Origin of the sequence: Nonomuraea terrae, from assembly GCF_044465245.1 — a bacterium.
Taxonomy (GTDB): domain Bacteria; phylum Actinomycetota; class Actinomycetes; order Streptosporangiales; family Streptosporangiaceae; genus Nonomuraea; species Nonomuraea terrae.
Window position 1 is genome coordinate 1 of record NZ_JBITLL010000006.1, and the last position, 55790, is coordinate 55790.

Here is a 55790-nt window from a genome sequence, read left to right on the forward strand (position 1 = left end):
GCCGGTGCCGACCAGCAGCGCCGTCGGCGTGGCCAGGCCGAGCGCGCACGGGCAGGCGATGATCAGCACCGCCACCGCCGCGGTGAACGCCGCCGCGACGCCGTTGCCGGTGCCGAGCCAGAAGCCCAGCGTGCCGACCGCCAGCACGATCACGATCGGGACGAAGACGCCGGAGATGCGATCGGCGAGGCGCTGTACGGCGGCCTTGCCGGTCTGCGCCTCCTCGACCAGCTTGGCCATCTGGGCGAGCTGCGTGTCGGCGCCGACGCGGGTGGCCTTGACGATCAGGCGGCCGCCAGCGTTCACCGTCGCCCCGGTCACCCCGTCGCCCGGCTTGACCTCGACGGGCACGGATTCGCCGGTCAGCATCGAGGCGTCCACCGCGGAGGAGCCATCGACGATCACGCCGTCGGTGGCGATCTTCTCGCCGGGCCGTACCACGAAGGTGTCGCCGACCTTCAGCTGCTCGGTGGGGACGCGGCGGCCGTCGGCCAGCTCCACGTCCTTGGCGCCCAGCTCCAGCAGGGCCCGCAGCGCCGCGCCGGCCCGCCGCTTGGAGCGGGCCTCGAAATAGCGCCCGGCCAGGATGAACGCCGTCACCCCGGCCGCGGCCTCCAGGTAGATGTTGCCGGAGCCGTCACTGCGCGCGATGGTGAACTCGAAGGGATGCGTCATCCCGGGTGTGCCGGCGGTGCCGAAGAACAGCGCCCACACCGACCAGCCGAGCGCCGCCAGCGTACCCATCGAGATGAGCGTGTCCATCGTCGCGGCGCCGTGCCGCAGGTTGGTCCACGCCGCCTTGTGGAACGGCCAGCCGGCGTACGCCACCACGGGCGCGGCCAGCACCAGCGACAGCCACTGCCAGTTGGTGAACTGCAACGGCGGGATCATCGCCATCGCGACCACCGGAACGCCCAGCACGACCGACGTGACCAGCCGCTGACGCAACGGCCGCAGCTCGTCCTCCGGCTCGTGCGCCGGCTCGGCCTTGGGCGGGGCGGGCAGCGCGGCGGTGTAGCCGACCTTCTCCACTTCCGCGATCAGCTGCCGCGGGTCGACGCCGTCGGGAAAGGTGACCTTCGCCTTCTCCGTCGCGTAGTTGACCGTCGCCGTCACGCCGTCGAGCTTGTTCAGCTTGCGCTCGATGCGGTTGGCGCAGGACGCGCAGGTCATGCCGCCGATCGTGAGTTCGACAGCCCTGCCTTCGGTTACGGAAGACATTCCACCTCTCCTTCCTCTGCGTCCTGCGATCAGTGCGTGTGGTCGTCGTCGTGGGAGGCGCCGGCGCTCGGCTCCGCCGTGGGCCTGGGCTGTCCGGCCCCGGCCCGGGCGGCGAAGTCCGCGGTACGGACCTTGCCGTCGTGCTGGAAGTCCAGGAACAGCCGGTAGTCGCCGGCGCTCGGCACCTCGGCGTAGAACACGATCTCCGGGCCCGCCGCCGTCTTGCCGTCGTCGGGCGTGCCGTCCGGGTGAACGTGCAGGTAGGCCAGGTCACCGGCCCGCAGAGCCACCAGATGTCCGTACGCCTCCAGGTACGGCTGCAGGTCCGTCACCGGCTTGCCGTCCTTGCTGACGCTCAGCGTGAGCTTGCTCGACCGGCCCGGCACCAGGTCGCCGTCCAGAGAGACCGTGTACCCGTCGACCTCCGCGGTCCGGCTGACCTCGGTCAAGGGCTTGGGCTCGTAGTCACCGGCGACGAGCAGGTCCGTGCCGAGGGTCAGGCCGCTCCCGCCCGCGGGGACGAAGTCCGCGAACGCCCGGTACGCGCCCGGCTCGTCCAGCGTCAGCTCCGTCGACCACACGCCATCGGCGGCCCGGGTCGGGTGCAGGTGCTGGAACGTCGCCAGATCCCGCGAGACCACGATGAAGTGCAGTTCCTTCTCGTGCTCGACCTCGTAGCCGGTCACCGGCTTGCCGTCGACGCCCGTCACGGTGAAACGGAAATCGGTCGGCTCGCCGGCCTTGATGGTGGTCAGGGGGTTGAGGGTGTAGCCCTTGTCGGACACTTGGAGCCCTCCGGGGGTATCGCCGGCGGCCTGTTGCGTGGTGCCGCCATGGTCGTCACCGTGGCCTTCCGCCGCTTGCTCGGCGGGGGCCATGGCGCTGTGGTCCTCCGCCGGTAACGGGGTGCCGGCCGGGCCGATCGCTCGCCCCGCGCCCAGGGCGCCACCGAAGACGACGGCCAGCCCCAGGGCGTAGACGCCAAGTCTGGTCGCGGTGTTCATGCCGGATTCACCACCTCGTAGCCGGCTTCCTCGACGGCCGCGACGATCTTCGCCGAGTCGACCGGGCTGTCGCTGCCGACGGTCAGCAGGCCGCCGGCCAGGTCGACCTCCACGGAGGTGACCCCCGCGACCTCGCCGACCTCCTCCTTGACCGAGCTCACGCAGTGTCCGCAGGTCATGCCCTTGACGGTGTAGGTGGCGGTAGCCATGTCCATCAACCCTTTCCATGTCTTCGTCAGGAACGAACGAGCCGCGCAATGGCCTCGGAAGCCTCTTTGATCTTGGCTTCCGCCTCGGGGCCGCCCTTGACGGTGGCTTCGGCGACGCAGTGCGCCAGGTGGTCCTCGAGCAGGGAGATGGCGACGGACTGCAGGGCGCTCGTGGCCGCCGACACCTGGGTGAGGACGTCGATGCAGTACTTGTCGTCCTCGACCATCCGCTGCAGCCCGCGCACCTGACCCTCGATCCGGCGCAACCGGCGCAGCTGGCCCTGCTTGTTGTGGCTGTACCCGACCATGGCCGCCTCCCTCGTTCTTCTTGAAATTACCATACCCCCCTATCGTATGCGCGCATCAAGGCTGGACAGCGTGCTCCCTGGGATCACGTGGCGGTGGCTCGGTGGCCGCCGGGCGTCAGCGAAGCCGTTCGAGCATCTTCCGCATCTGGTCCACCTGGTCCTGCTGGCCGGTCACCATCGTGCCGGCCAGCTGCTTGGCCCGCGGGTTCTCGCCTTGCCGCTGTTCGGTGCGAGCCATGGCGATCGCGCCTTCGTGATGCCTGATCATCAGGCGGAGGAATTCCTTGTCGAACGTGGTTCCCTCGGCCGCTGCCAGCCTGTTCATGTCGGCTTCGGACATCGCTCCTGGCATCCCGTGCTCCATCCCGGCGGTGGGCGCCGGTTTCCCCCACGCCTTCAGCCACTGCCGCATGGTCGCGATCTCCGGCTGCTGAGTGGCCTTGATCTCCGCCGCCAAGTCCTTGACCTGCGTGCTGGACGCCCGCGTCCCGGCCATCTCGGCCATCTCGACCGCCTGCCGATGGTGCACGCTCATCATCTGCGCGAACATCACGTCGGCATCGTTGAAGTCGGCGGTCGGCCTCGTCGTCACGGTCGTGGTGGCATTCGGCAGGACAGACACGTTCTGAGCCGCCGGGACGCCGCCACAGGCGACGAGGGCCAGCGCTCCCGCAACCAATGACGTTCCACGCGTGGCCGCTGATTTGCGGAACATTGCCGTCGAACCCCCGATATCGGCATCTCCACTTGCTCTGACCAGCGCATACCTTCCCCAGCGCGACCGGCATTACCGTGCCGGCATCCGCCCTGAAGCCGTTCGAGGACGCATCTGCTCACCTCAGCGGCGATCGCTGGGGGCCTTGGTGCCTGAGGGACACAGCGCTTGACACATACCCCCCGGGTGTATATATCTTCCGGGGACCACATACCCCCTGCGGGTATACCTCGTACGGTGTCTGGAGAGCTCATGTCCGAACCATCCCCCCGGCGTTGGACCGCACTGGCCCTGATCGCCACCGCCCAGTTCATCGTCATCATGGACACGTCGATCATCGGCGTAGCCCTCCCCCGCATACAGGAAGACCTCGGCTTCTCCCAGGAGAACCTGTCCTGGGTCTTCAACGCCTACGTCGTCGCCTTCGGCGGGCTGCTGCTCCTCGGCGGTCGGCTGTCCGACCTGTTCGGCGCCCGCAGGTTGTTCGGCGCCGGCTGGCTCATCCTGCTCACCGGGTCCCTGGTGGCCGGCGTCGCTCCCGAAGTGTGGGTCGAGCTCACCGGCCGCGCCGTGCAGGGCGTCGGCGCCGCCCTGATCGCGCCGTCCGCCCTCACCCTGCTCATGACGTTGTTCGGTCACGACCCCAAGGAGCTCACCAAGGCCCTGGCCCTGTACGGTGCGGCCGCCCCGGCAGGCGGCACCGCGGGTGTCTTCCTCGGCGGCGTCATCACCGAATACCTGAGCTGGCCGTGGGTCTTCTACATCAACATCCCCATCGCACTCGTCGCCCTGCTCGCCACCGGGCCGCTGATGCCCGCGGCCCAGGCCCGGCGCGGCTCCGTCGACGTGCTCGGCGCGCTCACCGTCACACTCGGCCTCGGCGCGACCGTCTACGCCATCGTCCGTGCGCCGGAGACCGGCTGGGGGTCCGCGCAGACCTGGATCGTGCTGGCCGGCGCCGTGGCGCTGCTCGCCGCCTTCGTCGCGATCCAGGCCCGCCGCCGCGAACCGCTCATGCGCCTGTCCATCTTCCGCACCCCCGGCCTCGCCGCCGCGAACCTCACCCAGCTGCTGCTCGGCGCGGCATGGATCCCGATGTGGTTCTTCCTCAACCTCTACCTGCAGCAGGTCCTCGGCTACAGCGCCTTTCCCAGCGGTGCCGCGCTGCTGCCCATGACCGTCCTCATCATGATCGGCATGGTCGTCCTGGCACCCAGGACCATCGGCCGGTTCGGCCCCAAGGCCGTGACGGTCACCGGGCTGGCCCTGCTCGCGGCGGGGATGGCTTGGCTGTCGCTCGTCAGCCCGCAGGGCGGCTTCGTCGTCGACGTCCTGCCGGCCAGCCTCGTCGCCGCGCTCGGCATGTCGCTGGCCTTCATCCCGTCCCTGGGCACCGCCATCTCCTCCGCCCGTCCCGAGGAGGGCGGCCTGGCCTCCGGCATCGTCAACACGAGCTACCAGGTCGGCTCCGCGCTCGGCCTCGCGGCGATGACCGCGGTAGCCGCCGCCAACGGTTCCGGACAACTCGGCAACCTGACGGCCCTGACCAGCGGCTTCTCCGCGGCGTTCATCGGAGCGTCCGGCATCGCCCTAGCCGGCGCGCTCCTCGCCGCCGCCACCCTGCGCCCGCGCGGGCCCGGACGCGACGAGCCCGCCGAAGAGGCCGCCTCCGTACGCGGGTGACACCACCTGTGCCCGCCGGCCGGCGGGCAGCCGCGCCCGGCCCCCACGCTGTGGGAGCCGGGCGCACCCGTATACGGCCCACACGAGCCGGCACGTCCTCGGTGCGCGTCGGCCGAACGCGCGTTCGGCCGACGCGGGCGAGGGCTACGCGCGGGAACTCGCCGACCTCTTCCTGACCGCGGCAACCGGCGAGGCTTCCCGGAGCGGATGACACTCCGTGGCGGACGTCACGGCCTGTCGTCCGTCCAGCCGGCTTCCAGCAGCACGGTGGAGCTCCAGACGGTGCCCGGCTCGAACCCCTCCTGCATGCCGCCCGGCTCCACGACCACGTACTCGTGGGCCAGGGCCTTGCCGGTCGCCTCATCGAAGATCAGCCGGTTCTCGGAGACCCCGCCCCGCTCGTAGCGCTCCTCGACCGAGACGGCCGTGCCCCGCCGCCCCTCGGCGTCGGTCACGTGCTGCGCGACCGTCACGTCGTCGAGGTCAGCCAGCATGCGGAACGCCGCGCCCCGCACCTCGGGCGTCACCGGCATGTCCATGATCAGACCCACGCTGACCTGGAACAACCACGCGTCCCTGGACATCTTCTCGCTCGTCGACTCGGTGCCGTGCCCCTCGTAGGAGGCCATCAGCCACTTCTTGAGCTTGCCAGGCTCGCCAGGGAGGTGGCGCAGCTCCTTCATCGTGACGTTCCGCCCAAGCCAGAACACCTTGTCGCCGTCCACGAGGGGGCTGCGGTCGGTCCTGGCCTTCCCCGAAGACGTGGACAGCGGGATCAGACCGTACTTGCCCTCGCCGCCCTTCCCCGGCACCTTGACCCGGATCTCGGACGGCGACCCGGCCTGCTCCCAGGACGTCCGGTCCGCCTCGGTGGCGGGCCGGGCGCCCAGCGACCGGCTGACGGACACCTGCTCGCCCCCGGTCGCGCTCGGCGTCCATCCCTCGTGGCGATCCTCGGCCATGACCTGGTAGCCGCCCTGCTCGGCGACGTACCGGCTGCGCCCCACGGTCACGGTGTGCCAGTGGTCGCCGCTCCCCTCGGCCTGGCGGCCGGCCTTCTCCGCCGCGGCCAGCAGCACGTCCCTGGCCGACAACCGTACGGCGGGCGCCTCGGTGGACGGCCGGCCGGTCACCACGTGCTGCGCCTTGTACGGTTCCGGGACCGTGCCGGTGCCCGACATCACCACCGCCGCGGTCACGGCCGCCGCCGCTGCCCCGGTCAGCCCCAGCCCCCACACCGGACGTACGGCACGCCGCCGCCGCTCAGCCGGTCGCCGAGGCTCCGACATGGCCCTGGCCAGCTCCGCCGCCCTGGTGCGCTCGTCCACCGGCCGGTCGCCGAGATGCGCGGGCTCGGCGGCCCGAAGTTCCTCGATGGGGTTCATGACCACTCCTCGCTGAGGTTCCGCACGGGGGACATGGACGGGAGGGCCGGCGCGTTCCCGGTTCTCCTCGGAGACGTGGACGGCTCGCTCCCCGCCTCCATGGCCTGCCTGAGCCGTTTGCGCGCCCGGTGCAACCGCACCCGGTACGCCGCCGACGAGCAGCCGATCACCCGCGCGGCCTCCTTGGGCGACAACCCGTGCCAGGCGACGAGGATGAGGATCTCCCGGTCGTCCTCGCCCAACGTGGCCAGCGCCCGCAGCACGCCCATGCGCTCGGTCACCTCGTCGGCCACGTCCCCCTCGGTCCAGGCCCGAAGCTCGGCGGCCAGCGCCTCCCTGCGGATCTCCGCGCGCACGTTGTCACGCAGCACGTTCCGCGCGACGCCGAGCAACCACGGCAACGCCGGCTCGGGCACGTCGTCCAGCCGCCTCCAGGCGATCGCGAACGTCTCGCTCACGACCTCGTCCGCGACCTGCCGCCCGGCGCGACTGACCACGTAGGCCCACACACGTTGCCGGCATTCGTCGTACATGCCGGTGAACCGGTACGCATCATCCGCCACCGCCCAGCCCCTTCGTTCGGGATGCGTTCTTCTGACACCGGGAAGTGGCCCGAACCCTCCCGTTGTTACCCGCGTCCCGCATCTTCGTCGGCCCTCCGAACACGCGCCCACGCCCTGCGCGGTGAACGCGCCGCCGATGAGCGGATCCGGGGTCCGTCAGTTTTCGAGGTCGCCCGCACGGGTTTTCACGCTCAGCCGCACTCCTGTCCGAGCGCGACGAGACGTGCGCCGGGGTACGGGCTATGCACCGTCGTTGCCGTCGCGCAGGGAGTGGATCATGCTCCGCAGGATCCGGAACGCGTCCGACTGCTCGGTCTCGGTCATGCCGGCCAGCATTCTGACCTCGACGGACCGGACCGCTACGGTCGCCTTCTCGAGGCTCCGTCGGCCGCGAGGCGTGAGCCGCGTGGGAAGAACCTTCCCGACGGGTGCCTCCGCAGGCCGGGTCACGTAGCCGTCTCGTTCCAGGGCCTGGAGCAGCACGTTCATCGTCTGCCGGGTCACGAACGCGCCCCGCGCGAGCTCGGAGTTCGACAAGCCCGGTCGTTGAGCCAGCAGCTCGAGACAGGAGTAGTGCGTCACGCTCATCCCGAGCGGCCGCAGCACCTCCTCCATGGCCGCACGGAGGGCGCTCGACGCCTCTTTCAGCAGGTAGCCCAGTGACGTCTCCAGGTCGACACCGTTTTGACTCATGTCAGCATTCTGACATAGATTGCCCTGTGTCAGAAAACTGACACGAAGAGGAGGACCATCATCATGCCCGCCACCGGCCCCGACTTCTTCTCGCTCCAAGCGCGCGACCTTGACGCTTCGCAGGCGTTCTACGAGCGGTACCTCGGCCTCGTCCGCTCGCGGACCGGCCCTCCGCACGCCGTCGTCTTCGAGACGAAGCCGATCGCGTTCGCACTCCGCGACATCGTTCCCGGCACCTATCTCGCATCCGCCGTCCAGCCCGGTATCGGTGCCGCGATCTGGCTCCACGCCACAGACGTCCAAGCCATTCACGATGCTCTGGTCGCCGACGGTCACACCATCGTCTCCGCACCGGTCGACGGCCCCTTCGGTCGGACATTCACCTTCGCCGACCCCGACGGCTACCAGATCACTCTCCACGATCGCGCCTGACAGGCCAAACGCCACCGGACGATCACCGACCCCCCGACCGGCGGCTTCAGCCCGCGACCACACCGTCGTGTGTGACGAGCCCGGGAACCACGCCGACTTCCAGTGGGACCGAGCACGAGCGCCGTGTGCGTGCTCTTCCTTCTCGGCTGACCCAGGAAGGCAGGATCCCTGGTTGAGTCATGGCTTCACCGCACGAGAACGCGTCACTTGTCGCACACCCGCAACCCATTTTTACGCCTGTCCTTTATACCGATCAGACGAGATGGCGCCATCGTATGCCGATATTTCGTACGAAGACCGTACTCGCGGGGTTTGCTTTTCGGCCGACTGGAAGAATGGCTTGGGTTTAGTAGAATCACCACCAATTTACGAGATGGCGTGGCGGTGGGGAGAAACGTGCAGATGCCCGTCGTTGGGGCCGTGGCCGACCTGTTGCTGCGAATGGGAATCGACCCGGAGGACCTGCTCGCCACGGTCAACGCCGACCTGCCGCTCGGGCTGAATGTACCGTACGCGAAATCGAACAGGGCACTTCTGATCCACGTGGTCCAGCGGACGCTCGCGGCGGACGACGGGGCGCGTGTCCTGCTGAAGTCGGTGCACTATTTGGTAGGCGCCGACACGCCGGAATTGGAGCATCTCAGAAGGCTCCTCGGGCCGGCGAAAGCGGTGATGGAGGAGGGCGCGGAAGGGGCGATCATCGAACTGCTCCGCTCCTGCGAGGTGGCTGAGCTGCGGACTCTCTATCACGTGGCGACCGAGGGCAAGGGCCGAGACTTCCCACCGCAGCTGGCCACGGCCTGGCAGATCTTCGACTTCCTCCTCGACTCCAACACCCGACCTGGAGCACTCCCGCCCTCTCTGACGTTCGTGATCCTGGTCTACCGGCAACTGGTCCACCAGGAGCCGGGGCAGGATCCCCGCGTGGCGCGCGGCCTGCACCGCTGGATCGAGGGGCAACGCGCACAGCTGCACCGAACCGGCGACGACGAGGCCGCGCACAAGCTGGAACAGCTTTTGAACGGCTCGCCCCCCTTCAAGAACCGGGCAGACCTGCCGGTCTGCCTCGTCATCGAGATCCGCCCGCTTCACGTGCCGGACGACGAGCGTGACCTGCACCAGGTCGACCACTGGCTGCAGACCGACCAGACCGGCTGGAACCCGGTGCACGGCGAAGAGGCCGAGGTCCCGTTCGACGAGCTCCCCGACTACGTGGCCGAGCTCATCGAACGGACGGAAACAGCCTGGGTCAGCACCTGGGGCGGGCCCATGCTCCTGGAGTTCCTGCTGCCCGAAGACCTGTTGGGTCTGGCCGTCGAGCACTGGCCCAGGCAGACGGGTGGCTACCTGCCGTCTCGGCCGCTGGGCGCGGACTACGAGGTGGTGCTGCGGAGCGACGACCGGCTGCGCCCCAAGAGCAAGCACCGGCGCTGGCACCGCCGCTGGCACCATCTCCTCCGCGGCGAGGGGCTCGCCCACCTGGTCCCGCTCGACTCGGTCGCCCCCGAGGCGACGCACGCCGAGCTCATGCGCCAGGAGCAGCTGGCCGCCTGCGTACTTTCGGCTCCCCCTATCCACCCAAAAGGACGCGCCGAATTGGAGGCAGCGATCGACGCGGGCCTGCCCGCTGTCCTCTGGTGTAGGGATATGGGGCGAAATGCCGATTTTCGAGTTGCGGCAGCCCACGACCTCCACCCGCATGCGCTCAAGAAGCTGCCAACTCGCATCAAGGAGTTGCGAGGCGAGGTGGATACATGTTGTCATGCCGCGTTATTGTGGGACGACCCTGACCGCCCGATGCCCAGCGCATCACGACTGCGGTCGCCTGCCTAGGCAATCAGGCTTGCATCAACGGCGAGGTAAGGGGATCCTTTGTAGCAAGCCGATTAATTGCCGGCCGTACGTCCAAGTGAGGAAGCTCCACTTATGAGCGTGGAAATGCCACATGGGGACGATGGGCTCGTGACAATCCCTCGGGGTTGGCACCTCTACCAGGGCACCGGTCGTCCACGCACCGGCCTTCCCCTCCAGCAGGTGTTTCCTCCTCCACCCCCATGGCGCGCCTTCGACGGCGGCCCGCCTCTGCCGCCTCCTCAGCAAGACCCGGCAGCACTCGAACGCAGACTCGGTCACAGCGGATTCGTCGCCCGCTCCACACCGGAGCCAAGCGAGCTCATCGCTGTCAACGCGGCCCTGTGCCTGCGGCGCCCGCTGCTGGTGACCGGACCGCCCGGGGTCGGCAAGTCGACCCTCGCCTACGCCGTGGCCCGTGAGCTCGGGCTCGGCCCGGTGCTCCACTGGCCCATCAACAGCCGCAGCACGCTGCAGTCCGGTCTGTACGAGTACGACGCCATCGCCCGCGTCCAGGACGCGCGGCTTGAGGGCGGGCAACCGGGGATCGGCGACTACGTGCAGCTCGGGGCGCTCGGAACCGCCCTGCTGCCGTACGAACTCCCCCGCGTCCTGTTGATCGACGAGTTCGACAAGGGCGACCTTGACCTCGCCAACGACCTGCTCGACGTGTTCGAGGAGGGTGGTTTCCAGATTCGCGAGCTTTTCCGCGCCCGTGCCCGCGAAGAAGAGGTCGTGGTGCACACGGCCGACGCGGAAGGCACCGCCTCCATACGGCACGGCCGGGTGCAGTGCCGCGCTTTTCCCTTCATCGTCATCACCAGCAATGGCGAACGCGAGTTTCCGCGGGCATTTCTCCGCAGGTGCGTTCAGTTGCAGATGCACGAGCCCAGCAGGGAACGACTCGCCGATCTCATGACGGCGCATTTCGCCGACCAGGCCGAGCCCTACAAGGACCAGTTGATCCGTACCTTTCTGGAATACCGCGACCGCCATCCGGTGGCCGCGGACCAACTGCTCAACGCACTCCACCTCGTCATCCACGGTCAGGAAGACGTCCAGCGGGACGACAACCAGTGGAAGCAGGTGCTCGATGTGGTGCTGCGGCGGCTCGACGCGGCGGGCACGGGGTGAGCGCGCCGCCAAATCCACCGCTGTTCGGCAAGCATGCGCCGACGTGGCAGGAGCCTGCCGACTTGTTGTGGCTCGCCGCGCTGGTTTCCGCTCACGCCATGGAGGAGGAGCCTCCGGCGCCCACGCGGCTCCCGCCCCCGACGCCGGAAGCCGGGCGACCGCCGGAGACAGTCGCGGACACGTCCGCCGAGGCGCCTCCCGAGACCGGGACGAGCCTCCCAGAGCCTGATCTGGCCGCCGCCGGGAGCTCGTACGCTCCCGAGAGCACACCGGACGAGCCGAGCGCGCCCGTTCCGGAGAGCACGCCCGGCAAGGCGCGGCGGCTCGACGCCGGCCCTCGCCGGCGAGAGCTGCCCAAGGCCATGCGTGCCTTCCGCAGTTTCGTGGACTCCTCCCACGGCAGGTCGGAGCTGGACGAGGAGGCCACGGCGCATCAGGCCGCATGCGACGACCTGTGGTTGCCCGTGCTGAGACCACCCCGTGAGCGCCGGCTGAGCCTCGACATAGTGATCGATGACAGCCGCTTCGCGCTGCTGTACCGGAAGACGGCGGAAGCGTTCGCCGCCGCGTTCGCGGACGTGGGCGCCTTCCGCCTCATCCGGCGGCATTTCCTCGACACCGACCACACCGACATCGAGAAGTTGCGGCTGACGGCCGGGCCGCACGACTCCGGCATGCCCGCCGTGGCGCTGGCGTTTCCGGGACATACCGGTAGACGACTGATCGTCGTCCTGACCGACGGCGTGGGCGACGCCTGGCACACCGGCGCCGCTCATCGTCTGCTGGCGCTCTGGGGGCGCCACAACGCGGTGTGCGTGGTGCATCTGCTCCCGGCACGGCTGTGGTGGCGTACGGGGATCTCGCCCGTCAAGGCCGAGCTCCAGACGTCCGGAGTGGCGGTGCCGAACGCCCGATACCGCGCCCTCCCGGCCGGCGCCGGCGGCACGGTGCCGGCGCCCGTCATCGGGCCGGTTCACCGCCAAGTCGCTTCGTGGGCCGAGTTCGTGATGGGCGGGCTCGCCCAATGGCGCGCCGCGGTCGTTTCCTGCTCGCCGGACGAGCCGACGCGGACGGAGCCGGAACCGGAGAAGGACCTGCCGGCCGACGAGCGCGTACGCCGGTTCAGAGTGCGCGCCTCGTCAAGGGCTTTCGAGCTGGCTGTCCACCTGGCGGCGGCGCCGCTCATGCTGTCGATGATGCGGCGGATCCAGGGCCGCCTGGTTCACGACGCCACCCCGGCGGACCTCGCCGAGGTGCTGGGCAGCGATCTGATCCGGCGGCGGGCGGACGCCTCGGAGGGCTTGCTCGACATCCCGTACGACTTCCTCGAAGGCGTGCGGGAGGAGCTCCTGCAGGCGGGCCGCCGGTCGGACACGGCCGAGGTCCTGATCACCGTCGCGGATCACCTGGAAAGCGAGGTCAGCGAATTACGCGTCCTGCGCGAGGTGATCACTTCGCCCTCCAGCGTCCAGGTGCCGGACCTGCCGGCCGGCCTCGAACCGGTGGTGCGTCCGGCCGTTTCGGCGCTCGAGGCGATGGCGGGGCCGTACACCTCGCCGGCCCGCACGCTGAAGGCGGCGATCCACCGAGCCGGGACCCGCCGCCTCACATCGTCCCAGGAATCGGACGAGGTGCAGCCCGTATACCGCTATGTCGTCAAAGAACCGCAGGCGAACGATCCATTTGGAGTGACCATCAATATGAGCACCTTGCCGGCTGCGCCTCCCCGACACGCCAACCAGCCACCGCCGGTCTGGAACGTCCCCCAGAAGAATCCCAATTTCACCGGCCGAGATGACGTGCTCACGCGCCTGCACGAGCGTCTGTCCGCGGGGACCACCGCCGTGCTGCCGGAAGCCCTGCACGGTCTCGGTGGCGTCGGAAAATCACAGATCGCCATTGAATATTGCTATCGGCATCAACACGACTACGACTTGATCTGGTGGATTCCCGCTGAGCGGCTGACCATGGTCAAGCAGGCCTTCGTGGATTTGGCGGTCCACCTCGATCTGAACGTCACCGAGCCCAACGTGGCGGTGCCCGCCGTACGGGAGGCGCTGCGGCTGGGGCGCCCCTACAGCAACTGGCTCCTGGTCTTCGACAACGCCGAGGACGTGGACGAGGTCAGGAAGTACTTCCCGCCGAACGGACCGGGGAAGGTCATGGTGACCTCCCGTTCACGAGCCTGGTTCGCTCACGCGGCTCCCCTGGAGGTGGACGTGTTCACCCGGGAGGAGAGCCGGAAGCTGCTGCGGTTGCGCGGACCCGAGCTGACCGACGCGGACGCGAACGCGATCGCCGACCGGCTGGGGGACCTGCCCCTGGCCATCGAGCAGGCCGCCGTGTGGCTGGCGGAGACGGGCATGCCGGTGTCGGAGTACCTGCAGCTCTTCGACGCCCAGCGCAACGAACTGCTGCACGTGGAGGGCGCCGAGGTACCGGTGGCCGCCGCCTGGAACGTCTCGTTCACGCGTCTGCGGGAGAGCCACCCGGCCGCGCTGCAACTGCTCCAGGTCTGTGCCTTCCTGGCCCCCGAGCCGATTCCGCGGTCGTTGCTCACCAGCAGCCGCGACCTCGAAGGGCCGGCGGAGCTCCTCGAAGCGCTCCGCGACCCCATCGCCGTGGCCCGCGCCATGCGGGCCATCCACCAGTACGCGCTGGCGAAGATCAACTACCGCGACAACACGATATCCCTGCACCGACTGGTCCAGCGCGTGGTGACCAGCCAGCTGTCGGAGGAGGACGCGGCTCTCCTGCGGCACTGCGGCCACCTGCTGCTGGCCAACGCCGATCCCCAGCAACCGGGCGACCGCGCGAGATGGCCCGAGTACCAAGGGCTGTTCCCGCACGTACTGGCCTCCGGGCTGGAGGACTGCCCCGACCCATGGGCCCGCCAGCTGCTGCTCAACCTCATCGACTACCTGTTCATGTGGGGCGACAACGACGGGTTCCTCGCGCTCGCGCGCCGGGCGGTGGACACCTGGACCAACAGCCTCGGCGCGGAGCACGACTCGACGCTCGCGGCCGAGCTCCGGCTGGGCCGGGCGCTGCGCATCCGGGCCGAGTTCCAGGCGGCCTACCAGCACCATGTGCACGCGCGCGACGCACTGCTCAACCGTCTCGGCGCCGAACACGAGCGCACGCTCGAAGCTCAGGGTTTCCTGGGCGCCGACCTGCGCTATCTGGGCCGGTTCAAGGAGGCGCTGGAGATCGACCGCGTGGCCTACGAGGCCCTGCGCCGTCGTTTCGGCCCCGACGACCCACTGACGCTGGAGCAGGCTCACCTCCTGGCCATCGACTACCGGCTCACCGGCGACCCATGGAGGGCCAGGGAGCTGGACGAGGAGACCTTGCGCCGCAAGGAGGACGTGCTGGGAATCGATGCGCTCACCACGCTCAGCTCCCGCGCCGCCCTGGCGATCGACGAGATGGAGTGCGGGCAGTACCGGAAGGCACTCGAGCTGCAGAAGGTCCACGCCAGCGAGCTGCGCAAGCGCTACCACAACTCCCATCCGGCCACCATGGAGAGCATCGCGCTGCTCTCGGTGATGAACCGCAAGGCCGGCTACCACGAGGAGGCGTTGAAGCTGTCGGAAGAGGCGATGTCGCTCTTCCGCGCCCGCTACGGCGACAAGGACCAGAGCACGGTCGCCGTCTCGCTGAATCACGCCATCAACCTGCGCCATGTGACCCAACTCGCTGACTCGGTCGAGCTGGGCATGCAGGCCAGACGGCTCTACGACGAGATCTTCGGCCCCCATCACCCGAACACGCCGACCGCCGACGTCAACGTCGCCGTCAGCCTGCGGCTCATCGGACGGCTGGAGGAAGCGTACGAGCTGGACCGGACGGCCCTGGAGGCGCTGACGGACGTGCTGGGGCCCGATCACCCGCGGTCACTGGTGTGCGCGATCAATCTCGCCAGCGACCTCTTCGCTCTGGGGCGGTACGACGAAGCGCTGGAGCGGGACATGGAGTCGCGCGAGCGGATGGGACGCGTGCTTCGCGAGGACCACCCGAACGCTCTTACGTGCGCGCTCAACCTCAGCCTCGACCTTCGCGCGGTGGGCAGAACGCAGGAGGCCGACGAACTGCTCGTGCCGACTCTCGCGGGTTACCGCCGAGTCTTCGGCGAAGAGCACCCGGGCCTCCTCGCCGCGACCAGGGGCGATCGCGCGAACTGCGACATATATCCCATCAACCTGTAAACAAAGCCAGTAGGACAACGAAGTCGTACGGTTGCCAGCTATTTCCACAGCGGAGTTGGAGTACTGCGACGTGACCAATAGTGCGGGGTCCCTCTGGCGTAAAAGTTCGTGGAGCGACAATCAAGGCGGTTGCGTGACCGTGGCGAACCTCGGATCACATTGCGCGGTCAAGGATTCCAAGGACCTCGACGGAGAGGGTTTCGTGGTGTCCAAAGAGGCGTGGCGGGCATTCGTGGCGGCCGTCAAGCGGGGAGAGTTCGAGAGCTCGGCGGGACGTGCGGCACACTGCCGACACGTCCCACCCCTTTTACACCGATCGGCTCTTGATGGCGTTCAGGAACGCCGACCAGGAATCAGGCGTGAAGGTTAGGTGCGGGCCCGAGGGATTCTTCGAATCCCGAACCCCGACCTCACCGCCCATCCAGGCGACCTCGACACACGTGCCTACGGACTGCTCGGTGCTGTAGCTGCTCTTGCGCCAGACCGGCGACGTGGACATGACGGCTCCTCTCGTTTGACAGCGGAGAGTGATGACCCGTTTACTCTACTGGCGCGACCCTTCGCTTCCGCAGCGGCATGGCCGATTACCCAATTACCTGTGTACAGCTCCGTTTTTCGCCATAAACTAGGTATATGGTGCATATCAAGCCAAAAGCGACAGAGCTGGACCTATCATCAGTTGTCTGGATGCGCGGCACGAGTGATCGCCCCATCGGGGATCCGGTGGAAATAGCGTTCGTCGGAGAAAACATCCTCATGCGCAACGGAGGAGCTGATGACAGCGCCGTCCTGGTCTTCACCCAGGCGGAATGGGACGCGTTCGTCGCCGGCGCGGTCGACGGCGAGTTCGACTACGAAGCCTGATCATCGAATCTTTTGACGAGCCCGACGAGGTCACGTACCGGACCCGAATCGCCCTCCATGCGCCGCAGGACCTCCAGCAGCCGTTCCAGGCCGCCCGGATACCTGCGACATACGTCAGCGATGCTGAGGACCGCCGGGCCGGTTCGCGCGTCGCGCTTCACCCGTGCGGCGATCGCCGGACCGAGAAACTGCAACACGTCGTCGCGGTCGGAAGGCGTCTGAAGGGACGGCACCTGTTCCATCGCCTTGGCGATGTCGAGAACGGTGAGCGAAGCCGGCGCGCGGCGGGCGGGCTCCAGCCGTTCGAGCAGCGCCCGCAGGTAGGCGGCCGCTGCCAGCGCGGCCGCCGGCTGCCACAGGTCGGACTTCGCGGCATCCCCGTAGTCGCTGACACCTCGTATGACGAGGCAGCCGGTCTCGCTCAGTGCCGCGCTCTGCGCCGTGCCCGCGCCCTCCATCTCGATCGCCAGCAGGCCGCTCTCCCCGGCGATCTCGTCACGCCGGGAGGCGCGGCGCAGCAGTTCGTCCCCGCTGCCGATCTTCCCGTAGAACACCCGCGGCCTGTCCTCCGGCTCCGGGCGCTGATAGAGGGCGGACGGCAGGCTGACGGCATCGGCCCAGTGCGGCTCTCCGCGCAGGCTCGCGGAGCGCATGCCGATGACCGCCCGCAGCAGCAGCGGGGACGCGGGCAGGGTGTTACCGCGCAGCGTGCTGCCGTCCTCGGTCACCCGCCGGTGGCTGTAGTGGACCACGCCCTCGGTGGCCACCACGACGTCGCCGAGCCGGACATCCCGCTCGGCGTCGTCCGGACGTGGCACGCCGAGCGCTATTCCGCACATCACCAGAGCGCGTACTTCCCGGAAACTCCGCGTCAAGTGAGCGGCCGCGACGGCAGCGGGAATATTGCTGGTGACGGTCAGACAGGTGGTCACCACGCCGCCGCCCAGATCTCCGACGGCGTACTCATGGGGATCCCCGGGCGGGGAAACTCGCCGTAGGGGGCCCAGCGCATGTTGTACGGCAACGGATTCCACCGGCAGCGCAGTGATGACGCCTATCATGGTGCACTCCAAGCAGAACGTCGGGTTTTCCACTTTAGACCGCCCCCACCTCGCGGCACACGCCATCTCGGGCGAAGGGACCCCTGGTGCAGGAACTCGTCATCGGTATCGTCAGCTCGCTTATCGCCACGGTACTGACGGTCATGGCCGCACGATTCGGCGTACGGTGGCCGAGAAAGTGGGTGCTGCGGCTGTTATCGCGGATATCAGGGCTGGGAATCACCCGCGCCTATGACAAACAGTCGGACGCCAACGCCGCTCTCGACGCCGATCTGCGCGCGGCTCACTGGATAAAGGTGCTCGCCGGCCGGGGCAACGAGCTGACCCGCGACAGCTTCCATGACGTGTGGCGGCAGGGGCACACGCGGCTGCAGTCGGTGCAGGTCCTGCTCCCCGACCCCATGGACCCCGGCGGCTGGCTGCGCAGGCGCGAGGAGGAGGTCCGGCACATCGACCCGGGCTTCGAGCGCGGCCTGCTGGCCGAGCAGGTATCGACGAACATCAACTACCTCTCGTCCGTGGTGGCCGCCAATCCTTCGGTCGAACTTCGCCTCTTCGACGCGCCGCACACCTGCCGGCTCGTCATCACCGACCACCTCCTCTATTTCACCCCTTACCTGTCCGGCAGACACGGCCGCAACTCGCCCTGTTTTGTCTTTCGGAACGACAGCGTGATGTACGACCATTTACTGCGGTTTTTTGAGACGTTATGGCGGGCGGAGAAATAGGCGATGACCCGCTGGGTCTGGCTTGTCGCGGCAAGGCCGGCCCTTCCATGAGCCGGATCCCTCATGAGTGAGATCGACGCCGCGGATCTCTTCCATGACGACCCCATGGCACAGCCGCCCCATGCCGGACCGCCACCCCGTCATCGCCGTGGGCTCCAACGCCTCGCCGAGCCAGATGCGGCGCAAGTTCGTCGGCCACGCGATCCGGCCGGTCGTGCCCATGACGCTCGCGGACGTGGCGGGCGTCGCGCCGGGCGTCTCCGCACACGTCAGCCGGTGGGGCTACGTGCCGGCGGCCCCGGTGCAGGCACCCGGCCAGGTCGCGCGGCTCTTCGTGTTGTGGCTCGACGAACGCGAGCTGGCGACGCTGGACGTCACCGAACCGAACTACCGGCGCCGCCGCCTGCCCGCCGCGCGCCACCCCGCGACCCTGGAGTCGGGAGCACGGCTCCCACCGTGCTTCGTCTACGTGGGAAGGCACGGCTGCCTCGTGGACCGAACAGGCCGCGCACGACGCCTCACCGACCAGCACACGCTCATCCAGGCCCTGCTGGACGAATCCGCCGAGCTCCGCCGGCTGTGCGGGAGCACGCCCGGGGAGTTCGTCTCGTCCGTACGTGACGAGGCGACCCGTGACACGGTCCGCCGGCTCTTCCCGGCCGAAGGACGCGTGCAGTCACAGCCCGGACTGACGGACCTGCCGTCGGCCTGGCGCGCGCTGCGGAAGGAGGAGCGTGCGCGGGTCACGCGGAGGGGCGTGGGTTGGTCCTGGTCCAGCGGCGGCTCCAGCCGCGGTGGGAGCGGCGGCCTGAGGCGGCGACGCATCTGCGGCACACCTCGCCGACCTCCTCGGCCGCGCCGCCCGACTCCGGGAACACCTCCGGCCAGGGCACATGGTGGAACCGGAGCAGGCCGGCGCGGCTGAGCGCCAGGCCGCACAGGGTCTGGTTCGTGCCTGGGTACCAGGCGTGGGCCTCGCCGGAGGGCATCCGCACGCCATGCTCGTCGCGCCGTTGGCCGGAGGCCGCGACGGAGGGCTCGGCTCGTGCCGGCATGGGCGTCCTCCTATCGTGCGGGAGAGGCCACGGGGTGGAAGACGGCGCGGACGCAGCCGTCCCGCTTGTGCTTGAACAGGTCGTAGCCCTTCGGGCCCTCGTCCAGGCTCATGGGATGGGTGAGGAGGGGTGAGGCGTCGATCTCGCCCTTGCTCATCCGGTCGAGGATCATCGGGATGTAGCGGTGGCCGTGCTGCTGGCCGCTGCGCAGGGTCAGGCCCTTGTTCATGAGCGCGCCCATCGGGAACTTGTCGACCAGGCCGAGGTAGACCCCGAGGACGGAGACGGTGCCGCCCTTGCGGCAGGCCTGGATGGCCTGGCGCAGCGGCAGCCCGCGGTCGGTCTGCAGGCGTACGGACTGTTTGGCGCGGTCGTAGGCGTACTGGGCGCCGGTGCCGTGGCTCTCCATGCCGACCGCCTCGATGCAGACGTCCGGCCCGCGCCCGCCCGTCAGCTCCTTGAGCGCGTCCAGTACGTCGGTGTGTTCGTAGTCGAGCGGGTCGGCGCCGAAGGCGGCGGCCATGTCCAGGCGTTCGGGGAAACGGTCGATGGCGATCACGCGGTCGGCGCCCATGCGCAGGGACGCCAGGGCGGCCATCTGGCCGACGCCGCCGCATCCCCACACGGCCACCACGTCGCCCGGCCCGACCTGGCCGAGGTCGGCGCCCATCCAGCCGGTGGGTACGGCGTCGGAGGCGAACACCGCGCCGGCGTCGGGGACGTTCTCCGGCACGGGGAAGGCGTTGAAGTCGGCGTACGGGATCCGGATGTATTCGGCGTGGCTGCCGGCGAAGCCGCCCATGGCGTGTGAGTAGCCGAAGATGCCGGCGGAGGCGTGGCCGTTCAGTTTCTCCTGGAAGCCGGGGTTGGGATTGGTGTTGTCGCACAACGACCACAGGCCCTGCCGGCAGTAGTGGCAGCGGCCGCATCCGATGATCGAGCAAACCGTGACGCGTTCGCCGACCCGCCGTTCGCGTACGTCCTGGCCGACCTCGACGACCTCGCCGACGAACTTGTGACCGAGCACGTCGCCGGCCAGCATCGCGGGCACGTAGCCGTCCAGCAGGTGCAGGTCGGAGCCGCAGACCGAGCTGGCGGTGACCTTGACCAGGGCGTCCTGGCGGTTGAGCAGCCGCGGCTCGGGGACGTCCTCGACCGAGACCTCGTTCACGCCGGTCCAGCACAGCGCTCTCATCGCGGCCCTCTCCTGGTCAGCTGCCGGAACATCGGCCGGGCCACGCCGCCGAGGGCCGTACGGCGTCCTTCCGGCTGTCCTTCCACCACGAGCACCTCGCCGGTCTCCAGCAGCTGCTTGAGCGCCCGTACCTCTTCCCTGGTGCGGCCGTCGGCGGCGCGGACCGCGATCTCGCTGCCCCGCCCGCCCGGAGCCCGGATGACGCGTACCTCGTGCCGTTCGGCCAGGCGCGCCAGCGCGTCCGGCCGGGACGGCCCTGACAGCTCCGACGGGTCCGCTTGGACGGTGACGGCGAACCAGGTGGTCCGCGCGGGCCGCGACGCACGCATCAGCCGGGCCGCGACCGCGGCCGCTCCCGTCGCGGCGGCCGCCAGCAGGAGCAGGCGCGGGCGTGGACGCAACCTCGTCGATGCGGCTCTCATGCCCCGCGGCTGCCCCTCATCGCCGGAAGCAAACCGCGGGCGCGCATCCGTCGGTGACCTGTGGGTACGGGGAGCGGACCCGGGATGACGAAGGGGGCGGCGCTCATGATGAGGGGTGTGCTGCGCGAAGGGATGATCGCCGGTACGGCGGGCGCGGTCGCGATGACGCTGGCGGAGAAGGCCGAGCAACGGCTGACCGGCCGGCCGGACTCGTACGTCCCGGCGCGGGTGCTGGAGCGGCTGACCGGCATGAAGGAGCATCACGGGGTGGCGTCGCAGGTGGTGAACCTCGGCATGCACGTCGGACAGGGCGCCCTGGTGGGGGTGCTGCGGTCGGTCATGGCGCACGCGGGGCTGCGGGGTGGATGGTCGTCGCTGATGTTCACCGTGGTGCGGCTGACGAACGACCAGATCGTGGAGAACGCCACCGGCGTCGGCGCCCCGCCCCAGACCTGGCCGAGGCGGGAGCTGGCGGTGGACGTGCTGCACAAGGCCGTCTACGGCCTGGTGACCGGCGCCGTCGCGGACATCCTCGCCTCGCGCGGCGGGCCCGGACCCGGTCAGCGGCACGCGGCGAAGGAGCCCGGCCGCCGTTCCGGCGTCGGCCCGGTGCCTCGGGAGAAGGCGTTCAGTCGTTGACGGGTCACCAGGCCCACATCCCGACGCGGACCGGCACCCCCGGAGAGGCGTGGACCACGGCGCGGCCCTCGGGCGCGGGCAGGCATGCGGCCTGGACGAGGTCCTGCTCCAGGGTGATCAGGCGGGCGTGGTGCAGCGGCCAGTCGGGGTGTTCGACCTGTGCGGAGGCCGGCCGGCCCGCCACGAGGGTGAACAGGCGGTAGCGGGCCGTCAGGAAATGCGCGAGTTCGTCGCGCTCGCTTTCCGCCAGCGCTTCGCCCCTTTCGACATCCGCGTCGCATCGGGCGCCGCCGGGGCCCGGCAGGCGTCGGCGGCAGCGGTATCGGAGGTTTCCGTCTCCGGCCTCCACCGACATGTCCGACCAGAAGTAGGGCAGCCGGTAGCCGGTCCGGCCGCCGACCGCGGCGGGCAGGAGTCCCGCGTCCAAGGAGAAGAACCAGATCCCGCCGCGGCCGCGCTCGTCTCGTACGTACGTCCGCAGGTTGGTCTCCGGGAATCTCGACAACCACGGCAGCGCCGGGAGGCCCGGGGGTCGTACCCCCTCCATGAGGAAGGGGGTGAGGCCGACCCATGCCGTCCCGTCGAAGGTCTCGACGGTGAGCCCGTCCGGCACCAGGGCCTGTACGCGCGCGGCCGGGTAACGCCAGTGGATGAAGGTGATGTCCGACCAGTGGTGGTGCATCACCGGCAGGCTGACGCGGGGCGATGGTGGAGCGCGCACGGTGTAGCACTGCCCCTGAGCCGTACCGGCATTCGCGACGTGCGATGCGGCTCGCCTGGGGTATGGGGTTCGGCCGGACACCGGAAGGAGCTGGAAGGCATGAACCGTAACGAGGATGACGGACGTGTCGCGGGGCGCGAGCCCGGGTCGCCGGAGGGTATGAGCGCGCAGGAGGTGGACCGCCGCAGCGACCTGGCGCGGTGGATCAGCGGGGTGCACGCCTTCCCGGCTGATCGCACGACGCTGCTGGAACGCGCGCGATCCCAGTCGGCCCCGGACGGCGTGCTGTCCGCGCTTCGGTCGTTGCCGGACCGGACCTTCGACAACCTCGAAGACATCGCGAACGAACTGGGCATCGGCGGCGGTCAGCAACACGACTGAGATCACGCCGGAGCCGGGTTCTCCGCCCTGAACACACGTCCCTGAATCCCCAGCCCGGCGGACCGTGCCAAAACGGGTCAGGTGGTGTAGCCCCAGGCCTTGGCGTACTTGGCCAAGGACGGGGAGACGGTCGCGAAGGTGCGGGCGGCCTGGATGCGGCCGGACTTGATGTTGTCGCTGCGGTCGCCCAGGTTCGGGACGAAGTCGCCGTGGTCGTACTTGCCGTACTCGAGCATCCCCGGCTCCCACTCCACGTCCAGGTACGCGCAGATCTCGCGGGTGATGCGCTCCGGCTCGGCGGTCAGCTCCTCGTAGCGCACGGTCAGGCCGCCGAGGGTGCGGCGGGCCTTCTCCAGGGGCTTGAAGTACTTCAGCGCGTTCGCCTCCAGGGCCTGCCGGGTGGAGGTGTTGCCCTTGCGGTTCTCCAGCGAGGAGACGACGCCCTCGGGGTGGCGCAGCAGGATGAGGAACTTCGCCTTCGGCCAGGCGTACGTGAGACGTTCCCAGGTGAAGACGTTGCCCGGGGTCTTGTCGACGATGACGTCCTTGCCGCTGCGCTCCAGCTCCAGGTGGAGGATGCGGTCCCACAGCACGTGTTCGAGCTCGATCTGGTCGAGCCCCAGCTCCTGCATGGACTGCTCGGAGAAGCCGGGGGTCAGCTGGACGCCGATGGTGCGCAGGTGCAGCTCGTGCGGGGCGCGGATGCGGGAGTGGCTGTTGAGCAGCATGCGCAGGAGCGTGGAGCCGGAGCGTACGGAGGCGATCACGAAGACCGGCGACTCCACCTGCCGCGGCATGGTCGGAACGTTGTAGTCGACGACCTGCGTGCGCTTGGGCGGTCGCGGGGTGGCCTTCGCCTCCTTGAGGTCCCTGACCTCCTTGGGCTCCACCATCGTCAACTGCCGCGGGGGACGCAGCGCCTCACCCAGAAGGCGAGCCCTTCGCTTGAAGCCCGTGTTCACGACGCCCATGCGTGACCTGGTGACCTTTCGTTCGCGTCGGCTCTTCCACCGGCGTGCGCAGCCGGAACTGCTGCGATCAACCGGCCCCCAACAGTCGGACAAAGGTAACGTAAAGGTTAGGTGACGGCAATGTCAGTGTCGTGTCAGACGGGCACGTTCGACGGCCCTCATGAGCGGCGCAGAGCCTGAAAGCGCCCGGCGTAGCGGGGCAACCCCGGTCATAGAGACAGCCCCTGCCCTGGTTGCGCGAGGTCGGAAAGATCTACCATCCGATGATGGAGCTCATGCCGTTCCTGCTGGGGTTCGCCGGGCTGCTCGCCCTGGTCGTCGGTCACCTCGGCCGGGTCGAACGACTGCCGCGCAACTCCGTCGCCGGGGTCCGCACTCCCGCCAGCATGCGCAGCGACGCGGCGTTCCGGGCCGCCAACAAGGCGGCGGGCGTGCCGACGATGATCGCCGGGGCCCTCTGCGTCGCGGGCGGCGTGGGCGTGTGGCTCGTGCCGGACGCGGGGGTCCCGGTGATCGCGGTGACCGTCGTCGCCCTCCTGGCGTTCGTGGTCGCGGGCGGGGTGAAGGGCTCCCGGGCCGCGAACGCCGTGAACGACCAGGAGCCCGGCTGATCAGCGGAGCTGCTCCGCGCGCCGGTAGTGGGCCGCGGCGCCGGGCCGGCCGAGGGCGGTGGCCAGGTGGCCGAGATAGCGGGCGACCGGGCCCAGGGTGACCAGGCCGCTGCCGGCACCGGCCAGCTCCGCTTCCGCCGGGAGCAGCAGCTCGTAGAGGCGTTCCATCGCCGGGCGGTCGCCCGCCTCGATCGCCACCATGGCGTGCAGGCAGGACCGCGCCTCGAAGAGCAGGTCACGCGGCGACTCGGGGATCGCGCGGGCCACGGCCTCGTCCCGGCGCCCCCTGCGCAGCAGCACCACGGGAAGGGCCCACTGCTCGTACGGCCCCCACCCGGCGTCCGGCTCGACATCGTCGCCCAGGCAGAGCAGGGCCAGCGGCAGCAGCCCGTCCTCTACCCCGGGCATGCCGGTCCCGGAGAGCCGGGCGGCGGCCGTACGGTATGCGGCTCGCGCCTCCTCCACCCGCCCGGTCACGGCGTGGCGGAGGGCGGCGTACCAGGTGGTGAAGACCCCCACCAGCGGCAGGTCGTAACGCTCGGCGAGCCGGTCGGCCGCGGCGGCGTGCCGGTCGGCGGCGGCCAGGTCGGCCAGCGCGGCCCCGGCCTGCATCAGGATCAGGTGGCCGAGCACCTCGAACGCCGGCAGCCCGGCGGCCACGTCGAGGAGTTCGGCGCCGACGGCGGCCCGCCGCGGGGCGAGCCCGGCGCGGTGGAAGCTCTGCATGAAGCGGCCGTTGAGCGCGTACGCGAGCAGCGTCCGGTCGTCGAGGCGGCGGGCGATGGCCTCGGCCTCGCGGGCCGCCTCGTCACCTCGCGGTCCGGCGTCGGCGCGGCGTTCCATGGCGATGGTGATCAGCAGGCGGGCGCGTTCGGCGTCGTGCCCCGCGGGCAGGGCGGGCAGGGTGCGCTCGGCGGCCGCCACGAGCCGGGCCGACAGGTCGGGGTCGTCGTTGGCCGTCCAGATCGCGGGCACCTCGAACGCCCCGATCACCCGGGCGGTCCGCACGGGGTCGCCGAGAGTCTCGGCCGCGCGGGCCGCCTCGGCGCGGTGGCGCCGCGACTCCGGCAGGCGGCCGGTCACCGCCAGCGCCCTGACCAGGCCCATGACGGCCTCCAACCGGGCGAGCGGGTCGGCCTCGGGCATGCGGTCGAGGGCCGCGACCGTCTCCCGCCACAACCGGGCGGCGTCGTGCGGGGCGGACCTGCGCTCCGCACGCTCGGCGGCGGCGCGGGCGGAGCGCGCCGTACGGCACGGGTCCGCGGCGCCCTCCGCACGCAGGCAGTGGTGGGCGACGGTCTCCACGTCGCCGGGCCGGACGCGTTCGGCGATCTCGGCGGCCCTGGCGTGCCAGCGGGCGCGGCGTGGGCGCGGGACGTCCTGGTAGAGGGTCTCGTGGACCAGCGCGTGGGCGAAGCGGAGCCGGCCCACGTCCACCAGGAAGCCCGCGAGCAGGGCGGACTCGACGGAGTCGAGGACGCTCTCCTCGTCGCCGGCCAGCGGGACGAGGACGTCGAGGTCCACCTCCTGTCCGACGACCGCGGCCTGGCGCAGGTGGGTGCGGGCGGTCTCGGGGAGCGCGGCCAGACGCCGGCGGATGACGTCGCGCACCCCGGCGGGGACACCGCGCAGGGCCGCGCCGCCGCCGCTCTCCCACACCCGCACGAGCTCCCTGACGAAGAAGGGGTTGCCGCCCGTGCGGGCGTGGATCGTGCGCACGTCGCCGGGCGGCACGAAACGGCCGGTGAGCGCCTGGGCCAGCTCTCCCACCTGGGGCTCGGCGAGGCCGCCCAGGTAGACCCGGCCCGGCTCGTGGCGTGCGGCCCGGCCCAGCGCCTCGGCCAGCGCGGCGGAGATCTCCGTCGACCGGTAGGTGGCCACGACGAGGACCGGCGCCGGCCCGAGCTCGCCGGCCAGGGTGGTCACCAGGGCCAGGGTCTCCTCGTCCGCCCAGTGCAGGTCGTCGAACACGAGCAGCACCGGCCCGCGCGCGGCGAGGTCGCGCAGGTAGGCGCAGATCCGCCGATGCCGGCCGAACCGCTCCCCCTCCTCGTCGGCGGGCGGGCGCCCGGCCAGCTGCTCGCGGATCCGGCTCCACGGCCAGGCGGCGGGCGCCCCCGGCAGCTCGGGACTGGCACCCCAGGCGACGGTCCAGCCGCCGGCCGCCAGCCGCCGCAGCAGCGCGCCGGCCAGCGCGGTCTTCCCGGCGCCCGCCTCTCCGGACAACAGCACCAGCCGCGACCGCCCCGCGTGGGCGACGTCCGCCGCGATGCCCTCCAGCTCGCCGAGCTCCGTCACGCGCCCCACGAACGGCTGCGCCGCCGGGCCTTTCTCCGGCACGAGGTGCGGGGCGTGACCGAGCACGAACGGCTGCGCCGGCGGCCCGGCTTTCTCCGGCGCGAGGTGCGGGGCGTGGCCGAGGATGTCGGATTCGAGCCGGCGCAGGCCAGCCCCCGGATCCACCCCCACTTCGGTACGCAACGTCTCCCGCGCCCGCCGCAGCGTGGCCAGCGCGTCGCTCTGGCGGCCGGTCCGGTAGAGGGCCAGGGCCAGCAGCCGCCATCCGTCCTCGCGCAGCGGGTGGTCGGCGACGTGCGCCTCCAGGTCGGGCACCGCCTCGGCGGCGAGCCCGCAGGCCAGCGCCGCCTCCGCCCGGCGCTCGACGGCCAGCCGGCGCAGCTCGTCGAGCCGGACGACCTCACCGCGCGCCCAGTCCAGCTCGGCGAACTCCGCGTACGCCGGCCCCCGCCACAGCCCCAGCGCCTCGTCGAGCAGGGCGAGCGCCTCCCCGGCGGCCCCGCCGTCCAGCAGCCGCGCCGACTCGGCGACCGCCGCCTCGAACCGCCAGGCGTCCACCGACTCCGGCGCGGCGCGCAGGGCGTAGCCGGGCGGCGCGGTGACGAGCAGCCGTGACGGCGTGCGCGGCGGACGTGACGGCTCCAGCGCCTTGCGCAGCGCGCCGACGAACGTCTGCACCGCCCCGACCGCGCCCTCCGGCGGATCGTCCCAGAGGTCGGCGACCAGCCACGACACGGGCACGACGCGGGTGCGGGCGACGAGCAGCCGGGCCAGCACGGCACGGTGTCTGGGCCCCTTGAGGGGAACCGGGCCGCGCTCGTCCTCGGCCGTCAACGGCCCCAGCACCCCGAACGACAGCATCCCCCTCAACTTATCCGCCCAGGTGAATGCTGACCGCGTGCTGATCGGGCCGCGGCAGGGTGGGCACGCCGTCCGCCCGGACGGCGTGAACACTGCAGGAAAGGCCGACATGACCATCGAGATCAGCGGATTCACCCGGCAGCGGGTCACCGTCGCGGACGGGATCGCGCTCAACGTCGCCGTGGGCGGGACGGGCAGCCCCGTCGTGCTGCTGCACGGCTTCCCACAGACCCACCTCATGTGGCGGCACGTCGCCCCCGACCTGGCGGCCGACCACACGGTGATGTGCCCCGACCTGCGCGGCTACGGCGCCAGCGACAAGCCGGAGGACACCGACGGGCACGCCTACTCCAAGCGGACCATGGCCGCCGACATCGTGGCGCTGGCCCGGGCGCTCGGGCACGAGCGGTTCGCGCTGGCCGGGCACGACCGCGGCGCGCTGGTGGCGATCCGGGCCGGGCTCGACCACCCGCACGCCGTCACCCACCTGGCCTCGCTGGACGTCCTGCCGACCCTCGACACCTGGGACGTCCTGCACGGCCGCTCGGCGGCGCCCGGCTTCCACCTCTACCTGATGGCTCAGCCGCCCGGCCTGCCGGAGACGCTGATCGGCGCCGCGCCGGACGCGTTCTTCGGCCACTTCCTCGACCTGTGGAGCACCGACGCGATCCCCGCCGACGTGCGGGCCGCGTACCTGGAGGCGTCGCGGGGGGCCGTCCGGTCGATCGTGGCCGACTACCGGGCCACGGCGACGGTGGACGTCGAGCACGACGAGGCCGACCGGCGGGCCGGGAACCGGCTGCGGATGCCGGTGACGGCGCTGCAGCAGGACTGGGGCGCGGTGCTGGGGTACGACGCGGCGGACCGCTGGCGCGCCTGGGCGGACGACCTCGACCACCGCACCGTCTCGTGCGGCCACTTCATGGCCGAGGAATCCCCCGCGGAGATCGTCAAGGCCCTGCGGGACCTGCTCGCCCGGTGACGGTCACCACGGGACAGGCGTGCCGTCCCAGGAGAAGAACCCGCCGGAAGGGGCGTCGTCCGGAAGCAGGGCCAGCCGGACGGCGCCCGCCGCCGCCTCGGCCGGGTCGCCGCCGCTCGCGGCGGCGGTGGCGTTGAGCTCGGTACGGCGCAGTCCTGGCGCCAGGGCGTTGACCTTGACGCCGTCGCCGGCCAGGGCATGGGCGTAGAAGACGGTCAGGGCGTTGAGCGCCGCCTTGGACGAGCGGTAGGCGGCGTGGGCGCCGCTGTGCGGGAACTCCGGCCCCGTGGCCCAGGTGAGCGAGCCGGTGCCGCTGGAGACGTTGACGATCCTGGGGTGCCTGGACCGCCGCAGCGCCGGCAGGAACGCGTTGGTCACGGCGACGACGCCGAAGACGTTCGTCTCGTAGACGCGGCGAAAGGTGTCGGCGTCCTCCTGGTCGGGGGTGTCGGGGTCGTCGGAGACGCCGGCGTTGTTGACCAGGATGTCCAGTGTGCCGATCTGCCGGGCGGCGGCGGCGACGCTCGCGGCGTCGGTCACGTCGAGCACGAGCGGCCGGGCGTCGCCGCCGATCTCCTCGGCGGCGGCTTGTCCGCGTGCGGCGTCGCGCGAGCCGACGTAGACCGTGAGCCCCGCCTCCGCGAACTGGCGAGCCATCTCCTTGCCGAGGCCCTTGTTGGCTCCGGTGACGAGTGCGATCGAGTGGTCCATGCCGTCGAGGGTGCCCGCCCGCCCGAGGACGCATCCAGGGACAATCGATACCAGGAAGGGACTCGATGGCAAAAAACGAACTCGCCCGCTTCCTGCGCGATCGCCGGGAGAGGCTCCGTCCCGGTGACGTCGGGCTGCCCGCCGGGGACCGCCGGCGTACGCCGGGGTTGCGCCGCGAGGAGGTGGCCGACGTGGCCGGCATGTCGGTCGACTACTACGTGCGGCTGGAGCAGGCGCGCGGGCCGCGCCCGTCGCCACGGATCCTGGAGTCGCTGGCGGGTGCGCTCAGGCTCGTGCCGGCCGAGCGGGCCCACCTGTTCCGGCTGGCCGGCGTGGCCCCGGTGCCGCCCGCCGCCCCGTCGCGCGAGGTCCGGCCGTACGTGGCGGCGCTGCTGCACCGCTTGCCGGAGACCGCGGTCGTCGTCACCGCGGCCACGTACGACGTGATCGCCTGGAACCCGCTCGCCGAGGCGCTGCTCGGCGACCTGCGCGCGCAGCCCAACCTGGCCCGGCGGCGCTTCCTGGCCCGGGAGGAAATGTTCACCACCGGGCACGCGGACTTCGGCGCGTACGCGGTGGCCCGGCTGCGTGCCGCCGCCGACCGCTACCCGCGCGACGCCGGCCTGGCGGCCCTGCTGGCGGAGCTGCGGGCGGGCAGCGCGGAGTTCGGCGAGATCTGGGCCACCAACCCGGTACGCGCCCCCGGCCACCGGACGAAGACCATGACGCACCCCGACCTCGGCCCGCTCCACCTCAACTGCGACATCCTGACCGTGCCGGACGACGACCAGCAGGTCGTCTTCATGACCGCCGACCCCGGCACACCGACCGCCCGCACCCTCCACCGGCTGAGTGCGGGCTGACCGGGCTCAGCCCTTGCGCCACTTCTGGTTGGAGGTGCCGCCGCAGGACCACAGTTGCAGGCGGGCGCCACGGGGCCGAGCTCGGCCGACGGCACGCCCTCGCAGGTCTGGACCTGCTTCGGCAGCGCCCACCAGAAGTGGAGCACACCGGCCTGACCGGCTTCATCTGTGAGGTTCGTCCGCATACTGTGGAAAATCGACATGCCCGATCGCGGATCCCCGGGAGGCCCGCGTGCCCGTGCTGGAGGCGTTGGAGCCGTACGACCCGCGCAAGGTGGGGCCGTACCGGATCGAGGCGCGGCTGGGTGCCGGCGGGATGGGGCAGGTCTTCCTCGGGCGGTCGCGCAGCGGGCGGGCGGTGGCGGTCAAGGTCGTCCGTCCGGAGCTGGCGGCCGACGCGGACTTCCGGCGCAGGTTCGCCCGGGAGATCGCGCTGGCGCGTACGGTGAGCGGGTTCTTCACCGCCGGCGTGGTGGACGCCGATCCTGAGGGCAGGCCGCCGTGGCTGGCGACCGCGTACGTGCCCGGCCTGTCGCTGGAGGAGGCGGTCGCCGAGCACGGCCCCTGGCATGAGCGGGACGTGCTCGTGCTGGGAGCGGGGCTGGCGGAGGCGCTGGAGTCGATCCACGCCGTCGGGGTGGTGCATCGGGACCTCAAGCCGTCGAACGTGCTGCTGGCGGCCGACGGGCCGCGCGTGATCGACTTCGGGGTCTCCGTGGCCGTCGAGGGTGTCCGCCTGACCAGGACCGGGATGGCGGTGGGCACGCCGGGGTTCATCTCCCCCGAGCAGTTGACGGGGGCCGTGGTCGGGCCGGCCAGTGACGTGTTCTGCCTGGGCGCGGTGCTGGCCTTCACGGCCACCGGCACGGGCCCGTTCGGCGGCGGGTCGTGGCAGGGGCTGTGGTACCGCACCGTGCACGAGGAGCCCGACCTCGCGGCGCTGCCGCCCCGGCTGCGTGACCTGGTGGGACGGTGTCTCGACAAGCGCCCCGAGGTGCGGCCGACCGCGACGGCGTTGCTGGACGAACTGGCCGAGAACGTCACGGACGGCGGCACGCTCGCCGACCTCTACACCGACTCGCGGTGGTTGCCCGCCCCGGTCGCCCAGGTCGTCCGCACCCTGCTCGTCACCCCCGTCCCGACCTCGGACGCGACCCCCGGCACGGCCCCCGCCCCGGCCCCCGGCGCGGCCGCCGAGGTGGTTCGGGCACCGGGCGGACCCGCACGCGCGGCCACCGTCACGAACGTCCCCGCCGGCCCGGCCGTGCGTGACGTGGGCACCGGCCCCGTGACGCCTCCCAGGACCAGCCCTTCCGTCGCCCTGCTGCGCGAGCGGGAATCCGAGGAGGACGCACTCAGAAGACGCCAGAGCTACGTCATGTTCGGCATCTTCCTGCTGCCGTTCCTGTTCCTGCTGGCCCTGATCTTCTCGCGGGTGCCGTACTAGCCGGCAGCGATCCGGCGGAGCCGTACGGCGGGGCTCGGCACACGCTGATCCGGTCGGACGGCCATGTCGGGATCGCCATGGACTCCGCCGACGAGTTCGCCGCGTACCCGACCCTGGTCCGGCCTAGCGGAGCGGCGGCCCTTCGAGGTGGGCGCCCTGGCCCACGGCGTACGCCTCCCGCAGCAAGCCGGCGAACTCGTCGTCGAGGTCGCCGGCCGAGGCCACGCTCCACTGGGCGACGAACAGGCGCTTGGTGTAGGGGTCGCACCGGCTGATCCGCCGGTCGCTCACCTCGCGCCGCAGGTCGAAGAAGCCCTTGAGGCCGGCGGCGCCGGGGACCACGCCGGCGAACCCGCGCCGCGATCCCTTCAGCACGATCGCGGACTTCGACACCGCGTAGTCGAACGAGCCGCAGCCCTCGGCCAGCTCGACGAAGCGGTGGTAGAGGCCGACGACCTCAGTGGGCTTGCCGTCGAGATGTCGCTCGACCGTCCAGGAGTCCATACCGCGAACGCTAACCAGTCCCACCGACAGAACGGACTCCTCAGTCGGCGGCGCGCTCCACCAGCTCACGCACCAGTGCGGCGACCTCGGCGGGGGTCAACTCCATGGCGTTCTCCCCGACCGTGACCTCGAAGCTCGACCGGCGCGGGTCTGGGGCCGAGCGCACCCGGGGGAAGAGCTCCACCCCGCGCTCGGCCGCCAGCGCGGCCCCGGCCCGCTCGACCGCCCGCCGCCCCGCCGGCAGGTGCACGTGGAACATCGGGGTCTGCGGCGGGTCCGGGTACGCGTACGCCACGCCGTCCGCGTTGATCGCCGCCGCGAGGGCGATCGCGTGCTCGCGGAAGGCGTCCATGCGCGCCAGCAGCCGGTCCAGCCCGTCCAGCGCGGCCAGCGCCTGCGGCCACGGGTCCGGAGTGCGCCCGCCGAGCCGGGTCAGCCAGACGCCCGCCGCGCCGACGAAGTCGGCGTCGCCCAGCAGCACGCCTCCCGAGACGCCCAGCAGCGCCTTGTAGAGCGAGACGTACACCGTGTCGAACAGCCCGGCGATCTCGCTGTGCGGCCGGCGGTAGCACGTCTGCGCCTCCCACAGCCGGGCGCCGTCCATGTGCGCGGCCGCTCCCCGGCTCCGGGCGAGGTCGATCTGCGCGCGCAGGTCGTCCCATTCGGGCAGCAGGCCGCCGAGGTCGCGCTGCGGCAGCTCCCACACCACGGCGGCCGGCGGCTCGGCGACCGCGTCGAGGTCGGCCAGGGTCATCAGCTCGTGCCGGTCGCCCGCCCGGTGCAGGCGCAGGCCGTGCACGGCGGCGTACCCCTGCATCTCCCACACGTCGAGGTGGGTCTGCGGGTGCGCGGCGAAGGCGAACCGGCCCCGGGTCTCGGCGTGCACCCGCAACGCCACCTGCTGCGCCATCGTCCCCGTGGGGAAGTACAGCGCGGCCTCCTTGCCCAGCAGCTCGGCGAGCCGGCGTTCGAGCGCGGCCTGCGGGGCGCCGGGCGGTGTGTCGTCGTCGACGAGCGCCAGCATGCGGCGGAGGGCGTCGGCGGGTCTGCGGTGGATCGGCGCGTGCAGGAACAACGAGCGCTGGATCTGGTGATCGGTCACCCGCCTGAAAATATCGCGCTATTTCAGGACGTAAGGGATACCGTCGGGCTCCATGACCCTCCCCCGCGTCCGCCCTCCCTTCGTCGCCGACGAACGCACCCAGCTCGTGGGCTGGCTGGACATGCAGCGCGCGATCGTCCAGTGGAAGTGCGAAGGCCTGTCGGAGGAGGACGCGCACCGTCCCGTCCTGCCCGCCTCGCCCCTCATGACGGTGGCGGGCGTGCTCTCCCACCTGCGCTGGACGGAACACGCCTGGTTCGAGGTGCTCTTCCTGGGCCGTCCCGCCGACAGCCCGCAGTTCGACGAGTCGGTCGAGGACGCCGACATGCGCGTCGAGGGCGTCCCGCTCGCGCGGCTCCTCGACGCGTACGAGCACCAGGTCCGGACCTCCAACGAGATCATCGCCGCCCATGCGCTGGACGACGTCGGCAAGCACCCCGAGCACCGCTCCGCCGCCGCGACCCTGCGCTGGATGATCATCCACATGGTCGAGGAGACCGCCAGGCACGCCGGCCACCTCGACGCCGTCCGCGAGCTCCTCGACGGCGAAAAGGGCTATTACTGACAGGCATGACAGTCATCACCGTGGAGGATCACTTACCGGAGTACGGAACGATGGTCATCAGGGACGTCCCGGACGCGGAGCCGGCGCCGCTGCCCCTGCTCGGCGAGAGCGACCTGGAGGCGCTCTCCATCGGCACGATCGCCAGGGCGGGTGACGGATGGTTGAAGGCGTCGGCTCGCGGCGTGCGCCATCGCGTGCGCCTGGAGGCCCACGACGGCCCGCCGCCCCTCGATGACGCCTGGCACGACGTGGTCGAGACCTCGTACCACGCCGGCAGCGGCTTGGTGGAGCTGACCACCCTGATGGGCGACGACGCCCAGGCGGAGCTGCGGCTCGGCGCGCCGGGCTGCTACCGGGCCCGCGTCTCCTGCCGCAGGACCCCGCCGGAGACACCCGGCTTCGATGCCTCGGCGGGCGACCTGTGGCGGACGCAGTTCTGGCCCGGACCTCCCGAGCCTCCCCGGTGGCTGTCCCGGAGCCGGCCCGCCGTACCGCCGACGGACCCCGGCTGGAGCGCGGTCCTGGGGCTGCCCGGCCAGGAGGTGCTGTACGCCGTCCAGCTGGCGGCGGCCACGGGGGAAGCCACAGCGGAGCGCGTCGCCGCCTCCCACCGACCGTGGTCCAGCCGTTCGGGCCGCTGGGACTCCGCGCTCGCCGAGGACCTGTCGGAGCTCGGCGTGCCGGCACCGACCACCCGGCCAGAACTGCTCGGCTTCCTGGTCGCGGCCGGCGTGGTGACCGCGGAGATCGCCGATGGGGTGACCCGTTATCGCCTCCCCGCGCAGCCGCCGCGCGCCGAGGACGTGCTGCGCCTGCCGGACGGGCGAAAGGCGATGGTCCGGCATCGGGACGCGCTCCACCGCTACCCGCGCTTCACCGCCGACCTGGCCGCCGTCGCGGTGTGGAGCCGCGGCCACACCGTCGCGGAGACGACGGCCGAGCTCTCCGACCGGTTGCCGGCGACGGAGGAGGACATACGCGAGACGATCGCTCACGGGATCGAGCATGGCCTGCTCAACCCTTCCGGCGAGGACGGCTTCACCGCGCTGCCACGCCGTCCACCGCGATCCGAGCCCGGCCGCCTGATCTGATCCACGGACGCTCCGGGTCGGCGGTGGTGCGCTCCTCGATCATCACAACCCCAGCACGCGGGCCGGTTCGGCGATGACCTGCTGGATCACCAGGCCGGCGGCGCCGAGCACGGCCGCGTCCGCGCCCGTGCGGGAGACGACGACGGCGGGCGGGGTGCCGCGCATCTGCGCCAGCCGGGCCGCGAGCGCGCCGGCCACCGGGCTCTCCAGCCACGGGAACAACGGCGCGAAGATCCCGCCGAGCACGATCCGGCCAGGATCGAGCAGGTGAACCGCCGAGGTGAGCGCCACGCCGAGCGCGTGCCCGGCCCGCTCGCACGTCTCCAGGGCCTCCTGGTCGCCCGACTCCAGGCGGGCCGTCAGTTCGGGCACGGAGGCCAGCTCGCCGAGCAGGGCGTCCTGGCCCGCGTACACCTCCAGGCAACCCCGCCCGCCGCACCGGCACCCGGGCCCGTCGGGCACGACGACCACGTGGCCCAGCTCACCGGCCAGCCCGAACGTGCCACGGAACACCGTCCCGCCGACCACGAGGCCCGCGCCGATGCCGATCTCGCCCGACACGTAGAGGAAGTCGGTCTCCCCCGAGCCGAACCACAGCTCCCCGAGCGCCGCCAGGTTCGCCTCGTTGTCCACGGCGAACGGCAGGTCCACCAGGTCGGCCACGCGTACGTCGCGCCAGCCGAGATGCGGCGCGCTGCGCAGCACGCCGTCCTCGACCGTGCCGGGCACGGCGAGGGCGCCCCCGATGACCCGCAGCCCCTCGGCCTCGGCCTCCGCCGTGGTCTGCTTCACCAGGTCGCGCAGCCCCGCGAGGATCAGCGCCGGGTCGGAGTTGCGGTTGCCGGCCGACACCGTGCGCCGCAACCGCACCGTACGGGTGAGGTCGACGACGCAGGCGGCGAGGTAGTCGATGTTGACCTCCAGCCCCAGCGCGGCCACCCGGTGCCCGCTCAGGCTCACCGCCATGCCCGGCCGCCCCCGCTCGCCCCCGCGTACGGCCCCGCTCTCCGTCACCGCCCCGGCCTCCAGGAGGTCGGCGACCAGGCTGGACACCGTGGTCTTGGTGAGCCCGGTGCGCTCGGCGAGCGCGGCGCGGGTATGAGGTCCTGACCGGTGGATGGTCGCCAGCACTACGGCCAGATTACGGGCGCGCATGGAATCATGCCGGACCCCTCTTGACGCCACGTGCCCACCTCCTCAGGATTATGTACAGATTATGGACTAAAACCAGCGGAGACCGATATGACCGACTTCACGCCCACGCCCGACGACCGCTTCACCTTCGGCCTCTGGACGGTCGGCTGGCAGGCACGCGACCCGTTCGGCGACGCCTCCAGGCCCGCCCTCGACCCGGTGGAAAGCGTGCACCGCCTCGCCGAGCGCGGCGCGTACGGCGTCACGTTCCACGACGACGACCTTCTCGCCGTCGAGCCCGACCGCGACAAGGCCATCGCGGCGTTCAGGAAGGCGCTGGACGAGACCGGCATGAAGGTGCCGATGGCCACCACCAACCTCTTCACCCACCCGGTCTTCAAGGACGGCGCCTTCACCAGCAACGACCGCGACGTCCGCCGCTACGCCCTGCGCAAGGTCATCCGCAACATCGACCTGGCCGCCTCGCTGGGCGCGAAGACGTACGTCTGCTGGGGCGGCCGCGAGGGCGCCGAGTCCGACGCCGCCAAGGACGTCAAGGCCGCGCTCGACCGCTACAAGGAGGGCCTCGACCTCCTCTGCCAGTACGTCGTCGACAAGGGCTACGACATCCGCTTCGCCCTGGAGCCCAAGCCGAACGAGCCCCGCGGCGACATCCTGCTGCCCACGATCGGCCACGCCCTGGCGCTGATCAACGAGCTGGAGCACCCCGAGATGGTGGGCCTCAACCCCGAGGTCGGCCACGAGCAGATGGCCGGGCTCAACTTCGTGCACGGCATCGCCCAGGCCCTGTGGCACGGCAAGCTCTTCCACATCGACCTCAACGGCCAGCACGGCCCGAAGTACGACCAGGACCTCATCTTCGGCCACGGCGACCTGAAGAGCGCCTTCTTCCTGGTCGACCTGCTGGAGAACGGCGGCTACGACGGCCCCCGCCACTTCGACTACAAGCCGCTGCGCACCGAGGACCCGGAAGACGTGTGGGACTCCGCCTCGGCGAACATGCGCACGTACCTGATCCTGAAGGAGAAGTCGCGCGCCTTCCGCGCCGACCCCGAGGTGCAGGAGGCCCTGCGCAACTCCCGCGTGGACGAGCTGGCCCAGCCCACGCTCGCGGCCGGCGAGACCTGGCAGCACCTGGCGGACGACACCTTCGACCCCGAGGTCGCCGCCGCCCGCGGCTTCCACTTCACCCGCCTCAACCAGCTCGCCCTCGAACACCTGATGGGCGTGCGCGGCTGACCCGGTAGACCACGACGCTTGGAGACTTCGTGAGCAACGGCCCCGTCGGCGTCGCCCTGGTGGGCGCCGGAGTGATCAGCGGCCAGTACCTCCGCAACCTCACCGCCTTCCCCGACGTGCGGGTGCTCGCCGTCGCGGACCTCGACACCGACCGGGCCGCCGCGGTCGCCCGCGAGCACGGCGTTCCGGTCTCCGGCGACCTCGGCACGGCGCTGGCCGTGCCCGAGGTCGAGATCGTGGTCAACCTGACCGTCCCCGCCGCGCACGCGGCCGTCGCGCTGGAGTCGCTGCGCGCCGGCAAACACGTGTACGGCGAGAAGCCCTTCGCCATGGACGTGGACGAGGCCGCCAAGGTCATGGCGGAGGCCGCCGACCGGGGCCTGCGGCTGGGCGGCGCCCCCGACACGTTCCTGGGCGCGGGGCTGCAGTCGGCGCTGCGCGCCCTGCGCTCGGGGCTCGTCGGGGCGCCGGTCGCCGTCACGGCGGCCACGCAGAGCCTGGGGCCGGAGTCGTGGCACCCGAACCCGGAGTTCTTCTACCAGCCGGGCGGCGGCCCGCTGTTCGACCTGGGGCCGTACTACCTGACCGCGCTGGTGGCGCTGCTCGGGCCGGTCGCGCGGGTGGCGGCCGGCACGCGCAGGGCCCGCGACGAGCGCGTGGTCGGCTCGGGCCCGAAGGCGGGCACGCTCTTCCCCGTGGCGGTGCCGACCCACGTCAACGCCTTGCTCGAATTCCCCGGCACGGCCACGGCGGCGGCCACGTTCAGCTTCGACTCGGCCGTGAACCGCCGGATGATCGAGATCATCGGCACCGAGGGCGCGCTGTCGCTGCCCGACCCGAACACCTTCGAGGGCCCGCTGCTGGTCCGCGGGTTACGCGACGCCGACTGGCGGGAGCTGCCGGTGCCGGGCACCACGGCGGGACGCGGCATCGGCGTGCTCGACATGGCGAGGTCGATCCGCGCGGGCACGCCGCACCGCGCGTCGGGCGAGCTGGCCTACCACGTGCTCGACCTCATGTCCGCCATCGCGGAGTCGGGCGAACGCGCGGAATTCCGGCCCATCGCCTCGACCACGGCCGCGCCGGAGCCGCTCCCCGAGGACTGGGATCCGTACGTGGCGACCACGTAAAGCGTCGGTAGAGGAATCATCCACGGACCGGACGGGCATGATTACCGACAGTAATAAGTCGGTAACAGAGAGGTTCCCATGCGCGTCCTGATCCAGCTCCGTCCCGCCCCCGACGTCGTCGCGTCCGTGCTCGACGCGAGCGTGCGCAGCACGGTCGCCGACGTCGTCACCGACCTGCCCGGGGTCCTGCTCGACGAGACGTACCCGCCGGTGGCCGTGCCGCGGCCGGTCACCGGGCTGTCGCCGTACCAGCGGGCGGAGTTCTCGACGGCGCCCGAGCACGCCTCCGTCCTCGTCCGCGGCGAGATCTCCGACGCCGAGCTCGCCACCCGCCCGGTGCTGCTGTCGTCGTCCGTCCGCGAGGTCACCGGCGTCTTCGCCGACCCGGCCATCCGCAGCCACCTCACCTGCGCCGGCGACGGCCCCGCCGGCGACTGGGAGCAGGTCAGACGGCTGCTGAACACCTACGACCTGTGGTCGTCCGGCCACGACGGCGAGGGCGTCACCCTGGCGATCGTCGACACCGGCGTCAACGCCGACCACATCGCCGCCCGTATCGGCCACGACGTCACCGTCGACGCCGCGCGCAGCTGGGCCCCGCCGGGCGTGGCCAAGAACCCCGGGCGCTACCCGGTCACCCACGGCTCCATGTGCGCCTTCGACGCGCTGCTCGCCGCGCCCAAGGCCACCCTGCTCGACCTTCCAGTGCTGCTCAGCCGGGAGAGCTCGGCCGAAGGGCTGCTGTCCGACGCGGTGGCCGCCTACTCCCACCTCGACGGCGTGCTGCGGGCCATGCCGGCCGACTCCCGGGCGCTCGTGGTCAGCAACAGCTGGGGTCTCGCCTCGCCCGACACGGACTTCCCGCCCGGCCATCCGGGCAACTACTCCGACAACCCTGCCCACCCGTTCAACGTGATCGTGGGCAGCCTGGAGGGCGCGGGCGCCGACATCCTCTTCGCGGCGGGCAACTGCGGCCGCGACTGCCCCGACGCCTCCTGCGGGTTCCACGAGCGGCCGATCGCGGGCGCCAACTCCCACCCGGCCGTGCTGTCCGTCGGCGGCGTCGACGTACGCGGCGAGCGCGTCGGTTACTCCTCCCAGGGCCCCGGGCGGTTGTCGGAGCACAAGCCCGACCTGTGCGCCTACACCCACTTCGCCGGATCCGAGGCCATCGGCGCCGCCGACACCGGCACCTCCGCCTCCTGCCCGGTCGCCGCCGGGGTGGTCGCGGCCGTCCGCACCCGCAGGTCGGCCGCCGCGCTGTCGCCCTCCCAGCTGCGCACCCTGCTCCACCGCACCGCCGACGACCGCAGCACGGTCGGCTTCGACCACGACTACGGCTACGGCGTCATCGACCCGCCCGCCGTGCTGGCCGCGCTCGGCCGGCAGAACCGCACGCGCGCGGCCTGATAGCGCATACGCGTTGGCTTGGAACGCGCGAAGCCGCAAGAATGGCGCGATGGCGGAAAGTGCCGAGACCGACTGGGTCTCCAGGTTCGCGGACGACGTGATAGCCGAGGCGGAGAGGCGCGCCCCGGGCAAAGCCATCGTCTGCGCCTCAGGGCTCAGCCCGTCAGGCCCCATCCACCTGGGCAACCTGCGCGAGGTCATGACCCCCCACCTGGTCGCCGACGAGATCAGGCGGCGTGGCCTGGAGTGCGTCCACCTGCTGTCGTGGGACGACTACGACCGTTTCCGCCGCGTCCCCGCGGGCGTCGACCCCTCCTGGGCCGAGCACATCGGCAAGCCGCTGACCTCGGTGCCGGCGCCTCCCGGGAGTCCCCACGCCAACTGGGCCGAGCACTTCAAGGCACCCATGGTCGAGGCGCTGGCGGAGCTGGGCGTCGAGGTGCGCGCCATCAGCCAGACCGAGCAGTACACCTCGGGCGCCTACCGCGAGCAGATCCTGCTGGCCATGCGCGAGCGCGCGAAGATCGACGCCGTGCTCTCGCGCTACCGGACCCGTGCCGGAGAGCCCGACGAGCCCGATGAGCAGGACTATTTCCCGTACCGGCCGTACTGCGAGTTGTGCGGGCGCGATCTGACGACGGTCACCGCGTACGACGACGAGACGACCGAGCTGGCCTACACCTGCGAGTGCGGCTTCGGCGAGACCGTCCGGCTCGCCGAGCACGACCGCGGCAAGCTGGTGTGGAAGGTCGACTGGCCGATGCGCTGGGCCTATGAGGGCGTGGTGTTCGAGCCGTCCGGCGTCGACCACCACTCGCCCGGCTCGGCGTGGGTCGTCGGCGGCCAGATCGTCGGCGAGGTGTTCGGCGGGCAGCAGCCCATCGGCCCGATGTACGCCTTCGTCGGCATCACCGGCATGGCCAAGATGAGCAGCTCCAAGGGCGACGTGCCGATCCCGGCCGACGCGCTGGAGATCATGGAGGCGCCGGTGCTGCGCTGGCTGTACGCCCGCCGCAAGCCCGCCCAGTCCTTCAAGATCGCCTTCGACCAGGAGATCCACCGCCTCTACGACGAGTGGGACGCCCTGGGCCGCAAGGTCGGCGAGGGCCGCGCCCAGCCCGCCGAGCTGGCGGCCTACCACCGGGCGGTGCGCACGGCGCAGGCCCCGCTCCCTGCCACCCCCCACCCGGTCCCCTACCGCACGCTCGCCTCCGTCGCCGACATCACCACCGGCCACGCCGGCCAGACCCTACGCATCCTGCGCGACCTCGACGGCGTGCCCTCGCTCGACGCGGCCCGCCCCCGCCTCGACCGCGCCCAGCGCTGGGTCGACGGCCACCTGCCGGCCGACCAGCGCACGCGCGTGCGCGAGACGCCCGACCACGAGCTGCTCGCCTCGCTCGGCGGCGACGAGGGTGAGGCGCTGCGCCTGCTGGCCGACGGCCTCGACGACTGGACCCTCGACGGCCTGACCACCCTCGTCTACGGCGTGCCGAAGCGCCTGGCCGGGCTGCCGGCCGACGCCCCGGCCACGCCCGAGCTGAAGGCCGCCCAGCGGGAGTTCTTCGCCCTCCTCTACCGGCTGCTCGTGGGCCGTGACACCGGCCCCAGGCTGCCCACGCTGCTCATGGCGGTGGGCGCGGACCGGGTGCGGAAGCTGGTGGGGGCATGAACGGCGTCGTCCTGATCACCGGGATCATGGCGTCCGGCAAGTCCACCGTGGCGCAGGCGCTGGCCGAACGCCTGCCGCGCTCGGCGCACGTCCGCGGTGACGTGTTCCGGCGCATGGTCGTCGGGGGCCGTGCCGATCCGACACCGGAAATGGGCGAGGAGGAGGTCCGCCAGCTCCATCTCCGCCAGCGCATTGCCGCAAATACGGCGGACCTCTATGCCAATGCGGGATTTACGTCAATAGTCCAGGACATCATTATCGGCCCGGATCTGGAACGGTTTACGAAACTGGTCGATACACGTCCGCTTTATGTGGTCGTTCTGGCTCCCGACCCGGCGGTGGTGGCGCGCCGCGAGAGCGCCCGCGACAAGGCCGGCTACGTCGGCGAATGGACGATCGCCCAGTTCGACGCGGTGCTGCGGGGCGAGACGCCGCGCCTCGGGCTGTGGCTGGACACCTCGCGCCAGACCGCCGAGGAGACGGTCGAGGAGATCATTTCCCGATCCGCCGAGGCCGAAATTCCCTGAAATATCAACCGAAATTCGGTGGCTGCAAGAAGATTTCAAGCCAATTGCATGTCCGGCGGGGGACCTTGATTTCATGAACAAGCCGCCTTTCGCCGCCAGCGTCAGTGTCATCGTCCCCGCGATGAACGAAGCCGAGAACCTTCCTCACGTCTTCGCCACGCTGCCCGACTGGATCGACGAGGTGATCCTGGTCGACGGCAACTCGACGGACGACACCGTCGCCGTGGCGCGCGGGCTGCGCCCCGACCTCCGGGTCGTCGTGCAGACCCGGCGCGGCAAGGGCAACGCTCTCATCGAGGGCTTCCAGGCCGCCCGGGGCGACATCATCGTCATGATCGACGCCGACGGCTCCACCGACGGCCGCGAGATCCACTCGTTCGTCACCGCGCTGGTCGACGGCGCCGACTTCGCCAAGGGCTCCCGGCACGCCCCTGGTGGCGGCTCGGACGACCTCAGTGCGATCCGCTCGCTCGGCAACAAGGCCCTCACCACGCTGACCAACCTGCTCTACGGCACCCGCTACACCGACCTCTGCTACGGCTACAACGCCTTCTGGGCCCACCACCTCGACGCCCTCGGCCTCGACTGCGACGGCTTCGAGATCGAGACCCTGATGAACGTCCGCGCCGCCCAGGCCGGCCTCGTCATCCGCGAGATCCCCAGCCACGAGCGCTCGCGCATCCACGGCGACAGCAACCTGCACGCGGTCCGCGACGGCTGGCGCGTCCTGAAGACGATCATGCGAGAGCGGTCGCGCGGCACTGCCGTGGCCCCGCAGAGGCAAGTGGCGCTCGCCAAGTGAGCAGTGCCATCCTCTGACCATGCGCTACATCGTGGTCGGAGCAGGAGCAGTCGGCGGCACCATCGGGGCCCGCCTCCACCAGGGCGGGCACGACGTCCTCCTGGTGGCGCGCGGAGCCCACTACGACGCTCTCAGACGTGACGGCCTGCGCCTGATCACCCCCGAGTCCGACGAGACCCTCGACATCCCGGCCGCCGACGGCCCCGTGCCCACGGGCGACGACGACGTGCTCATCCTCGCGACCAAGTCGCAGGACACCATCGCCGCGCTCGACCCCTGGCCGCACGACCTGCCCGTGGTGTGCGCCCAGAACGGCGTCGCCAACGAGCGCATGGTCCTGCGCCGGTTCGAGCGCGTCTACGGCATGTGCGTGTGGCTGCCCGCCCAGCACCTGGAGCCGGGCGTCGTCGTGGCCACCGGCCATCCCTACTCGGGCATGCTGCACGTCGGCCGTTATCCCCAGGGTGTGGACGACCTCGGCCACCAGATCGTCACCGACCTCGGCAAGCACGGCCTGGTGGCCCGCGCCACGCCCGACGTGATGCGCTGGAAGTACGGCAAACTGCTCGGCAACCTGGCCAACGCCGTCGACGCGCTCGTCGGCCGCGCACAGGGCGCGTCCGAGGTGGCCGAACGCGCCCGCGCCGAGGCCCGCACCGTGCTGGAGCGGGCCGGCATCGCCTACTCCACGCCCGAGGAGGAGGCCGAGGTGCGCGGCCACCAGGTCGACGCCCGTCCCGTCGAGGGCGTCGAGCGGGGCGGGGGGTCGTCCTGGCAGAGCCTGGCGCGGGGCAGCGGCTCCATCGAGGCCGACTATCTCAACGGCGAGATCGTGCTGCTCGGACGCGAGCACGGCGTGCCGGCACCGGTCAACGAGGTGCTGCGGCGCGAGGCCGACAGGTTCGCCCGGGAGAAGCGTCCGCCCGGCTCGATGCCCCTGGAAATCCTGCTCTCGCTCGTCGACAAGCCCTGAAAATCCGCATATCCCGTCGATCTCCGGGAAGTGGAAACCCCTCTCTGACGACAAGGGGTGAGTTGGATGATCGTGCTGGGACTGATCCTGGCCCTGCTCGCCGGCGGTGCTCTCTACCTGGTGCTCACTGAGGAGAGCACCAGGTACGTCCTGTTCGGATACACCTTCGAGCTCAACCACGTGGAGATGTTCCTGGCCGGGGCGGCCAGCGCGGCCGTCCTGACGCTGGGCCTGTGGCTGCTGAGCTCGGGTTCGCGCAGGACCGCGAGGAAACACCGCCGGCTTCGCAGCGCCAAGGCCGAGGCCTCCAGCCGGGTTGCCCGGCTGGAGGACGAGAAGCGCGAGCTCGAACGGAAGCTGCAGCGCGAGCACGCCGAGCGCGAGCACGCCGAGCACGCCGAACGCGCCGAACGCGAGCACGAGCCCGCGGCCGGCGACCGTCTCGTCGCCCGCGGCTCCGACAACCGCCACTGAGCGGTCACGCGGCGGGCGCCTCCTGGCGCGAGGGCAGCAGCTTGCCCTCGCGCCAGAGCGCGAAGCCGGTGATCAGCGCGCCCAGCCCCTCCCAGAGCCCCACGCCGAAGAACTCCCCGGGCGCCGCCCCCGTCAGCACGAGCGACGTGAACACCGTGAACGTCACCAGCCGGAACGGCACCGTCCACCGGAAGAACGGCGTGTAGTCGTGAGAGGCGGCGAACACGTAGTAGACGCCCATGTTGACGGCCGCCATCGACGACGCGGCCATGTACACGTACGTGTAGTCCCCGGCCGGGCGGACGTCGAGCACCTCGAAGCCCAGCATGGCCAGCATGGTGTCGGGCGAGATCAGGCCGAGCAGGCCGAGCGCGAAGGCCAGAACGCCGAAGACCGCGATGGTCCACCCGGCGAACGAACGTGGAAGACGCACAGGAATCCTTTCCAAGGGGGTGTACTCTGCGAGGCGATCTCATCATGCATCCGGAGGTCGCATGCCCCCCACGCGTGGCCGTCCCATCGCGCTCAAGCTGCTCGCCCTCCTGCTCGTGCCGCTGCTGTCCCTGGCGGGCCTGTGGGCGTTCGCCGCGAGTCTGACCGGCGTCGACGGCCTGCGGCTGCTGGCGATCAACGACCTGGCGACCAACGTGGCCACCCCGTCCGAGCAGGTCAACATCGAGCTGCAGGCCGAGCGGCTGGTGTCGGTCGAGTTCCTGGTCACCGGCCGGGGCGCCGACGCGGTTGCCGATCAGCGGCGGAAGACCGACCGGGCGGTGACGACGTACCGGAGGCTGTCGGGCGGGATGCGCGAGCTGTCGCCGCAGATGACCGCGCAGCTCGCCGCGCTCAACGGCGGGCTGGCCCGGCTCCCTGACATCCGCCGCGAGCTGGACGGCGACGTCCGCACGCCGCTGGAGGTCATCGCCCGCTACAGCGACATCGTGGACGCGTCCTTCCGCATGTACGACGCCATGGTCCTGGTGCCCGACATGTCCCTCTTTCGGCAGGCCCGCGCGGTGACCATGCTGGGCGAGGCCAAGGAGATGTTGTCGCGCGAGCGGGCGCTGATCGCCGTGCTGCTCGACCAGGCCCGGGTCGGGATCCGCGAGCGGGCGGCGTTCGCGGAGATGGCGGCCACCAGGCGGCTGCTGTACACGCAGGCGCTCTCCCACCTCGACGGCGGCCTGCGCGGCGCCTACGAGGAGATGGCCGCCTCACCGGCCTACCTGGAGTTCCTGGCCGCCGAGGACGTCATCAGGAGCACGAGCTCCGACGACGGCCTGCCCGCCGCCGCGGCCACCTGGCCCATCGACGGCCAGAACCTGTGGGCCGCCGTCGAACGCAACCAGGCCGCCGCCGTGAAGGGCATCACCGACCGGGTGACCCCGACGGCCGTCGGCATGCTCGTCAAGCTCGGCGTCGCGGGCGGCGCCGGCCTGATCGTCGTCGTCGCGTCCGTGCTGATCTCGCTGCGCTTCCGCAAGCGCCTGGTGCGCGAGCTGGCCGGGCTGCGCGACGCCGCCACCGAGCTCGCCGACGTGCGCCTGGCCGGGCTCGTGCGCCGGCTGCGGACGAGCACCGAGCCGCCCACCGCCGACGAGAGCGCGCCCCTGCGCGTCGACACGGCCACCTCGGAGATCGCCGACATCGTCCATGCCTTCAACGAGGTGCAGTCCACGGCCGTCGAGGCCGCCGTCGACCAGGCGCGGCTGCGCCACGGCGTCAGCCAGGTCTTCGTCAACCTGGCCCGGCGCAACCAGTCGCTGCTGCACCGCCAGCTGCTCCAGCTCGACGGCATGGAGCGGGCCACCGAGCAGCCGGAGATCCTGGCCGACCTGTTCAAGCTCGACCACCTCACCACCCGCATGCGCCGGCACGCCGAGAGCCTCATCATCCTGTCGGACCAGGCCCCTGGCCGCGGCTGGCGCAACCCGGTGCCCATCCACGACGTGATCCGCGCCGCCGTGGCCGAGGTCGAGGAGTACGAGCGGGTCGAGGTGCTCCAGCCGCCGCCGGTCGCGCTGCTCGGCTCGGTGGTCACCGACGTGGCCCATCTGCTGGCGGAGCTGGTCGAGAACGCCACCCTCTTCTCCCCGCCGCAGACCCGGGTGGACGTGCGCAGCTCGACCACCCCGCACGGCTTCGTGATCGAGGTGGAGGACCGCGGGCTCGGCCTGCCGCGCACCGAGCTGGACGAGCTCAACGACCGGCTGGTCCGCACCCCGGAGTTCGACCTGGCCCAGAGCGACCGACTCGGGCTGTTCGTGGTCTCCCGGCTGGCCGCCCGGCACGACATCAAGGTCACCCTGGCGGTCTCGCCGTACGGAGGGCTGACCGCGCGGGTGGCACTGCCCTCGGCTCTCCTGGCCGACCAGCCGGTGCCGGCCGGGCGGTAACGCTCAGAGGGCGGTGAACGGCTCGCCGAAGTGGGCGGTGGCGAGGACCGCGCGCTCGGCCCTGAGCCGGGCCAGCACCTCGGCCCGCGTGCGCGCGGCGGCCTCGGGGTCGTCGTCGTAGAGGTACGGGATGGCGGGATCGGCCAGTTGCACCGGGTGGAGCACCAGATCGCCGGTCATGGCCACCTCACCGGCGCGGACGATCTGGTGGCCGGGGGTGTGTCCGGGCGCGAGGTGGACGTGCACGCCCGGCGCGACCTCGGCGTCGCCTTCGACCGCGTGCAGCTGACCCTTGATCACGGAGACGACGTCGTCGAGCATCGGGCCGGCGGCGGCCTCCAGCTCGGCCCGCTGGACGACGTGGCGGGCGTTCTCGAACGCCGGCCTGCCGTCGGCGACGGCGCCGGAGGCGTGGTCGCTGTGGAGGTGGGTGAGGATCACGGTGCCGACGTCGGCGGGCGCGACGCCTACGGCGGCCAGCTCACCGGCCAGCGTGCCGGGGACGGGCGCCCAGCTCGCCGCCGGGGAGTCCGCGGCGCCGACACCGGTGTCGACCAGGGTCAGCCGGCCGGCGGCGTCGCGGAGCAGATAGCAGTGGAAGTGCAGGACCCAGGGCTCGTCGCGGAGCCCGGAGCCGGCGAACATCTCGGTGAGCGGGCGGCCGATCGCCGCCCCCATGGGGCCCACGGCGTCGCAGAGCGGAGTGATCTCGACGCCGGAGACGGTGATCGAGCGATGCGGCATCCGCCGAGTCTAGGCGGCGATCGGCCGGCGGGGCACGAACTCGTTCTCGAGGTCGGCGGCGTAGACGGCGCGGCAGCAGTGCGCGCAGCGGTACATGATGGGGCCCTCGTCGAGCTCGTGGTGGCACTGCGGGCAACGGTTGACGGTCTTCATGGTGCTCCCCCAAGGAAGGTCTCTGCCGGTCTCATGGAACCCTCATCGAGTTGCAGGGGTCCTGCACGCCGCTTGCCGATGGGGGCCGTCCGCACCGTGCGCGGAATTTTCCTCGCCGTACGGTGCGCTGAAAGACATTGTCACGCGTACGCCGCCCACGCGGGTGGCAAGACACGGAGAACGGCCCGGGAATAGTCCCAGAGGGCTAGGTGTTGTGTGGTGCGGATGGCGTGATATGTTCCTGCCAAGCGTTGAGCCTTCGCTCCGCTGGTCTTTCATCCGGCCCGCGTCTTCATGGGCCCGCCGTTCTTCTCTCATCCCGCCGGCGCTTCCGTGCTGCCGGCGCATTCCCTCAAGGGGCTCAGCATGTCCTTGCACACCATTCCTGAACAGCGTGCGTCCACGCAGATCCGTCATGTGACGGGATTGCTGGACATACACGACAAATCCGCTTTTATTAGGACCGCGCATCTGCCGCAGGCCGGCGACGCGCGCCTCACGCCGGAGAAGGTCCGGCAGTACGACCTACGTCCCGGCGACCACGTGGTCGCGTCGTTCGCGGGCAACAAGCTCGTCGAGGTCGAGACGGTCAACGGGCTCACCGAGTGGCGCGGGCGGCCCGCGTTCGCCGGCCTCACCCCCGTCCACCCGACCGAGCGTCTCACGCTCGAGACCGAGTCGCTCAGCACCCGAGTCATCGACCTGTTCGCGCCGATCGGCAAGGGGCAGCGCGGCCTCATCGTGGCCCCGCCCAAGGCCGGCAAGACCATGGTCCTGCAGGCGCTGGCCGCCGCGATCACCCGCAACCACCCGGAGGTCCACCTCATGGTGGTGCTCGTGGGCGAGCGGCCCGAGGAGGTCACCGACATCCGCGCCAGCATCGACGGCGAGATCTTCTCCTCGACCTTCGACCACCCCGACCGCGACCACGCCGCCGTCGCGGAGCTGGCCGTCGAACGGGCCAAGCGGCTCGTCGAGTCGGGTCGTGACGTGGTGCTGCTGCTCGACTCGCTGACCCGGCTCGGGCGGGCGTACAACAACCTGGCGCCGAGCGGCGGACGGGTGCTCAGCGGCGGCATCGACGCCCGCGCCCTCTACCCGCCCAAGCGCTTCTTCGGCGCCGCCCGCAACGTGGAGGGCGGCGGCTCCCTCACCATCCTCGCCACCGCGCTGGTGGACACGGGCTCGCGCATGGACAACAGCCTGTACGAGGAGTTCAAGGGCACCGGCAACATGGAGCTGCACCTGACCCGCGAGCTGGCCGAACGCCGTTTGTTCCCCGCCGTGGACCTCGACGCCTCCGGCACCCGGCGTGAGGAGATCCTGCTGCACGCCGGCGAGCAGCAGGTCGTCTGGCGGCTGCGCCGCATGCTCACCTCCCTCGACAAGCAGCAGGGCATGGAGATGCTCGTCGACAAGCTTCGCAAGACGCCCTCCAACGCCGCCTTCCTCCTCGAAGCCGCGCACGCCTGAGCGCCCCCGCCCATCCACCAGAATGGGCCGCATGCTGGCCGACATCGTGCGCTTCCTCATCTGCCCCGTCTGCCGGGCCGACCTGCGGCTCGACGCCGCCGCCGTACGATGCGGCAACGGCCACGCCTTCGACGTCGCCCGGCAGGGATACGTCAGCCTGCTCGTCGGCTCCCGGCCGCCCGGCACCGCCGACAACGCCGCGATGGTGGCCGCTCGGGCCGCGTTCCTCGACCGGGGTCACTACGCCCCGCTCGCCCACGCCGTCGCCGACGCCGTACGGACTTATGCCGCAGGGGAGAACGTTCCAGAAAAACGTGAGTCCTCTCCCGAAACGAATGACGGCGAGGAGTTGAAGGCGTACCGTGGGGCGCAAGTGGAGGCCGGTTACGTCGCGGGCACAGGAGTTCCCGCGGGGCGACCGGACATCGTCGAGGATCGCCGCGCGGAGGGCAGGGCCGCGCCGCTGATCGTCGACGCCGGCGCGGGCACCGGGCATTATCTGGCGGCCGCGCTCGACGCGGTGGCTGATGGCATCGGGATGGCGTTCGATGTGTCGAAACACGCTGTGCGCCGGGCGGCGCGCGTGCATCCCAGGGCAGGGGCGTTCGTGGCCGACGTGTGGCGCCCGCTGCCGATCAGGAGCGGGGTGGCCGACGTGCTGATCGACGTTTTCGCGCCCAGGAACGGGCCCGAGTTCCGGCGCGTTCTGCGACCCGGCGGCGTCGCGGTGGTCGTCACCCCCGCGCCCGACCACCTCAGCCCGCTGGTGCGGGAGCTGGGGCTGCTCTCGGTCGACGAGGAGAAGGAGCACCGCGTGGCCCGGAGCCTGGAGGGGTTCACGGAGGTGGAGCGGCGCTCGATCGCGTTCGAGATGGAGCTGGGGCACGACGACATCGCCCAGGTGATCGGGATGGGCCCGAGCGCGTGGCACCACGATCCCGAGGCGTTGAACGCACGAATTGCTACCTTTATCTCCCGAAATGTCGCGAAAAGGCGGGAAAAAGTCGTGACTCGCGCCGCCTTTCATCTGTCTATCTTCGAGCCCGCTCCCCGATCAAGGGCTGTTCCTTGACGGACATCTGCAACTGGTGTTACTGATGGGGCATTTAGTCCGAAATTCCCCCACATTTCCCGAGTATTTCTCCGACACAGGCGCAATACTGGACGGCATCCCACGGCGGGACATCAACGGGAGGGGGCGCGCCCCGATGAAGGCGGAGGAACGCTGGCAGGCCAGGTTCCGGGCGTCGCGCATGACGCTGCCGACCTGGGCGCGCCAGGCCCCCAACCGCTCCATCTACCGCTCCAACGCCACCGGGAAGTGGGAGGTCTACGCCTGGGACCGGGTGACCGGCGCCACCCGCCAGGTCACCGACCGCCCCAGCGGCACCGCGTACGCCGCGATCGACCCCACCGGCCAGTGGATCTACTGGTTCGGCGACACCGACGGCGACGAGTACGGCAGCTGGTGGCGTCAGCCGTTCACCGGCGGCCCGGACGAGCCCGTGGCCCCCGAACTGCCGCCGGGCCAGCCGGGCGGCATCGCGCTGTCCACGACCGGCGTGGCCGCGATCAGCCTGGCCGGCGGGGGCGCGTTCCGCGTCCACCTGGTGCGCCCCGACAGGCCCGCCACGACGCTGTACGAGCACACCGAGGCCGCCTGGGTCGCCGGCATGTCGCTCGACGGCTCCCTCATCGCGATCAACCACGGCGAGTACGGCGACTTCCGTCACCCGGCCCTGCGCGTCGTCCGCCAGAACGGCCAGGAGGTCGGTGAGCTGTACGACGGCCCCGCCAAGGGCGTGATCGGCCTCGACTTCGCGCCCGTGCCCGGCGACCGCCGCCTGCTCACCCTGCACGAGCGCCGCCACCGCCGCGAGCCCCTCGTGTGGGACCCGGTGACCGGCGAGCAGCGCGAGATCTGGCTGCGCGACCCGGGCGAGCTGACCGCCGAGTGGTACCACGACGGCCGCGGCCTGCTCATCGTCCGCGACCACCGGGCCCGCACCCACCTGCACCGCTACGACCTCGCCGGCGGCGGCCTGACGCTCATCGACACGCCCCACGGCGTGATCGAGGAGGCCGCGCCCCGGCCCGGCGGCCACGTCGAGTACTCCTGGTCGAGCGGCTCGCACCCGCCGGTCATCCGCTCCAGCACCGGCCAGGTCGTGGTCAACCCCAGCGGCCCGCCGGCCCCGCCGAGCGTCCCCGTCCAGGACATCGACGTCGAGGGCGCGGGCGGACGCGTCCACGCGCTCGTCTCCAAACCCGAGACGGGCATCGCGCCTTTCCCCACGGTCTTCCTGCTGCACGGCGGCCCCGACGCGCACGACCGCGACGCGTTCTCGCCCGAGGTCGCGGCCTGGGTGGACGCCGGGTTCGCGGTTGTCCGGGTCAACTACCGCGGGTCCACCGGCTACGGATCGGCCTGGCGCGACGCGTTACGCGACGAGGTGGGTCACATCGAGCTCGCCGACGTGGCGGCCGTGCGGCAGTGGGTGGTCGAGCAGGGCATCTCCGACCCGGCCAGGATGGTGCTGGCCGGCACGGCCTGGGGCGGCTATCTCACGCTGCTCGGCCTCGGCACCCAGCCCGGCCTCTGGGCGGCCGGCATCGCCGCCGTGCCGATCGCCTGCCACCACACCTCGTACGAGGACGAGTCGGAGAGCCTGCGCGCCTTCCATCGCGCCCTGCTCGGCGGCTCACCCGCCGAACAGCCCGAGCGGTACGCCGCCAGCTCCCCCATCACGTACGTCGACCAGGTCAAGAGCCCGCTGCTGATCCTGGCCGGCCAGAACGACTGCCGCTGCCCGCTGCGCCAGATCGAGAAGTACGTCGCCAAGCTCGCCGAGCACGGCAGCGAGCACGAGGTCTACACCTACGACGCCATCGGGGCCTCGCTCGTGGTCGCGGAGCGCATCACCCAGACGGCGCGGCAGCTGGAGTTCGCCCGCAAGCACACGACCGCCGTGAAGATCGACGGTTAGGGCTCAGCGGGCGCGCAGCACCACGATGGCCAGGTCGTCGGCGCTCGGCTCGGCGGCGAACTCGGCCGCGCCCCTGCGGATCCGCTCGGCCACCGCCCTGGCTGACAGGCCGGCGCACTCGGACAACATCTTGGCCAGGCCGCCGTCGTCGTCGAGCAGCCGCCCGCCGGAGCGGCGCTCGGTGACGCCGTCGGTCACGGCCAGCAGCACGTCGCCGTGGTCGAGATGGACGGTGTCGGCCTCGAACACGACCTCGTGGAAGACGCCGAGCAGCGACTGCGGCGTGGTGACCGACTCGACCTTGCCGTTGGGTCGCAGCCGCAGCGCCTCGGGGTGGCCGGCCGAGACCAGGCGTACCTCCAGGCCGCTCTCGACGGGCGTGATGTCGCCGTGCAGCAGCGTCAGGAAGCGCGCGCGTTCGCCCTCCTCCAGGATCGCCTGGTTGAGGCGGCCGAGCACCGCCGCGACGCCGTACCCCTCGCGGGCGAGCAGGCGCAGCGTGTGGCGGGCCAGACCGGTCACGGCGGCGGCCTCCGGCCCGGTGCCGCACACGTCGCCGATCGCGAAGCGCCAGGAGTCGTCGCCCGCCTTGAACAGGTCGTAGAAGTCGCCGCCCACCTCGTTGGCCTCTCCGGCGGGCTCGTAGATGACGCCGTAGTCGAGGCCCGGGACCTCGGGCTCGTTGGGCGGCAGCAGGCTGCGCTGCAGGGCACGGTTGGCGGCGGCCTGCTGGGCGTAGAGCCGGGCGTTGTCCATGGCCAGGGCGGCGCGCCTGCCGATGTCGTCGGCGAACTGGATGACCTCGTCGGGGAAGCGGTCGGTGCGGCCCAGGCACATCATGCCGAGGCTGCGCCCGCGCGCGGTGAGCGGCACGGCCAGCACCTGCCACTCGGCCAGGTGGAGCGCGGAGGTCACCCGGGTGTCGGCGGCCGAGACGTCCATCTCGGACAGCTGCTCGCGCAGGCCGTCGATGCGGGACTCGTCGGCGTGCCAGAGGTAGAGCAGCCGCGGCGGGCCGCTGTGGTCGGAGGTGTAGACGGCGCACCAGCTCGACAGCCGCGGCACCACGACCTGGGCGATGATCGCCGGCACCATGTCGGGGTCGAGGGTGCCCGCCAGCAGGTCGCTCGCGTCGGCCAGGAAGCCCAGCCAGTGCGGGCCCCGCGAGCTCTCCTCCAGCCATTCGGCTGCCACTTGGTCCGCCGAGCCAGGTAGCGTGAGCCTAGCCCAATGGACACGGGAGTCGCCCTGGAAGGTGACTCCCCACTCTTCGACGTGCACGGAAGGAGCTTTGAGATCGCCTTGGGAGAGGTTTCGTTGCCGCAGTTCGACCTGGACCGCGTTCCCGAAATGCTTCCAAATCACCTCAAAGGGCTCGGCGGCGACCTGCTCGGCCAGATCTCCTGCGACCTGCTCGGCGGTGTGGAGCGCACCACCGGTGGCCCACGCGGTCAACACCTCGCGCGTGAACCTCATCGCAGACGTCACAGCAGTCTCGCCCGGCGCGAACGTCGCAGCGAGCACTGCTTGGGGAGAACCAGTCATCCCACCGTGCCTACCACACTTCCCGGTGACTTGGGGTAAATCCAAGGACAGGACTACGAGCTACTCATCGTGACAGACTTGAATCACTCGCAGGAGCCAGCCGCGAGTGAAGGAGGCCCCATGACCACGGCCAAGGTTGCGCCCAGCCCTGAGGAGAGGACTTACACCGAGTCCGATCTCGTGCCCATCCTTGAGACTCTTTTCTCTTGGCGGGACGGCGACTTCCGACGCCGGGTCCCCCATGCGCCTCCTGGCATTCTCAGCGAGGTGCGGCTGCTGCTCAACGAGGTCGCCGACCGCCGCGAACACCTCGCCAACGAGCTGTCGCGCGTGCGCCGGGAGGTCGTCAAGGAGGGCCGCTTCGGCGAGCGCCTGACCCCGGGGCCGGGCGTCGGCGCGTGGGCCGAGAGCGTCGAGTCGGTCAACATGCTGATCGACGCCCTGGTGAGCCCGGTGAGCGGGGCGGCCGACGTCATAGACGCGGTGGCCAAGGGCGACCTGTCGCGGCGCATCGACCTCGACCGGTCGGCGCGCGGCGAGGTGCGCCGCCTGGGCAAGGCGATCAACGGCATGGTCGACCAGCTCGCGCTGTTCAACAGCGAGGTGACCCGGGTGGCCCGCGAGGCCGGCACCGAGGGCCGGCTGGGCGGCAGCGCCAATCTGCGCGGCATGTCGGGGAGCTGGCGCGACCTCACCGAAGCCGTCAACACGATGTCCTCCCGGGTGGCGGCGCAGGTGCGCGACATCGCCGTGGTGACCACCGCCGTGGCCAAGGGCGACCTGAGCCGTAAGGTCACGGTCGACGCCGTGGGCGAGATGTTCGAGCTGAAGAACACCGTCAACACGATGGTCGACCAGCTGTCCGCCTTCGCCGAAGAGGTGACCCGCGTGGCCCGCGAGGTGGGCACGGAGGGCCAGCTGGGCGGCCAGGCACAGGTGACCGGCGTGTCGGGGGTCTGGAAGGACCTGACCGACAACGTCAACTTCATGGCCAACAACCTGACCTCCCAGGTGCGCAGCATCGCGACCGTGGCGACGGCGGTGGCCCAGGGCAACCTGTCGAAGAAGATCACCGTCGACGCCCAGGGCGAGATCCTCCAGCTGAAGGACACCCTCAACACGATGGTCGACCAGCTGTCGTCCTTCGCCGACGAGGTCACCCGCGTCGCCCGCGAGGTCGGCACCGAAGGAAAGCTGGGCGGGCGCGCCGAGGTGAAGGGCGTGTCGGGCGTCTGGAAGGACCTCACCGACAACGTCAACTCCATGGCGGCCAACCTGACGTACCAGGTGCGCAACATCGCCCAGGTGACCACGGCGGTCGCCAACGGCGACCTCACCCGCAAGATCGACGTGGACGCGCAGGGCGAGATCCTCGAGCTCAAGTCGACCATGAACACGATGGTCGACCAGCTGTCGTCGTTCGCCTCCGAGGTCACCCGCGTCGCCCGCGAGGTCGGCACCGAGGGCCAGCTGGGCGGCCAGGCCCAGGTACGCGGCGTGTCCGGGGTCTGGAAGGACCTCACCGACAACGTCAACTCCATGGCCAACAACCTCACCTCCCAGGTGCGCCAGATCGCGGCCGTGTCCTCCGCGGTGGCCCAGGGCAACCTGTCGAAGAAGATCACCGTCGACGCCCAGGGCGAGATGCTCCAGCTGAAGGACACCCTCAACACGATGGTCGACCAGCTGTCGTCCTTCGCCGACGAGGTCACCCGCGTCGCCCGCGAGGTCGGCACCGAGGGGCAGCTGGGCGGCCAGGCCCGGGTGAAGGGCGTGTCGGGCGTCTGGAAGGACCTCACCGACAACGTCAACTCCATGGCCAACAACCTGACGTACCAGGTGCGCAACATCGCCGAGGTCACCACGGCGGTGGCCAACGGCGACCTCACCCGCAAGATCGACGTCAACGCCCAGGGCGAGATCCTGGCGCTCAAGACCACCGTCAACCGGATGGTCGACCAGCTGTCGTCGTTCGCCTCCGAGGTCACCCGGGTGGCCCGCGAGGTGGGTTCGGAGGGGCAGCTGGGCGGCCAGGCCCGCGTCGAAGGCGTCGAGGGCACCTGGAAGCGGCTCACCGAGAGCGTCAACGAGCTGGCCGGCAGCCTCACCACCCAGATCCGCGCCATCGCGACCGTGACCAGCGCCGTCGCGCGCGGTGACCTGACCCGCTCGATCGCCGTCGAGGCGCAGGGCGAGCTGGCGGAGCTGAAGGACAACATCAACTCGATGGTGGCCAACCTCCGGGAGACCACGCAGGCCAACCAGGAGCAGGACTGGCTCAAGTCCAACCTGGCCCGCATCTCGCGGCTCATGCAGGGCCACCGCGACCTGCTCGAAGTCGCCAAGCTCACGATGAGCGAGCTGACGCCGCTGGTCTCGGCCCGCTACGGCGCCTTCTACAGCATCAACCCCGACGCCGAGGGCGAGCTGATCCTCATCGGCGGCTACGGCGTACGCCCCGACCGGGGACCGCGCCAGCGCTTCGCGATCGGCGAGGGCATCGTCGGCCAGGCGGCGGCCGAGGGCCGGCACATCGTGCTCGACGACGTGCCACCGAACTTCATCACGATCGACAGCGGGCTCAGCCGCTCGACGCCCGCGCAGATCGTGGTGCTGCCGATCCTGTTCGAGA

Annotated in this window: 54 protein-coding genes (1 of these 54 running past the window's edge); 31 read left to right on the top strand and 23 right to left on the bottom strand. The window is 71.1% G+C overall.

Going from position 1 to position 55790, the window contains the following annotated elements; all coding sequences use genetic code 11:
- The 5 genes from ACIBP6_RS29185 to ACIBP6_RS29205 all read right to left on the bottom strand — a co-directional run.
- On the bottom strand, positions 1-1221 hold a 1221-nt coding region (locus ACIBP6_RS29185), incomplete at its 3' end, for a heavy metal translocating P-type ATPase (protein ID WP_397057098.1).
- Positions 1222-1250: 29 nt separating this feature from the next.
- The gene (locus ACIBP6_RS29190; RefSeq protein WP_397057099.1) at positions 1251-2225 is read right to left on the bottom strand and encodes a hypothetical protein; all 975 of its coding nucleotides are present in this window, start codon (positions 2223-2225) and stop codon (positions 1251-1253) included.
- Positions 2222-2434, bottom strand: coding sequence for a heavy-metal-associated domain-containing protein (locus ACIBP6_RS29195; protein WP_397057100.1), 213 nt, complete (start codon positions 2432-2434; stop codon positions 2222-2224). Before ACIBP6_RS29195 ends, ACIBP6_RS29190 begins: the two co-directional genes overlap by 4 nt.
- A 26-nt stretch (positions 2435-2460) precedes the next feature.
- Positions 2461-2742, bottom strand: coding sequence for a metal-sensitive transcriptional regulator (locus tag ACIBP6_RS29200; RefSeq protein ID WP_132611607.1), 282 nt, complete (start codon positions 2740-2742; stop codon positions 2461-2463).
- 115 nt (positions 2743-2857) lie between these two features.
- The gene (locus ACIBP6_RS29205; protein ID WP_397057101.1) at positions 2858-3334 is read right to left on the bottom strand and encodes a DUF305 domain-containing protein; all 477 of its coding nucleotides are present in this window, start codon (positions 3332-3334) and stop codon (positions 2858-2860) included.
- A gap of 375 nt (positions 3335-3709) precedes the next feature.
- On the opposite strand from ACIBP6_RS29205, the gene ACIBP6_RS29210 reads away from it, so the two are divergent.
- Positions 3710-5140: an MFS transporter gene (locus tag ACIBP6_RS29210; RefSeq protein WP_397057102.1), complete on the top strand. Its 1431-nt coding sequence runs from the start codon at positions 3710-3712 to the stop codon at positions 5138-5140.
- 227 nt (positions 5141-5367) lie between these two features.
- On the opposite strand, the gene ACIBP6_RS29215 is transcribed toward ACIBP6_RS29210, so the two are convergent.
- From ACIBP6_RS29215 to ACIBP6_RS29225, 3 genes are all read right to left on the bottom strand, one after another.
- On the bottom strand, positions 5368-6525 hold the full coding sequence (locus tag ACIBP6_RS29215; RefSeq protein ID WP_397057103.1) for a CU044_5270 family protein: 1158 nt from the start codon (positions 6523-6525) through the stop codon (positions 5368-5370).
- On the bottom strand, positions 6522-7088 hold the full coding sequence (locus ACIBP6_RS29220) for an RNA polymerase sigma factor (RefSeq protein WP_397057104.1): 567 nt from the start codon (positions 7086-7088) through the stop codon (positions 6522-6524). The genes ACIBP6_RS29215 and ACIBP6_RS29220 overlap by 4 nt, the downstream gene beginning before the upstream one ends.
- A 240-nt stretch (positions 7089-7328) precedes the next feature.
- Positions 7329-7781 carry a MarR family winged helix-turn-helix transcriptional regulator gene (locus ACIBP6_RS29225; RefSeq protein WP_397057105.1) on the bottom strand — a complete coding sequence of 151 codons (453 nt, stop codon included), beginning with the start codon at positions 7779-7781 and terminating at the stop codon, positions 7329-7331.
- 63 nt (positions 7782-7844) lie between these two features.
- On the opposite strand from ACIBP6_RS29225, the gene ACIBP6_RS29230 reads away from it, so the two are divergent.
- The 5 genes from ACIBP6_RS29230 to ACIBP6_RS29250 all read left to right on the top strand — a co-directional run bounded on the left by ACIBP6_RS29230 (position 7845) and on the right by ACIBP6_RS29250 (position 15776).
- A complete protein-coding gene (locus tag ACIBP6_RS29230; protein WP_397057106.1) occupies positions 7845-8213 on the top strand; it encodes a VOC family protein in 369 nt (122 codons plus the stop codon).
- 402 nt (positions 8214-8615) lie between these two features.
- The gene (locus tag ACIBP6_RS29235) at positions 8616-10046 is read left to right on the top strand and encodes a VMAP-C domain-containing protein (protein ID WP_397057931.1); all 1431 of its coding nucleotides are present in this window, start codon (positions 8616-8618) and stop codon (positions 10044-10046) included.
- A gap of 93 nt (positions 10047-10139) precedes the next feature.
- Complete coding sequence (locus ACIBP6_RS29240) at positions 10140-11198, top strand: AAA family ATPase (protein WP_397057107.1); 1059 nt, start codon at positions 10140-10142, stop codon at positions 11196-11198.
- Entirely contained in the window at positions 11195-15406 is a 4212-nt protein-coding gene (gene fxsT / locus ACIBP6_RS29245) for an FxSxx-COOH system tetratricopeptide repeat protein (protein WP_397057932.1), read from the top strand. The genes ACIBP6_RS29240 and fxsT overlap by 4 nt, the downstream gene beginning before the upstream one ends.
- 70 nt (positions 15407-15476) lie before the next feature.
- Positions 15477-15776 (top strand): DUF397 domain-containing protein, encoded by a 300-nt coding sequence (locus ACIBP6_RS29250; RefSeq protein WP_397057108.1) that lies wholly within the window; start codon positions 15477-15479, stop codon positions 15774-15776.
- On the opposite strand, the gene ACIBP6_RS29255 is transcribed toward ACIBP6_RS29250, so the two are convergent.
- Positions 15714-15905 carry a DUF397 domain-containing protein gene (locus ACIBP6_RS29255; protein ID WP_397057109.1) on the bottom strand — a complete coding sequence of 64 codons (192 nt, stop codon included), beginning with the start codon at positions 15903-15905 and terminating at the stop codon, positions 15714-15716. The genes ACIBP6_RS29250 and ACIBP6_RS29255 overlap by 63 nt on opposite strands.
- A gap of 134 nt (positions 15906-16039) precedes the next feature.
- On the opposite strand from ACIBP6_RS29255, the gene ACIBP6_RS29260 reads away from it, so the two are divergent.
- Entirely contained in the window at positions 16040-16270 is a 231-nt protein-coding gene (locus tag ACIBP6_RS29260) for a DUF397 domain-containing protein (RefSeq protein ID WP_397057110.1), read from the top strand.
- Here ACIBP6_RS29260 and ACIBP6_RS29265 read toward each other — a convergent pair.
- Complete coding sequence (locus tag ACIBP6_RS29265) at positions 16258-17331, bottom strand: effector-associated domain 2-containing protein (RefSeq protein WP_397057111.1); 1074 nt, start codon at positions 17329-17331, stop codon at positions 16258-16260. The two genes, ACIBP6_RS29260 and ACIBP6_RS29265, sit on opposite strands and share 13 nt — an antisense overlap.
- 86 nt (positions 17332-17417) lie before the next feature.
- Between ACIBP6_RS29265 and ACIBP6_RS29270 the strand changes: the two genes are divergently transcribed.
- The gene (locus tag ACIBP6_RS29270; RefSeq protein ID WP_397057112.1) at positions 17418-18059 is read left to right on the top strand and encodes a hypothetical protein; all 642 of its coding nucleotides are present in this window, start codon (positions 17418-17420) and stop codon (positions 18057-18059) included.
- A gap of 94 nt (positions 18060-18153) precedes the next feature.
- Positions 18154-18984 (top strand): hypothetical protein, encoded by an 831-nt coding sequence (locus ACIBP6_RS29275; RefSeq protein ID WP_397057113.1) that lies wholly within the window; start codon positions 18154-18156, stop codon positions 18982-18984.
- Between the two features lie 140 nt (positions 18985-19124).
- On the opposite strand, the gene ACIBP6_RS29280 is transcribed toward ACIBP6_RS29275, so the two are convergent.
- Together ACIBP6_RS29280 and ACIBP6_RS29285 are read right to left on the bottom strand one after the other, a co-directional pair.
- Positions 19125-20309 carry a zinc-dependent alcohol dehydrogenase gene (locus tag ACIBP6_RS29280; protein WP_397057114.1) on the bottom strand — a complete coding sequence of 395 codons (1185 nt, stop codon included), beginning with the start codon at positions 20307-20309 and terminating at the stop codon, positions 19125-19127.
- Positions 20306-20731 carry a hypothetical protein gene (locus ACIBP6_RS29285; RefSeq protein ID WP_397057115.1) on the bottom strand — a complete coding sequence of 142 codons (426 nt, stop codon included), beginning with the start codon at positions 20729-20731 and terminating at the stop codon, positions 20306-20308. Before ACIBP6_RS29285 ends, ACIBP6_RS29280 begins: the two co-directional genes overlap by 4 nt.
- A gap of 84 nt (positions 20732-20815) precedes the next feature.
- On the opposite strand from ACIBP6_RS29285, the gene ACIBP6_RS29290 reads away from it, so the two are divergent.
- On the top strand, positions 20816-21370 hold the full coding sequence (locus ACIBP6_RS29290) for a hypothetical protein (protein WP_397057116.1): 555 nt from the start codon (positions 20816-20818) through the stop codon (positions 21368-21370).
- A 4-nt stretch (positions 21371-21374) separates the two neighbouring features.
- Here ACIBP6_RS29290 and ACIBP6_RS29295 read toward each other — a convergent pair whose 3' ends face one another.
- A complete protein-coding gene (locus tag ACIBP6_RS29295) occupies positions 21375-22052 on the bottom strand; it encodes a YqjF family protein (protein WP_397057117.1) in 678 nt (225 codons plus the stop codon).
- Between the two features lie 138 nt (positions 22053-22190).
- Here ACIBP6_RS29295 and ACIBP6_RS29300 point away from each other — a divergent pair, with 138 nt between their 5' ends.
- Positions 22191-22472, top strand: coding sequence for a DUF2795 domain-containing protein (locus ACIBP6_RS29300; RefSeq protein WP_132611624.1), 282 nt, complete (start codon positions 22191-22193; stop codon positions 22470-22472).
- Positions 22473-22549: 77 nt separating this feature from the next.
- Here the strand turns inward: ACIBP6_RS29300 and ACIBP6_RS29305 are convergent, their stop codons facing one another.
- Positions 22550-23365: a sulfotransferase family protein gene (locus tag ACIBP6_RS29305; RefSeq protein WP_397057118.1), complete on the bottom strand. Its 816-nt coding sequence runs from the start codon at positions 23363-23365 to the stop codon at positions 22550-22552.
- 344 nt (positions 23366-23709) lie between these two features.
- Between ACIBP6_RS29305 and ACIBP6_RS29310 the strand changes: the two genes are divergently transcribed.
- Positions 23710-24054 carry an SdpI family protein gene (locus ACIBP6_RS29310; RefSeq protein WP_397057119.1) on the top strand — a complete coding sequence of 115 codons (345 nt, stop codon included), beginning with the start codon at positions 23710-23712 and terminating at the stop codon, positions 24052-24054.
- Here ACIBP6_RS29310 and ACIBP6_RS29315 read toward each other — a convergent pair whose 3' ends face one another.
- Entirely contained in the window at positions 24055-27213 is a 3159-nt protein-coding gene (locus ACIBP6_RS29315) for a BTAD domain-containing putative transcriptional regulator (protein WP_397057120.1), read from the bottom strand.
- 109 nt (positions 27214-27322) lie between these two features.
- Between ACIBP6_RS29315 and ACIBP6_RS29320 the strand changes: the two genes are divergently transcribed.
- Positions 27323-28195 carry an alpha/beta fold hydrolase gene (locus tag ACIBP6_RS29320; protein WP_397057121.1) on the top strand — a complete coding sequence of 291 codons (873 nt, stop codon included), beginning with the start codon at positions 27323-27325 and terminating at the stop codon, positions 28193-28195.
- Positions 28196-28198: 3 nt separating this feature from the next.
- Here ACIBP6_RS29320 and ACIBP6_RS29325 read toward each other — a convergent pair whose 3' ends face one another.
- Positions 28199-28906, bottom strand: a complete 708-nt coding sequence (locus ACIBP6_RS29325; protein WP_397057122.1) for an SDR family oxidoreductase — start codon at positions 28904-28906, stop codon at positions 28199-28201.
- Between the two features lie 65 nt (positions 28907-28971).
- Between ACIBP6_RS29325 and ACIBP6_RS29330 the strand changes: the two genes are divergently transcribed.
- Positions 28972-29769 (top strand): helix-turn-helix transcriptional regulator, encoded by a 798-nt coding sequence (locus ACIBP6_RS29330; protein ID WP_397057123.1) that lies wholly within the window; start codon positions 28972-28974, stop codon positions 29767-29769.
- 232 nt (positions 29770-30001) lie between these two features.
- Entirely contained in the window at positions 30002-31216 is a 1215-nt protein-coding gene (locus tag ACIBP6_RS29335) for a serine/threonine-protein kinase (protein ID WP_397057124.1), read from the top strand.
- A gap of 123 nt (positions 31217-31339) precedes the next feature.
- Here ACIBP6_RS29335 and ACIBP6_RS29340 read toward each other — a convergent pair whose 3' ends face one another.
- Both ACIBP6_RS29340 and ACIBP6_RS29345 read right to left on the bottom strand, forming a co-directional pair.
- Positions 31340-31720, bottom strand: a complete 381-nt coding sequence (locus ACIBP6_RS29340) for a hypothetical protein (protein WP_397057125.1) — start codon at positions 31718-31720, stop codon at positions 31340-31342.
- A gap of 40 nt (positions 31721-31760) precedes the next feature.
- Positions 31761-32822 (bottom strand): threonine aldolase family protein, encoded by a 1062-nt coding sequence (locus ACIBP6_RS29345; protein ID WP_397057126.1) that lies wholly within the window; start codon positions 32820-32822, stop codon positions 31761-31763.
- A 52-nt stretch (positions 32823-32874) separates the two neighbouring features.
- On the opposite strand from ACIBP6_RS29345, the gene ACIBP6_RS29350 reads away from it, so the two are divergent.
- Together ACIBP6_RS29350 and ACIBP6_RS29355 are read left to right on the top strand one after the other, a co-directional pair.
- Positions 32875-33387: a DinB family protein gene (locus tag ACIBP6_RS29350; RefSeq protein ID WP_397057127.1), complete on the top strand. Its 513-nt coding sequence runs from the start codon at positions 32875-32877 to the stop codon at positions 33385-33387.
- Between the two features lie 5 nt (positions 33388-33392).
- The gene (locus ACIBP6_RS29355) at positions 33393-34478 is read left to right on the top strand and encodes a DUF6042 family protein (RefSeq protein ID WP_397057128.1); all 1086 of its coding nucleotides are present in this window, start codon (positions 33393-33395) and stop codon (positions 34476-34478) included.
- A gap of 42 nt (positions 34479-34520) precedes the next feature.
- Here the strand turns inward: ACIBP6_RS29355 and ACIBP6_RS29360 are convergent, their stop codons facing one another.
- Positions 34521-35609 carry an ROK family transcriptional regulator gene (locus ACIBP6_RS29360; protein WP_397057129.1) on the bottom strand — a complete coding sequence of 363 codons (1089 nt, stop codon included), beginning with the start codon at positions 35607-35609 and terminating at the stop codon, positions 34521-34523.
- A gap of 111 nt (positions 35610-35720) precedes the next feature.
- Here ACIBP6_RS29360 and xylA point away from each other — a divergent pair, with 111 nt between their 5' ends.
- The 8 genes from xylA to ACIBP6_RS29400 all read left to right on the top strand — a co-directional run bounded on the left by xylA (position 35721) and on the right by ACIBP6_RS29400 (position 43860).
- Complete coding sequence (gene xylA / locus ACIBP6_RS29365; protein WP_397057130.1) at positions 35721-36872, top strand: xylose isomerase; 1152 nt, start codon at positions 35721-35723, stop codon at positions 36870-36872.
- Between the two features lie 29 nt (positions 36873-36901).
- Positions 36902-38002 (top strand): Gfo/Idh/MocA family protein, encoded by a 1101-nt coding sequence (locus tag ACIBP6_RS29370; protein WP_397057131.1) that lies wholly within the window; start codon positions 36902-36904, stop codon positions 38000-38002.
- Positions 38003-38080: 78 nt separating this feature from the next.
- Complete coding sequence (locus ACIBP6_RS29375) at positions 38081-39412, top strand: S8 family serine peptidase (RefSeq protein ID WP_397057132.1); 1332 nt, start codon at positions 38081-38083, stop codon at positions 39410-39412.
- A 49-nt stretch (positions 39413-39461) separates the two neighbouring features.
- The gene (gene lysS / locus ACIBP6_RS29380) at positions 39462-41084 is read left to right on the top strand and encodes a lysine--tRNA ligase (RefSeq protein WP_397057133.1); all 1623 of its coding nucleotides are present in this window, start codon (positions 39462-39464) and stop codon (positions 41082-41084) included.
- Positions 41081-41611 carry an AAA family ATPase gene (locus ACIBP6_RS29385; RefSeq protein WP_397057134.1) on the top strand — a complete coding sequence of 177 codons (531 nt, stop codon included), beginning with the start codon at positions 41081-41083 and terminating at the stop codon, positions 41609-41611. The genes lysS and ACIBP6_RS29385 overlap by 4 nt, the downstream gene beginning before the upstream one ends.
- A gap of 73 nt (positions 41612-41684) precedes the next feature.
- Positions 41685-42413, top strand: a complete 729-nt coding sequence (locus ACIBP6_RS29390; protein WP_397057135.1) for a glycosyltransferase family 2 protein — start codon at positions 41685-41687, stop codon at positions 42411-42413.
- A 19-nt stretch (positions 42414-42432) separates the two neighbouring features.
- On the top strand, positions 42433-43386 hold the full coding sequence (locus tag ACIBP6_RS29395) for a ketopantoate reductase family protein (protein ID WP_397057136.1): 954 nt from the start codon (positions 42433-42435) through the stop codon (positions 43384-43386).
- A gap of 66 nt (positions 43387-43452) precedes the next feature.
- On the top strand, positions 43453-43860 hold the full coding sequence (locus ACIBP6_RS29400; RefSeq protein WP_397057137.1) for a hypothetical protein: 408 nt from the start codon (positions 43453-43455) through the stop codon (positions 43858-43860).
- A 4-nt stretch (positions 43861-43864) separates the two neighbouring features.
- Here ACIBP6_RS29400 and ACIBP6_RS29405 read toward each other — a convergent pair whose 3' ends face one another.
- Complete coding sequence (locus ACIBP6_RS29405; RefSeq protein WP_397057138.1) at positions 43865-44293, bottom strand: hypothetical protein; 429 nt, start codon at positions 44291-44293, stop codon at positions 43865-43867.
- A 61-nt stretch (positions 44294-44354) separates the two neighbouring features.
- On the opposite strand from ACIBP6_RS29405, the gene ACIBP6_RS29410 reads away from it, so the two are divergent.
- Positions 44355-46256, top strand: coding sequence for a sensor histidine kinase (locus tag ACIBP6_RS29410; protein ID WP_397057139.1), 1902 nt, complete (start codon positions 44355-44357; stop codon positions 46254-46256).
- A 3-nt stretch (positions 46257-46259) separates the two neighbouring features.
- Here the strand turns inward: ACIBP6_RS29410 and ACIBP6_RS29415 are convergent, their stop codons facing one another.
- Both ACIBP6_RS29415 and ACIBP6_RS29420 read right to left on the bottom strand, forming a co-directional pair.
- Positions 46260-47000 (bottom strand): MBL fold metallo-hydrolase, encoded by a 741-nt coding sequence (locus ACIBP6_RS29415; RefSeq protein ID WP_397057140.1) that lies wholly within the window; start codon positions 46998-47000, stop codon positions 46260-46262.
- A gap of 9 nt (positions 47001-47009) precedes the next feature.
- Complete coding sequence (locus ACIBP6_RS29420; RefSeq protein ID WP_397057141.1) at positions 47010-47153, bottom strand: hypothetical protein; 144 nt, start codon at positions 47151-47153, stop codon at positions 47010-47012.
- 366 nt (positions 47154-47519) lie between these two features.
- Here ACIBP6_RS29420 and rho point away from each other — a divergent pair, with 366 nt between their 5' ends.
- The 3 genes from rho (at position 47520) to ACIBP6_RS29435 (ending at position 51613) form a co-directional block, all read left to right on the top strand.
- Entirely contained in the window at positions 47520-48626 is a 1107-nt protein-coding gene (rho, locus tag ACIBP6_RS29425; RefSeq protein ID WP_397057142.1) for a transcription termination factor Rho, read from the top strand.
- 31 nt (positions 48627-48657) lie between these two features.
- Positions 48658-49698: a putative RNA methyltransferase gene (locus tag ACIBP6_RS29430; RefSeq protein ID WP_397057143.1), complete on the top strand. Its 1041-nt coding sequence runs from the start codon at positions 48658-48660 to the stop codon at positions 49696-49698.
- A gap of 136 nt (positions 49699-49834) precedes the next feature.
- Complete coding sequence (locus ACIBP6_RS29435; protein WP_397057144.1) at positions 49835-51613, top strand: S9 family peptidase; 1779 nt, start codon at positions 49835-49837, stop codon at positions 51611-51613.
- Positions 51614-51616: 3 nt separating this feature from the next.
- Here ACIBP6_RS29435 and ACIBP6_RS29440 read toward each other — a convergent pair whose 3' ends face one another.
- Complete coding sequence (locus tag ACIBP6_RS29440) at positions 51617-52807, bottom strand: PP2C family protein-serine/threonine phosphatase (protein WP_397057145.1); 1191 nt, start codon at positions 52805-52807, stop codon at positions 51617-51619.
- Between the two features lie 36 nt (positions 52808-52843).
- Here ACIBP6_RS29440 and ACIBP6_RS29445 point away from each other — a divergent pair, with 36 nt between their 5' ends.
- The gene (locus ACIBP6_RS29445; protein ID WP_397057146.1) at positions 52844-53197 is read left to right on the top strand and encodes a hypothetical protein; all 354 of its coding nucleotides are present in this window, start codon (positions 52844-52846) and stop codon (positions 53195-53197) included.
- Positions 53198-53278: 81 nt separating this feature from the next.
- Positions 53279-55790 carry the 5' portion of a HAMP domain-containing protein gene (locus ACIBP6_RS29450; protein ID WP_397057147.1) on the top strand. 1673 nt of this gene lie beyond the right edge of the window, so 2512 of the gene's 4185 nt are visible here — the first part of the coding sequence; the start codon lies at positions 53279-53281; the stop codon falls past the right edge of the window.

Excerpts from the sequence above, each read along its gene's own strand:
- ACIBP6_RS29190 (WP_397057099.1), bottom strand. The coding sequence starts at position 2,225 with ATGAACACCGCGACCAGACTTGGCGTCTACGCCCTGGGGCTGGCCGTC.
- ACIBP6_RS29195 (WP_397057100.1), bottom strand. The coding sequence starts at position 2,434 with ATGGCTACCGCCACCTACACCGTCAAGGGCATGACCTGCGGACACTGC.
- ACIBP6_RS29200 (WP_132611607.1), bottom strand. The coding sequence starts at position 2,742 with ATGGTCGGGTACAGCCACAACAAGCAGGGCCAGCTGCGCCGGTTGCGC.
- ACIBP6_RS29210 (WP_397057102.1), top strand. The coding sequence starts at position 3,710 with ATGTCCGAACCATCCCCCCGGCGTTGGACCGCACTGGCCCTGATCGCC.
- ACIBP6_RS29215 (WP_397057103.1), bottom strand. The coding sequence starts at position 6,525 with ATGAACCCCATCGAGGAACTTCGGGCCGCCGAGCCCGCGCATCTCGGC.
- ACIBP6_RS29225 (WP_397057105.1), bottom strand. The coding sequence starts at position 7,781 with ATGAGTCAAAACGGTGTCGACCTGGAGACGTCACTGGGCTACCTGCTG.
- ACIBP6_RS29230 (WP_397057106.1), top strand. The coding sequence starts at position 7,845 with ATGCCCGCCACCGGCCCCGACTTCTTCTCGCTCCAAGCGCGCGACCTT.
- ACIBP6_RS29235 (WP_397057931.1), top strand. The coding sequence starts at position 8,616 with ATGCCCGTCGTTGGGGCCGTGGCCGACCTGTTGCTGCGAATGGGAATC.
- ACIBP6_RS29240 (WP_397057107.1), top strand. The coding sequence starts at position 10,140 with ATGAGCGTGGAAATGCCACATGGGGACGATGGGCTCGTGACAATCCCT.
- ACIBP6_RS29255 (WP_397057109.1), bottom strand. The coding sequence starts at position 15,905 with ATGTCCACGTCGCCGGTCTGGCGCAAGAGCAGCTACAGCACCGAGCAG.
- ACIBP6_RS29260 (WP_397057110.1), top strand. The coding sequence starts at position 16,040 with ATGGTGCATATCAAGCCAAAAGCGACAGAGCTGGACCTATCATCAGTT.
- ACIBP6_RS29265 (WP_397057111.1), bottom strand. The coding sequence starts at position 17,331 with ATGATAGGCGTCATCACTGCGCTGCCGGTGGAATCCGTTGCCGTACAA.
- ACIBP6_RS29275 (WP_397057113.1), top strand. The coding sequence starts at position 18,154 with ATGACGACCCCATGGCACAGCCGCCCCATGCCGGACCGCCACCCCGTC.
- ACIBP6_RS29280 (WP_397057114.1), bottom strand. The coding sequence starts at position 20,309 with ATGAGAGCGCTGTGCTGGACCGGCGTGAACGAGGTCTCGGTCGAGGAC.
- ACIBP6_RS29285 (WP_397057115.1), bottom strand. The coding sequence starts at position 20,731 with ATGAGAGCCGCATCGACGAGGTTGCGTCCACGCCCGCGCCTGCTCCTG.
- ACIBP6_RS29290 (WP_397057116.1), top strand. The coding sequence starts at position 20,816 with ATGACGAAGGGGGCGGCGCTCATGATGAGGGGTGTGCTGCGCGAAGGG.
- ACIBP6_RS29295 (WP_397057117.1), bottom strand. The coding sequence starts at position 22,052 with ATGCACCACCACTGGTCGGACATCACCTTCATCCACTGGCGTTACCCG.
- ACIBP6_RS29300 (WP_132611624.1), top strand. The coding sequence starts at position 22,191 with ATGAACCGTAACGAGGATGACGGACGTGTCGCGGGGCGCGAGCCCGGG.
- ACIBP6_RS29305 (WP_397057118.1), bottom strand. The coding sequence starts at position 23,365 with ATGGTGGAGCCCAAGGAGGTCAGGGACCTCAAGGAGGCGAAGGCCACC.
- ACIBP6_RS29310 (WP_397057119.1), top strand. The coding sequence starts at position 23,710 with ATGGAGCTCATGCCGTTCCTGCTGGGGTTCGCCGGGCTGCTCGCCCTG.
- ACIBP6_RS29315 (WP_397057120.1), bottom strand. The coding sequence starts at position 27,213 with ATGCTGTCGTTCGGGGTGCTGGGGCCGTTGACGGCCGAGGACGAGCGC.
- ACIBP6_RS29320 (WP_397057121.1), top strand. The coding sequence starts at position 27,323 with ATGACCATCGAGATCAGCGGATTCACCCGGCAGCGGGTCACCGTCGCG.
- ACIBP6_RS29325 (WP_397057122.1), bottom strand. The coding sequence starts at position 28,906 with ATGGACCACTCGATCGCACTCGTCACCGGAGCCAACAAGGGCCTCGGC.
- ACIBP6_RS29330 (WP_397057123.1), top strand. The coding sequence starts at position 28,972 with ATGGCAAAAAACGAACTCGCCCGCTTCCTGCGCGATCGCCGGGAGAGG.
- ACIBP6_RS29340 (WP_397057125.1), bottom strand. The coding sequence starts at position 31,720 with ATGGACTCCTGGACGGTCGAGCGACATCTCGACGGCAAGCCCACTGAG.
- ACIBP6_RS29350 (WP_397057127.1), top strand. The coding sequence starts at position 32,875 with ATGACCCTCCCCCGCGTCCGCCCTCCCTTCGTCGCCGACGAACGCACC.
- ACIBP6_RS29355 (WP_397057128.1), top strand. The coding sequence starts at position 33,393 with ATGACAGTCATCACCGTGGAGGATCACTTACCGGAGTACGGAACGATG.
- xylA (WP_397057130.1), top strand. The coding sequence starts at position 35,721 with ATGACCGACTTCACGCCCACGCCCGACGACCGCTTCACCTTCGGCCTC.
- ACIBP6_RS29375 (WP_397057132.1), top strand. The coding sequence starts at position 38,081 with ATGCGCGTCCTGATCCAGCTCCGTCCCGCCCCCGACGTCGTCGCGTCC.
- lysS (WP_397057133.1), top strand. The coding sequence starts at position 39,462 with ATGGCGGAAAGTGCCGAGACCGACTGGGTCTCCAGGTTCGCGGACGAC.
- ACIBP6_RS29385 (WP_397057134.1), top strand. The coding sequence starts at position 41,081 with ATGAACGGCGTCGTCCTGATCACCGGGATCATGGCGTCCGGCAAGTCC.
- ACIBP6_RS29390 (WP_397057135.1), top strand. The coding sequence starts at position 41,685 with ATGAACAAGCCGCCTTTCGCCGCCAGCGTCAGTGTCATCGTCCCCGCG.
- ACIBP6_RS29395 (WP_397057136.1), top strand. The coding sequence starts at position 42,433 with ATGCGCTACATCGTGGTCGGAGCAGGAGCAGTCGGCGGCACCATCGGG.
- ACIBP6_RS29400 (WP_397057137.1), top strand. The coding sequence starts at position 43,453 with ATGATCGTGCTGGGACTGATCCTGGCCCTGCTCGCCGGCGGTGCTCTC.
- ACIBP6_RS29410 (WP_397057139.1), top strand. The coding sequence starts at position 44,355 with ATGCCCCCCACGCGTGGCCGTCCCATCGCGCTCAAGCTGCTCGCCCTC.
- ACIBP6_RS29415 (WP_397057140.1), bottom strand. The coding sequence starts at position 47,000 with ATGCCGCATCGCTCGATCACCGTCTCCGGCGTCGAGATCACTCCGCTC.
- ACIBP6_RS29420 (WP_397057141.1), bottom strand. The coding sequence starts at position 47,153 with ATGAAGACCGTCAACCGTTGCCCGCAGTGCCACCACGAGCTCGACGAG.
- rho (WP_397057142.1), top strand. The coding sequence starts at position 47,520 with ATGTCCTTGCACACCATTCCTGAACAGCGTGCGTCCACGCAGATCCGT.
- ACIBP6_RS29430 (WP_397057143.1), top strand. The coding sequence starts at position 48,658 with ATGCTGGCCGACATCGTGCGCTTCCTCATCTGCCCCGTCTGCCGGGCC.
- ACIBP6_RS29435 (WP_397057144.1), top strand. The coding sequence starts at position 49,835 with ATGAAGGCGGAGGAACGCTGGCAGGCCAGGTTCCGGGCGTCGCGCATG.
- ACIBP6_RS29445 (WP_397057146.1), top strand. The coding sequence starts at position 52,844 with ATGGACACGGGAGTCGCCCTGGAAGGTGACTCCCCACTCTTCGACGTG.